The sequence below is a fragment of the Chitinophaga sp. GbtcB8 genome (genome assembly GCF_019091455.1).
Classification (GTDB): Bacteria; Bacteroidota; Bacteroidia; order Chitinophagales; family Chitinophagaceae; genus Chitinophaga.
In genome coordinates this window covers 173014-230684 of sequence record NZ_JAGXJN010000002.1, presented here as the reverse complement: position 1 = coordinate 230684, position 57671 = coordinate 173014, and the positions used below count along the sequence as shown (strand labels likewise).

Sequence of the window (57671 nt, the reverse complement as noted above, 5' to 3'; positions counted from 1 at the left end):
GCGGAGCAGAACAAGGTGGATGGAGCAAAGGTTTTTTATGGAGGCAGGAATTTTAAGTAGTAAACTTTTTTTCCACACCTCTTGTTTCAAATAAAAATATAACTATTTTTGCACCCTCTTTATAACAAAAAGAGCTGATTCCGTAGCTCAGTTGGTAGAGCAATACACTTTTAATGTATGGGTCCTGGGTTCGAGTCCCAGCGGGATCACAGAAGGCATTCTAAAGAATGCCTTTTTTCGTTTATACATGCCGCTGTAGCGGTTTTGCGAAAAATTGTATTTCAAAGAAAGTCTATCAGTAGCTATCGATTCGGTTACCTATCCGGTTACCTTGCAAAATCTGCAATTTTAGGTAACCGAATGATGGATGGCAGTTTGAAAAAATTTGGACCAACTCAAAAGTATTTCAAAGTATTTCATTCTTAACCATCTTAAAAACGATAGCTATGAGTAAGCAGGACCTTTCTATTCTATTCTGGATAAAAAGAAGTATAGCCCGGAAAGCCAAAGATGGCAAAGCCCCTATTTCCGCTCGTGTTACAATTGACGGCCTGCGTACGGAAATTTCATTAAGCCGGAAGATTCTACCCGAAGAATGGGATGAGGAAAATAAGATTGTGATCAGTACCACCCCAGAGGCAAAAATCAGGGGATGTTACTGCCGCCAGACCTCAATGATCTGACAAAACACTGCGCTGAGAGCATATTGCGTAAATGCCGCGTATATTTGTTGTATTGATGCAAATCGGTAGTTGGAGGTTTCGTAAGTACAAGAGTTGTGCCGCATACATACAAATCCCTCTTCAAGACATTTATTTATGATGTCAAATTAGATGTAGCAAATGAAGCGACTTTATTATTTAGATAATCTTATGATATTCTTATCTGTTCTGGTTGTACTCCATCATGTTAGTATTGGTTATGGGTCACTGGGCGGCTGGTGCTATGTTACATCTGAAAAACTAACTGGCACAATTCGAATTTTCCTTTCGGCCTTAACTGGACTTGAGGCATCATTTTCTATGAGCCTATTCTTTTTCATTTCCGCTTTTTTAACAATTCCTTCATTAGAGAAAAAAGGGGTATCCAAATTTATAAAAGTAAGATTAATTCGCCTAGTGGTACCGTTGTTATTTGTAATGATTATTCTTGCCCCAAGTATTTTATATTATATTGAAATCCATAATAGGACAACTCAATTGTCATGGTTTAGTTATGTATTACAACAAAACGCTAAACCGTATACTTCTCATGCGTGGTTTATTTTGGTGTTGATATCTTTTGAGTTAGTATATATTTGCTATTGGAAATTTATAAAACCTCATTTTTCTATTTCAAAATGTCTATCAAATAATATCCCTACACATGTAAATATATTGATGATTATTCTTCTATGCAGTGGTCTTACAATCATAGTGCGACAATTTTTTCCACTTGGACAGAATTTTATTGGCATAGAGTTTTCCAATATCACTCCTTACATTTTCATGTATGCAATCGGATTATTAGTATACAGAAAGCATTGGCTTGATGATCTTTCCAGAAAAGTGGCAATAACATGGTTTCCCATCTCACTTATTGCAGCCACTTACTTTTGCGTTATTATTTATCTTCTTTCAAAGTATCCGCCTATAGTTAATAAATTTGTTTCGGGCATTACCTGGGAATCAGTTTCTCTTTCATTTGCCCAAACCTTTTTGTGTATTGGTTTCTCTGGTTTTTTCCTTCATCTATTTAAGAAAAAACTCAACTTTACAAATTTTATATTATCAATACTAAGAGAAAATAGATACGGGGTTTATATTTTCCATTCCGCTGTTGTAGTTGGTGTTACTATTATGCTGGTATCTTTAACGCTTAAGCCAACTATTAAATATATTATTGCCTGCATTTTAAGTATTGTATTTTCCTACATGCTTGTTGCGCTAATTCGTAAAATTCCTTTAGTAAAGCGAGTTATTTGACTGAATGAAGCAAGGTACGACGGTTTGGCAATAGTGGGGCAGACAGTTGAAAATTCAACATTAGTAATTCTATTTGGCTTTTTTGCAACGGTTGGACTGACTCCCGATAGCTATCGGGATCAAATGCCACACCATCGCCGTAAACTGTAAGCAAGTGGTTTAGAATACCAGAGAGGAGATTAACTGTAATTAAGGAAAAAGCAAACAGTCGCCAATAAACTCTGATATAATTTAACTATCCTTAGACAAGAGCAAGGATGTCAGTTCCTGGCATATTGCTTCGTGTTAGCATTGAGCTGGGAGAGCGCTTGAAGCGCAGATGGTACACTGAATTAGTTAATATTATAAGCTAAATTTCACCCTTAATATGAACAATCACCCCACTATAGATCAAACATTTGCCCATTTAAACCTTTTAAAGGAAGTGACAAACACTAGGGAATGAGAAACGTAATATTAAACAACGGCATAGAAATACCCATTTTAGGTTTGGGAGTTTATCAAATTCCAGACCATGAGGAATGTAAAAAAACGGTATTAGATGTTATTGAAGCTGGCTGCTATATTTTTTTCCGGCGAAGAACCAACCCGCTAAGTATTATGCCAGCTAAACTTAACATTATAGCCAAAATTGCGCCGGCTTTCCCACTTCCAGACCCGAATACAGCGCCTGCTGTTGTGACGAAATGCACTATACTAAAAACAATTGCAAGCAAGCCCAGTATCAAGGCGGTTTTTGTTCCTGCTATTGAAGAACGTCTTTTAGCACGGATGGCAAAGACTATGCTCAATATACCCAAAAGCAATTCTGCCAACCCGATAGCCCGTGCAGGAGTGATGCCTCTTACATAACCACCTTCGTTAAAAAGGGCAGACTTTTTTGTTTCAGTAGTTGATACTTTATTTGCAGATTCATCTGTTTGCGAAAATGTTTTTACGGTTGCAAATAAACAACAGGATATGATTAAACTTACAGATAAAACAAATGAGATGATTTTTCCCATATCAAAAAGGATTTATACAAAATTATTCTTCCTGCCCAAGATAAAATTGTAAAAAAACGACATGATGTTATCGGAACTCCACCGTACCCCTACCCGCCGCTGCAAGCATCTCCTTCTTAAAGTATTCTTTTGGACTAATACCTGAAAATTTTTGAAAATCGTGAATGAAGTGCGATTGGTCATAATAGCCACACTCTATACCTATTTCAGTTAAAGATTGATGTTGAAAATCTTTGTTGAGAACAGAATTAAACCTCGTAATCCGCAAAAATGATTTCGGGCTGAAGCCCGACAATTCTTTGAACCGCCGTTCAAATTGTCGTAGTGATAGGAAATTGGTATCGGCTAAAGCCTGTACTGAACTCATATGATAAGAGTCTACAACCGATGCGATAGCGGAAGAAATAGCGGTGTGTTCGGTTTTCACATTTTTCAGTCGTTTTTTCAGAAAGTCAGACACAAGTTTCGCTCTCTGAGGATTATTTGAGGCCAACATCATTTTATCTTCAAGCATCTCCCCATCTTTTCCCAATACTGAGCTCATGGTTGCATAATGATTGGAAAGTTCGTTTGCCGGCAAGTGAAATAATTGAAGGAATGCGTGAGGGTATAAGTAAACACCAAATATCCCAAAGTACTCATTATTCAAGGTCACCCGGCTAAAGGTTTTTGTCTGTCCGAAGATGCCGGAAGTAAGTATAGTTTCTTTCCTATGCTCAATGCCATACTTGAAATGTCCTTTGTAACAAAAGATAAATTCGGGACAAGGATAGGCAAAAGCATGATGAACGTATGGCAGATTGCCCTCTACAAACCAGTAGAACCGGACATATCCGGTAAGATGTGGAGGCGGTTGTATGATACCATAGTTCATTTGTATATTTTAGTCAACGTATCATAAAATTACGTAAATAATAAATGAATGTTCCGGGTTTTATACCATAGGGTTCACAGAAGCTGCTTTATACTACTTTTTTTTGCATTGAATGTAACGATCGAATAATTGAAAAATAAAACTGTTTATGGATAGCATAAAAATATGCCTGCCCGTTATGAAGGGAGTATCACAATTTTCCTTATTTTTCGCGTGGAATTTCACTTTTCTTCAATTTCAGCGTATGATGGATATTGTATTACAGTAATTACCCAGGTAATTACATCTTCAGCTGATAATTCTATTCATGTCTTCTGCGCCTTCGGCAGCGGGAGTATCTTTTATTTTTTTTAATTCTATCAGTAATGCACAAATACAAATATAGTATCTGGAGGGAGGAGCCTTCTGATATCGGGGCTATTGATCAGGTAACGAAGGCTGCATTTGCCTCAGCAGCATATAGCAGTGGAACAGAATCATTCATCATAAAAGCCCTGCGCGCAAATGGTCAGCTGACCGTTTCTCTGGTGGCAGAGGAGGAAGGAGTATTGATAGGACATATTGCTATATCGCCTGTAACCATTTCTTCAGGAAGTGAAGGCTGGTTTGGACTGGGGCCTGTATCGGTGATGCCTTCCAAACAGGGATCTGGCGTGGGTTCCGGCCTGACCAGGGCCGCCATTGATGCATTGCGGAAGCTGCATGCAGCCGGATGTGTGGTGCTGGGCGAACCTTCTTATTATGGCCGGTTCGGATTCAGGAGTGATGCCCGTTTGCAGTACCTGCATGCTCCTGCTGAGTATTTCCAGGTACAGTCATTTACAGGAGAGATACCAGAGGGGACTGTGGAATACCATAATAGCTTCAACGTCACCAGTTGAAATTAATCAGTGGTAACCAGAAGAGGCTGTCTCACAATATGAAGTGAGCAGCCTCTTTTTCTTTGTGGTCGAAAAAGGTTCGGGTTTCGTTCGATAGCTCCTCAGGATTTTCTTTAAGTACGTAAGCCACGGCGGCTGTTGTCCATAAGTGCTGCCTTCCGCGAACCGGACACCGGTTGCATTAACTGGACCCCTAAGTATTTTGAAATTGGCCTACCAAACCAGCCAGGATAAGCTCTAATTTTACACCAGGTTAATAAGATTAGTTGAAAACAATATTGTACTGCAACAACACTTCCTCAAGTGGGTGTTTGCGGATGACCAAAAAAAGAGGTATAATATGAAAGCAATAGTAGTAACAGACCAGGCTGCAGGAAAGGCTGGAATGCAGCTTGTGGAACGGCCCGAGCCGCAAGCAGCGATAAATGACGTTATCGTTGAGGTTCATGCATCGGCAATAACAGGAGATGAGCTGTCGTGGCCCGCGACCTGGACAGATCGCGCCGGCAGGGACAGGACGCCATCGATTCCTGGTCATGAGCTGGCGGGCATTGTCACCGCCATTGGCTATGGAACGACGGGCCTATCCATAGGACAGCGCGTGTTCGGCCTCACAGACTGGTACCGCGATGGCGCGCTGGCGGAGTAAGTAGCCGTTGAGGCACGCAACCTTGCGCCACTGCCGGCCGATGTTAGCTTCATGGATGGCGCAGCCCTCGTGATGTCTGGTCTGACTGCATGGCAAGGGCTGTTTGAGCATGGCCGCCTCCGCGCGGGGCAGACAGTTCTCGTACACGGCGCCGCCGGCATTGTGGGTTCAATGGCAACCCAGCTTGCACGTGCTGCCGGTGCTTATGTCATCGGTACAGGCCGCGCAGACGGCCGCAAGACGGCGCTCGATTTCGGTGCACACGAGTACATTGATCTTGAAAACGAAAAGTTGCAAGACGCCGCCGGTGTCGATTTGGTGTTCGATATCTTCGGTGGGGATATTACCAACCAATCCGCAGGACTGATCAGGTCTGGAGGAATGCTGGTGACCATCGCAGGTCCGACTGAAGCACGACCTGTCAACGGATCAACAATCGACTTTGTTGTCGTTGCAGATCCAAACCAGTTGAATGAGATTGTGCAGCGGCTGCGCGAGGGACGTCTGCGGACCTACATCGGCAAAACATCTTCGCTCAACGACGCCGTTGCTACCTTCAATTCGGCCGACCGGGTCCGCGGAAAAACGATCATCCGCGTTCGCCCTTAAAAGTCAAAACGCCGAAGGGGTACGCCACGCGCCGATTATCGTTATCATTTCCTTTGAACGAGTTAAGAAACGATGGAGTATGTACACTCAGTTTGGGTTAATCATACTCCATTTTTCCTTATTGGTTGTGCAAATGGCGTCTTCTCCCACCGTCCATTCGCTGCCGTGATGCTGTACTGATGGTACTTTTCTTTCAGAGAACGGCGGATGAGTTCATTAAAATTATTTTCACTCACTACTTTCAGTTTAGTGTATCAGATCTGCTTTTACAAAGAATATTTTCCCGTTATTGAATGTAAAATCAAACGCCCCTCCTATCTTTCCCTCCGGAAATTCTCCTGTAAATACAACCTCCAGACGGGCATGCGGATCATCCTGAATGATTAACCAATTCAGTTTGCGTTTTATATCCTATGAAGTAGCTATCAAAATAATCCTTAATGCCTTCGTGTCCTGTAAATTTTCTTCCAACAGAAGGATCATCCAATATCGCCTCAGGCCACTACTCCCCCTTTTTCAATCGTCGTCATTCGTATGATGGCAAACCACTTCTCTGACAACTGTCATTCCGTTTATTGACAGCCATCATTCCATAAGCCGTCAACCATTTGTTCTTTTACATACACTTTAAAGCAAAGAAACATCACCATTATTCACTTATTAATACATGATCCATGTTGCCTAAAACAATGAAAGCCGCAGTTATTCATGCCTTTGGTGCACCGTTACAAATAGAGCAGGTACCGGTAAAAGAACCCGGCGAAAACGAGATCCTGGTACGTGTTGTAACCTGCGGCGTTTGCCATACAGACCTGCATGCCTGTCAGGGCGACTGGCCGGTAAAGCCCAAGCTCCCCCTGATACCGGGTCATGAAGCTATTGGATATGTGGAAGCACTGGGCCGTAGTGTTAAGAATGTAAAAGAGGGTGACATTGTGGGCGTGCCCTGGTTATATAGCGCCTGCGGATGCTGTGATTACTGCATTACCGGCTGGGAGACACTTTGTGAAGGTCAGCAGAACGGTGGATATAGCGTGGACGGCGGTTATGCAGAATACGTGGTAGCTGATGCACGTTATGTAGCACACTTTCCTGCCGGCATTAACTTCCTGGAGATAGCGCCGATTGTTTGCGCCGGCGTAACCGTATATAAAGGATTGAAAGAAACAGATACCAAACCAGGAGAATGGGTGGCAATATCCGGCATTGGCGGGCTTGGGCACCTCGCGGTGCAATATGCCAAAGCAATGGGGCTTCATGTAGCCGCAATAGACATATCGGACGACAAGCTTGCCTTGGCTAAAAAACTGGGCGCCGATATCACCGTTAATGCAAGAGAGGGAGAACCCGGCATTAAGCTGAAGAAAGAAACCGGCGGAATGCATGGCGTGCTGGTTACAGCCGTATCGCCGATTGCTTTTAAACAGGGCATTTCCGCGCTGCGCAGAAAAGGTACTATTTCCCTGAACGGCCTGCCACCGGGCAGCTTTGACCTTCCCATTTTTGAAACTGTATTAAACCGCTATACCGTAAGGGGTTCTATTGTTGGCACCCGTAAAGATATGCAGGAAGCCATTTCCTTTGCCGTAGAAGGCAAAGTAAAAGCAACTGTACACGCCGCAAAGCTGGAAGACATTAATACCATTTTTGATGAAATGAAAAAGGGTGAGATTGAAGGCCGCACGGTGCTTCAGATCTCAAACCCGTAAAAAATTGTGGAGATCGCATATAATCCACAATAATAGTTCCTAAATGTAATCTGACACAGCTGCCGCTTTTCAGCGGCGGCTTTTTTATGCTCAAAAGCAAACTATAACGTTTACGAATATATGATATTATTAATGGATTGATCATGTTATCAGCATCTTGAAAGAAATACCAATATTAGCTGGTTTTGCGGCAGTCTATACAGGCGTTCCAAAATCGGTTCTAAGAAAGGATTGCTTTGATCTGTGTTTTTTACATTATTTTCCCTGTAAATACCTCCCCATGCGCCTGTTCCTCCTTTTGTTGTTTGTTCATGGTCCTTTATCTGCAGCGGTGTTACATACGGGTTATGGGCAGCGTTACGCGGATATTGCGGCGGCGGCAACCGAGGCACGCCCCGGGGATACAATCCTGCTCTACAACGGCTCCTACTCCGGAAATCAAGATCTGCAGCACCTGAAAGGCAGTCCCGGTAAATGGATCTACATCATTGCAAAAAAGCGCAGTGCAGTGGTGTATGAAGGCGGAAACTTTGCATGGCATGGCAGCGATGTTGCTTACCTTCATATTGAAGGGATTGTGTTTACAAAGCAAACAGGCAATGGCCTCAATTTCGATGATGGCAGCTCCTACTCCACTCCTGCGCACCATATTGTACTGCAGCATTGCACCTTCCGCGATATGGCGGCCAACGGCAACAATGACCTGTTGAAACTGTCCGGTGTGGATGATCTCATCGTTCAGCAATGTACCTTTCTGAATGGCGCTGCAGGCGGCAGTGGTATCGATATGGTGGGTTGCCACAGAAGTATTATCCGGCAATGCCATTTTGAGAACATGGGTGCAAATGCCATACAAATGAAAGGCGGCAGCAGCGATATTCTTATTGAAGCATGCAGGTTTCAAAATGCCGGCGGCAGGGCTATTAATCTTGGTGGCAGCACGGGCACAGCGTTCTTCAGGCCTGCTGATGCAAATTACGAAGCAACAGATCTAAAAGTGCAAAGTTGTGTGTTCACAGGATCCGGAGTGCCGGTGGCATTTGCAGGCTGCACACGATCCTCCGTGGTAAATAACACCATCTGCAAACCCGCACGCTGGGTCATTCGCATATTGCAGGAAAATAAAGACACGATACGTTTTGTAAAATGCAGTGATAATATTTTTCGTAATAACCTCATTTATGTTGATGATCAGCTGCGGCTTGCATGCAGCACCGGCCCGGGCACTGTACCTGAAAGCTTTATATTTTCCAACAACCTGTGGTTCCAGACCGGGAATCCTGCGTGGAAGCCGCAGCTGCCTGTGGCGGAGCATCATAGTATAACAGGTAAAGATCCGTTGTTGCGGGGGGATTATTCTATCCCGGATGATAGTCCTGCGGCAGGTGCAGGTGCCCGCTTAACGCACCCCGAAAGGGATTATAATGGAAACAGGTTTCTCTCACAGAGAGCCATTGGGGCTTTTGAAGTGATGCATTAACGATACAAAATAAAGAAGACTATTATTATCACTCCGCAATGATAACTTTCACGCCATGTTCCTTCAGTATTTTCACGGTGTCTGCAGCTACGAGGTTATCTGTAATAATATAGTCCACCTGTTCCAGGCTGCAGATACGGCCTATACCGCGACGGTTGAATTTGGAACTGTCAGCCATGATCACCACGGTTTGTGCGAGGTTGATCATTTTCATATTAAGGCTCGCCTCTGCGAGGTTGGTAATAGAAAGCCCGAATTCCATATCGATGCCATCTACCCCTATGAATAACACCCCGCAGGAAATATCGTCCAGCAGGCGTTCTGCGAAGGAACCGGCGGCGGAAGAAGATGTCTGGTGAATGAGGCCACCGATCTGCAATACATCTACAAACGGACGGTTACAAAGTTCCAGCGCCACTTTCAGGGCTGGTGTGATCACGGTCAGGTGTTTGGACGGATGCAGGTAGCGGGTCAGCTCAAAAGCGGTGGTGCCCGAACCAATTATAATAGAATCATTCATACCAATCAGCGTTTCCGCTGCTTTGGCAATCTTTTTCTTCTCTTCGGTTTTAATAAATTCTTTTTCGTTGATCGGCCGCTCTACCGTGTAAGGGTTTTGTGTGGACCCGCCACCTTTGGTCCGGTACAGCAACTTTTTCTCTTCCAGCAGCTTAAGGTCTTTCCGGATAGTAACTCCGGACACCTGCAGGGCATCACTCAGTTCCTGGATATCCACTTTCCCATTCTCCTGTAATTTCTGCAAAATGAGCTGATGTCGGTCTGTAATATTCATGAAAGGTTGAATTTCTTCTTTATGTTTAAATTTCTTTCATCAAATATAAAATTATTAGTCAAGACCCCATCGTTTCCCATAAAACAGCCACTATAAGTAGCTATAATCTGTAATAGTATCAAAAGAGCCCAATTTCATAAAGTTAAAAAATATTTAAAAATATTAAATTGTTTACTTACATTTACTTTAATTTAATTTAATTTTGTTTAATTTTACTGTAACAACGATGCGCACCCGTATGTTCCAACATTAATTGAATTCCACAGATCCGGAAAACATCAGAAGAATAAAAGGTCAACGGATAACAACAAACAATTTCATGTTATAGAAAAAAGGGTCAACCAAAACAAAACAATCCAGTTATGAATCACTTAAGCTGCACTGTTGTGTACAAACTGTACATACTTTGTTTCCTGCTGCTTGCATGGCCGTCTGCATCATCCGGCCAAACAATCCGGAATGTACGGGGCCTGGTTACCAATGATAAAGGAGAAATACTCATTGGCGTGAATGTAAGGGTTAAAGGCAGCAACACCGGCGTTACCACCAACACAGAAGGCCGCTACCAATTAGCGGTACCCGGTAATGAATCCATCCTCGTTTTTTCCTTTGTGGGCTACACACCGCAGGAACTCCCTGTTGGCAACCGCAATACCATCGATCTTCAGCTCATTCCTTCCGCTAAACAATTGCAGGACCTGGTAGTAGTAGGTTATGGTACACAAAAGAAAGTAAACCTCACCGGCGCAGTTGACCAGGTAGGCAGCGAGGTATTTCAAAACAGGCCGCTCACCAGCGTCACCCGCGGTTTGCAGGGTGTTATTCCTAACCTCAACATCCGCATGACGGATGGTAAACCTACCCGCAGCGCTACCTATAATGTACGCGGCACCACCTCTATCGGCGCAGGCGGCAGCGCCCTGGTCCTCATTGATGGCGTACCGGGTGAACCATCCCTGCTCAATCCCAACGACATAGAAAGCGTAACGGTGCTGAAAGATGCCGCCGCTGCTGCTATCTACGGTTCCAGGGGAACGTTCGGGGTTATCCTGATCACCACCAAAAGTCCGGCTAAAGACAAAACCACGCTCAACTACTCTGCCAGCTATTCAATCAACAAACACACCATCAGACCAAAAATGGTGACGAACGGTTACGAATGGGCCAAAAACTTCGATGACGCATTCACTTCCTGGAACGACTATGCCTCCCATCCGCAAAAAGCAAACTCCGTATTCCCGTTCTCGTTAGACTACCTCGATGAGCTGAAACGCAGGAACGATGATCCTTCCCTGCCCAAAACAGACATCAATCCCACTACCGGTGAATATGTTTACTACGGCAACACCGACTGGCTGAAAGAGCTGTATGCAGATAACACTCCATCTATGGAACACAATCTCAGTCTTTCCGGCAGCAGCAAAAATGTAAGTTACTACCTCTCCGGCCGCTATATGTCGCAGGATGGCATTTTCCGTTATAATCCAGACGACTTTAAAACCTATAACCTGCGGGCACGCGGCTCCGTACAGGCGTTATCGTGGCTGAAGGTGGAAAATGACCTGAGCTTTACACAAACAAATTATTTTTACCCGATACTAAACCATCCCAGCAATACGCCTGTATGGAGAAGGATCTCCGATGAAGCCTTTCCTATTGCCATGCTCCGCAACCCGGATGGCACCCTTACCGAAAATGCTTCTATTGTATTCGGCAGCTTTATTTCGGGCAATAACCAATCAGAATTAACCCGCACGCAGATCCGCAACACGTCCCGCTTTACCGCCACCTTCTTTAAAAACAAAGTGCATGTAAACGGTGACCTGACCTTCTGGCGGCTCAACGATGTGGAAACACGTATATACACACCCGTTCCCTACAGCAAAAAACCTGATGTAAGGCTGGAACGCGGTGAAAGTAAGCTGAACGAAGATGATGATAAAACCAATTATCTCGCGGCCAACTTTTACGCCGACTACGAACATACTTACCGCAAACATTACTTCAAGGTAATGGCCGGTTACAACTACGAAAATTCCCTGCTGAAAAGCAGGTACATCCAGCGGGATGGTATCATCAACAACGAGCTGCCCGATTTTTCGCTTACCAACGGACTTAATTTCACGATGAGAGGCGGCGGTAACGAATGGCGTACCCTGGGCGGTTTCTTCCGTGTAAACTACAACTTTGATGAACGCTACCTGCTGGAAGTGAACGGCCCGTAGGACGGTACTTCCAAATTCCCGCAAACGCAACAATGGGGTTTCTTCCCTTCTGCTTCTGCCGGATGGAGGATATCAAAAGAAAAGTTCTGGACCATTCCTTACAAAGCGGTATCCGATATGAAGCTGAGAGCTTCTTACGGCACGCTGGGAAATGGTAACATCTCCCCTTACCAGTTCCTGGAAACCATGAGCGTAACACAAATGGGCCGTATCCTGAACGGTATCCGGCCAGACTATACCCAGCAACCCAACGTAATTCCGAATGGCCTTACCTGGGAAAAAGCCACTACGCTGAATATCGGGACCGATCTTGCTTTACTGAACAACCGGCTCACCCTCACCGCCGACTGGTACACGCGTAAAACAAAAAATATGTTTACCGATGGATTGCCGCTTCCCGGCGTATTCGGCGCTACCGAACCCAAAGGCAACTACGCCGACCTGGAAACAAAAGGATGGGAAGTTTCTATCGGGTGGAGGAATAAAACCAATGGCAGCAAGCCTTTTAGCTACGACGTCCGTTTAGTGCTGTCAGATAATAAAAGTGTGATCACCCGTTTCAATAATCCGCTTGGGCTCATCAACACCTACTATGAAGGCATGCAGATCGGCGATATCTGGGGATTTGTGAACGACGGATATTTCAAAGACCAGCACGAAATAGATACCCGCGGCATCGACCAGAGTTTTATCCGCGTATCAGCCGCTAACAAAATACTCCCGGGCGATATCAAGTTCAAAGATCTCAACAACGACAAAAAGATCAATGAAGGCGCCGGATCACTCTCCGATCCGGGTGATAAAACCGTGATCGGCAACAGCTCTCCGCGGTATATGTATGGCTTTAACGGCAACATGGACTGGAATAATATTTTCGTTTCCTTTTTCTTCCAGGGCATTGGTAAAAGGGACTTCTGGCCAGGGGCCGACAACTCGCTGTTCTGGGGCGCCTACAACCGGCCCTATAGCTGGCAGCCGGTTGATGTGATGAACAATATATGGTCTGAAGAAAACCCCGACGCATACTTCCCGCGTATGCGCGGTTATACTGCCCTTAACTCCCGCGCTGAGCTGCAGGTAACACAATCTAAATATTTGCAGAACGCGGCTTACCTGCGTCTCAAAAACATTACCCTGGGTTACAACCTGCCGGCATCGCTGGTGAACAAAGCAGGCATGGCTAATGCACGCATTTATGTAACCGGGCAAAACCTATGGACCTGGAGCCCGATGTATAAATATGTGAAAACGATGGACCCGGAAGTAATTGAAGGCTCAGATCCTGAGCTCAATGACGGCGCCGGGAACGGGATGAGTTATCCCATGCTGAAAACCTACACCATAGGGATCAATGTAACATTCAAATAAAATGATCATGAAATATACTCTCTTCCTGGTTGCCGGAATGTTGATCATGAGTGCATGTAACCGTGATCTGGACCTGAAACCCTTTGATAAGCTATCGCCTGAAAATGCCTTTAATACAGAAAAGGACCTGCAGCTGTACGCCAATTCCCTTTACCTGGATCTGCCCGACGGCAGCGACATTGTACGCGGTGATGCCCTGAGTGATTACCTCGTGGGCAGAACCCTCTCCAACTATATTTATGGCACCTTTGGCCCTACAGAGGCCACTGGCTGGAGCTGGAGCGCATTACGCAAGATCAACTACTTCCTGGAACATGCCGGCAACGCAAAGATTACGGACGAGGCGAAGGAACACTACACGGGTCTTGCCCGTTTTTTCCGCGCCTGGTTTTACTTCAATAAGGTAAAGCAGTTCGGGGATGTGCCCTGGTACGATAAAAGCCTGGCAGCAGATGATCCCGATCTTTATAAAGGCCGCGATCCCCGCACGCTGGTAATGGACAATGTGCTTGCCGACCTCGATTATGCGTGCAGCCATATCCGTAATACAAAGGATAATGGAGCTTCACAGATCACCCGGTGGGTAGCCCTGGCATTTAAATCAAGGGTTTGCCTCTTTGAAGGCACTATCCGTAAATACCATCCCAAGCTGAATCTTACCGGCACCTCCAACGACTGGCTCGATAAAGCCGCTGATGCCGCCAACCAGGTGATCGAAGGAAAACAGTATAAGCTCCTTACTGCCGGCGCCACCGATCAGAACTACCGCAACCTTTTCATCAATGAAACACCCAATAGCACGGAAGTGCTGCTGGCGGCTGTAAATAACAAAAGCCTGCGCGTATTCAATGATGCCAACTGGTATTGGACAAGCGCCACTTACGGCGGCCGTTACAGCTTCATCAAAACTTTCATTAACACCTACCTGAACACCGATGGTACTCCCTTTACCGCGCAGGCGGGTTTTGATAACATCCCGTTTGCACAGGAAGTGAAGAACCGGGATCTGCGCCTGAAACAGAGTATCCGCATGGGTAACTACACCCGCGATGGCGCCATGGCGCCGCCCGACTTTACGTATACCTATACGGGTTATATGCCCATCAAACTGGCGGTAGACGCGAAAGCCACCGATGGCGTAGCCGAAAACTTCAACTCCCTCCCGCTGATAAGATATGCCGAAGTATTGCTCAATTACGCAGAGGCCAAAGCGGAGCGTGGCAACTTTACGGCGGAAGACTGGAATCTCACCATTGCAGCGCTGCGGCAGCGTGCAGGCATTACCGGCACCAGCTTACCGGTAACCGCAGACCCCTATCTTCAGCAAAATTACTTCCCCGGCATAAATGATCCTGTGCTGCTGGAAATACGCAGGGAAAGAGGTATTGAGCTGGCATTGGAAGGCTTCCGGTATGACGATCTGAAACGCTGGCACCTCGGTAACCTGCTCACCATGCCCTATGATGGCATGTACGTACCTGCGCTGAATACACTGATGGACCTGAATGAAGATGGTAAAATGGACGTGTGTTTTGTAGAAAAGATCCCGGCAACAAAAGTACCCGGTGTATATTATTTCCTGATAGACAATACACAGTTCAAGCTGAGCAACGGCGCAAGCGGTAAGTTGCAGCTGTTCGGCAATCTGCCGCGTAAATACGAAGACTATAAATACTTTTATCCTATTCCATATAACGAGATCATCTTAAATGGAAATTTAGTGCAGAACCCGGGATGGACAAATTAACAAAACTGAAAAACCTTAAATAAGCAACCGTATGTCCGGTAACAATTCCACAGTAAACGAAACATTCTTTAAAAAAGCAGGACTGCCCCCGCAGCTGCTTTTCGGCTACATCGGCATTATGATCTTCATGATGGGTGATGGCATTGAACAGGGCTGGCTGAGTCCATACCTGGTGTCACATGGAATGAGTGTACAACAGTCGGCCTCCCTGTTTACCGTCTATGGCATCACCATTGCCATATCCGCCTGGTTTTCCGGCGTACTCGCGGAAGGTTATGGGGTAAAACGCACCATGTTCACGGGCCTGGTCCTCTATATTCTCGGCACTATCGGGTTTGTAGGATACGGTATGCCGGACCTGAACTATCCGCTGATGTTGCTTTTTTATGCATTGCGTGGATTTGGTTATCCGTTATTTGCCTACTCGTTCCTTGTATGGATTGCTTACAGTAGCCCGCAGCAGCAGCTGGGGCGTGCAGTGGGCTGGTTCTGGTTTGTATTTACCGGCGGACTGAATGTACTTGGCGCCTATTATTCAAGCTGGGCCATTGTTCGTTTCGGTCATCTCAATACTTTGTGGACCTCTGTTTTCTGGGCGCTGCTGGGCGCATTGTTTGCGCTGGTATTAAATAAGGGAAGCATTAAGAAAGAAACCACAGACGCCTCGCAGGTCAAAGAGCTGATCAAGGGGCTCACCATTGTGAAAGAAGAGCCCAAAGTATTATTGGGCGGCATTGTGCGGATCATTAATACAACAGCGCAATTTGCGTCCCCGGTGTTCCTGCCCATGTACATGGCGGAACATGGGTATGAAACCACACAGTGGCTGCAGATCTGGGGTACCATCTTTACCGCCAACATCATCTTCAACCTCATCTTTGGCTTTGTGGGCGACCGCATGGGATGGCGTAATACCATTATGTGGTTTGGCGGCGTAGGATGTGCGGCTACCACCCTGCTGTTCTATTATGCCCCGCAGATCTGGGAAGGCAGCTTCTGGATGGTGATGGCAGCCGGCATATTGTGGGGCGCCTGCCTGGCTGGTTACGTACCCCTGTCGGCGTTAGTGCCTTCCCTCGTGAAAAAAGACAAGGGTGCAGCCATGGCTATTCTGAACCTGGGCGCCGGGTTACCCGTTTTTGTAGGTCCTGCTATTGTAGGATTATTTATAGGCAGCATGGGCAATGCCGGTGTTATCTGGATCCTGGCGGCACTGTATCTTATCAGTGCGGTGATCACCCGCTTTATCACATTGCCGGACAATGCAAAAACCGTCCATCATTACAACAATAAAACGGAAACCATACAATTATAATACACATGAAGATCTTAATCACCGCCCCTTATCATGAGCCGGGCCTGGAAACATTACAACGGCAGTTTGGTGAAGTTATTTACCGGTCATGGAAACCTAACGGAAGGGCCTACAATGAAAACGAGCTGCTGAAAATGCTGTCGGATACACAGGCAAATGCGCTCATTACAGAACACGATCATGTGACCGAAAAGGTGATCACGGCAAATCCGCAACTGCAATTTATAGGGGTATGCCGCGGCACACCTTCCAATGTAGCGGTGAGTAAAGCTACAGAAATGGGAATTCCCGTATTTTTTACACCCGCGCGCAATGCGCAGGCCGTAGCAGAATTGTTTATTTCCAATGTTATTATGCTGCTGCGCAATACCATCCCGGGAATGAACTGGCTGAAGGGGCGCAACTGGCAGGCAGGTGCACACGACTCCTACCTGCACTTCAAAGGCAATGAGCTGGCCGGCAAAACCATTGGTATGGTGGGTTTTGGCGCAATCGGGCAGCTGATCGCAAAACTGGTCAGAGAGTACCCCTGCCCTATCCAGTTTTTTGATCCTTATGTGGCAGAATATAACAGCAGCTACCGCAAAACAACCCTGGAGGATCTGTTTGCCACCAGTGATATTGTATCCATCCACCTGCCTGTTACCGCAGAAACCAAAGGGATGATCAACAGCAGGTTGCTGAAAATGATGAAAAAGGACGCCATATTTATTAACACAGCCAGGGCCTCGGTAGTGCAGCAGAAAGACCTGCTGGAAGTACTGGAAAATAAATTGATCCGGGGTGCTATCTTAGATGTTTTTGATCATGAACCACCGGACGAGCTGGATTACAGGATCATTGATCTTCCGCAGGTAATTGCCACACCGCATATTGCAGGCGCTACCTTCGAGGTGGAAGATCACCACGTTGAAATTATGAACAGGGCCTTGCTGCAGTGGTATGCACAAGCCAACCGGCACATTGCCGAATTAGCCAACAAAGATCTACTTAAAGTTCATTTCCAATGACCATACAGGACACCTACATTATTGTGGACATAGGCACCGGGAACGTACGTGTGGCTGCGGCCTCGCCACAGGGACAGGTATTGGGCGTTGCCCGGGAAGATATAGTATATATCAACGATTCCTTATATCCCGATGCGCTGTATTTTGAGCCTGCGCAGCTGTGGTCACAGGTACAACGTTTGGCTGCACAGGTGCTGGCGGGTATCCCCCGCAGTACTGTAAAAGCGGTTACTGCCACCAGCCAGCGCGAAGGGATTGTATTGCTTTCAGCTTCCGGCGAGCCGCTGACCGGGTTACCCAATATCGACCATCGCGGCCGTGAATGGGAAAAGATCATTGCCGATAAAAGCAGGGTGTACCAGCTCACCGGGCGTTATCCCACCTCATTGTTCTCCGCCCTGAAACTGGTGGGCATCCGGGAGCGGAAGCCGGAGATATGGCAGCGTTGCAGCACATTTCTCAGTATCAGCAACTGGATCGAATTTATGTTCAGCGGAGTGGCGCGGTATGAGCATTCCCAGGCATCGGAAACGCTGCTGTACGACGTAGCGCAAAAGCAATGGTCGCCGGAGCTATGCAATGTTTTCGGACTGGATGCAGCTTTACTGCCACCACTGGTGGATTCAGCCACCATACTCGGCAGCATCCTCCCGGAAGTGGCCCTGCAGCTGGGCCTTCCGGGAACAGTGAAGATAATAGCAGGCGGCGGCGATACACAGCTTGCCATTAAAAGCACCCGCCCGGCGGTAGACGATGTAGTAATTGTTTCCGGTACCACCACTCCTATTGTAAAGTTAACCGGAACATATACGCTTGATGCGGAAGAAAGAACATGGACCAGCCGTGATATTGAACCGGGCCGCTTTGTATTTGAGGCCAATGCCGGTGTAACAGGACTGAACTACCAGCGGCTGAAGGAAATTTTTTATCCCAATGAAAATTATGAGGTGATAGAAAAAGAGCTGGAAGAAAACACCCATACTTTTTGCATGGCTTCTCTGGGCTCGCTGCTTGCAGATGAAGAAGTTTCCCTTACGCGCGGCGGTTTCATTTTTCCGGCCCCGGTATCGCATCTGCTTACCCGTGGATCCTTTGTATGGGCTACTATCCTCGACATTGCCTGCTCTATTGTTAAAAACTACCGGATCCTGGCAGCAACGGCCGGCCACCGTCCCGATTATATCTGGGCCTGCGGAGGAGGATTACAAAGCCGTGTATTGCGGCAGCTCATTGCCAATCTAACCGGCAAAAAAGTACAGATCAGGAAAGAATATGAGCAGTCATCTGCCATAGGCGGGGCGCTGATCTGCAATGAAGCATTGCAGGTACCGGTAGTGATGGACGATTATACAGAAGTGACCTATCCTGCCGACATGGAATATTATACCACCCTGTATGCAGAATGGGAAAAAACCCGGCACTACTTCAGGAGTATAAACTAATTACATTAAACATCAATTATGGAAACAGCTTGTTTCATAGGCATCGACGTAGGTACACAAGGCGCAAGAGTAGTATTGATGGATGCAACCGGCCAGCTGCTTGGCAACCGGGAAGAGCATTTCCCCCTATCCGGAAACATGCGGGAGGAGCAGTCGCCCGCCGGCTGGTGGGATGCATGCCTTGCCTGCCTGCACGGCCTTCTCCGGGAGCCCTCCCTGCAGCCATACCGGCAGCAGATCAGGGCCATCGCAGTTACCTCTACCTCCGGTACCATTATCCCCATTAACCATCAGCGTCAGCCGCTGCACAATGCCATCATGTACAGCGATGGCAGGCAGGCAGCGGCCGGAAAAATTTGCCATGCGGCGGCCATGCGGTATCACCCGCAGGGTTATACGTCATTTAATACTTCCAGTGGCTTGTCAAAAATGTTGTGGTTTGTGCAGCAATACCCCGGGCAGGTGAAAGCGCTTTATAAATTTATTCATGCAGCAGATTACATCACCGGTCAGCTAAGTGGCTGCTTTGATATCACTGATCAGACCAACGCCCTGAAATCCGGTTACGACGTGCAGGCGTACGGGTGGCCGGCGTATCTCTGGGAGCAGCTGCCCTTACAGCAGTCCTGGCTGCCGGAGGTGGTAGCCGCAGGTACTCCCCTGGGGAGAATAAGGCCCGATCTGGCAGCCCTCTTTGATCTGCCGGAGGAGGTGATCGTTGTGGCCGGCATGACAGATGGCTGCGCCTCACAAATTGCAGCGGGCGCCGTTAAACCGGGCGAGTGGAATACGACGATAGGCACTACCCTGGTAGTAAAAGGAGTGACCACCCGGTTCATCAACGATCCTTCGGGTGCTTTGTATTGTCACCGTCATCCGGAAGGCTACTGGATGCCGGGGGGCGCCAGTAATACGGGGGCCGATTGGGTGAGCAAAAAATTCCCGGGCGACCTTAGCTTGCTGAATGAGCAGGCCCTATCACTTATTCCCACCGGGCACCTCTCCTGGCCGTTGTTGCAGCAGGGAGAACGATTCCCGTTTATGGCGCCGCAGGCAAGAGGATTTGAACCGCCGGAATTATCTGATCCGGAAAGCTACACCGCAGGCATGGAAGGAGTTGCCTTTATAGAACGCTATGCATACGATATGATCCGGCAGCTGAGCGGGGAACCTGTGGAAAAGGTATATACCGCAGGCGGCGCCAGCAACAGCCATGCATGGTTAACTATCCGCAGCAATGTGCTCAACCTGCCCATCATCAAAATGAAACAAATGAGCGGTGCTGCCGGTGCAGCTATCCTGGCTGCCTCCAAAACATGGTATGCCAACATCATGGAAGCCGCAGCTGCTATGACCCAGGTGGCGGAAGAGATACTGCCAGACCCATCTCTCGTTAAAAAATACAACAACAGCTATCTGGCATTTATACAGCTGCTGAAAGAAAAAGGATATATTTCAACTTACGAGCATGCTTAATATTTATCTGTTAAGACACGGGCAAACCGCCTGGAACGCAGACAATAACCGCTACTGCGGCCGGTCAGATATTGCGCTGACCGCAAAAGGTATCAGCCAGGCGGAAACGGTACGGGAACAACTCAAAGGAATTATTTTTACCGGCGTATATTCCTCCCCGTTAGAACGGGCGTATAAAACGGCCGGTATTGCCAGCGGGATGGAAGTAACCAAAGACAACCGCCTTATTGAAGCTGATTTTGGTAACTGGGAAAAGAAAACGAAAGAAGAATTCATTGCCGAAGACCCGCAGCTATGGCATAACTGGATGAATGACCCTGGCATTCACCGCGCCGGCGGCACCGGGGAAACCGGCACTGAAATAGTGACCCGTGTAGAACACTTCTTCCAGGAGCTCCTGCAGCAGCACAGCAACGGCAACATCCTGGTGGCAGCGCACAATGGAGTTAACCGTTTGTACCTGGCCTATAAGCTGGGGATGCCACTGAAAAATTACCGGATGCTGGTGCAGGACAATGCTGGCGTCACCGTATTTAACCTGTCGGCCGGCGAACCTTTCACCTTACAACATCTTAATGCAAAATTCTGATCATGAAAATTAAGAACCTATTACTGGCAGCTGCATTGCTGGCCTGCCCTCGGCACACCTCCGCACAATCCGGCCCGCTGAATATACTGAACATCCGCAACAGTAAAGATCTGCAGGAATTTTTTAAATATACCGGGGAAGATATTCCTTTTATCAGCGGGCACCGGGGTGGTGTGAACGCCGGCTTCCCGGAAAACAGTATCGAAGCTTTTGAAAACACCCTGCGTCATACCCCTGCCACTTTTGAAATTGATCCGCGTCTTACAAAAGACAGTGCCATTGTATTGATGCATGATGCTACACTGGACCGCACCACCACCGGCAAAGGAAAGGTTGGCGACTATACGCTGGCGGAACTTAAGCAGCTGAAACTAAAAGATGTGGAAGGAAATGTAACGGAGTTTCGCATCCCTACCCTGCAGGAAGCGATCGTTTGGAGCAAGGGAAAAACTGTGTTGATCCTGGATAAAAAAGACGTTCCTTTCGAGATGACCGCGAAGATCATTAAAGACAATCACGCGGAAGGAAACGTAATGGTAACGGTACATACCGCCAAAGAAGCGCGCTGGTATCACGAGCGCAATAAAGATATTGTGTTTGAGGCATTTGTTAAAACGCAGCAGGCGCTGGAAGAATATGAAGCCGAACAAATACCCTGGTCGCATATTATGGCATACGTAGGTCCGGATAATAATGCCGCGTTAAAACCGCTTTACCGCAATTTAAATAAGCGCGGTGTGATGTGCATGATCTCCACAGCGCCTACATACGACAAGCTTGCTTCTGCAGCTGAACGTAAGGCGGCCTACCAGGCGATTATACGTGACGGCGCCAGCCTGATTGAAGCCGACCGCTCCATTGAGGCGGCGGATGCTATCCGTTCATTGGTGCCGGCTCAAAGCGCAAAAAAGAAATTCTTTGGTAAAAAATAAAATATAAGACCGTCTTACAGTATAATGCTATAAGACGATCTTACATTTACTCATTGTGCCTTTATTCGTTTTAAGGTAACCGCCTTCCTGCGCTTCCACCCGGTAATAACGGGATCTTCACCGGTCGGTTTACCTTTAGCGTCGATCTGGCCGAGGCTTTTTGCCAGCGACTGGCTTAAACGCGCCGCTTTCCTGTTAGCTTTTATCCAGCTGGTCCTGGCTTCCCGGGCATTATCTTCCAATGACCTTATTCCCCTGTTGATAGTATCCAGCTCCTTTTTATATTCTTTCTGCTTACGGTAAATGATCATCAACCGGTTGTAAGCGGCAATCGTTAAAGGATCATTGGAAAGTGCCTCATTATATAATTTGATGGCGCCTGCCAGATCGTCCTCAGACTCCAGCTGCCGGGCCTGTTCCAATAAACTCTTATGGGAAATTTTATCCACCATTAGCGGCCATTCAAATACTTAATAATATCTGCTCTTACAGGCCCTGCCTTTTCTATCGCATTTTTAATTTCCTGGTGTGTTTTAGATGGAAACTGCTGGTGAAGATATTCCACTTCTGAAGGATCCTGACTATCTACCCGGATATCATCCTGTTTTCCAACATTTTTTTTATCGTCTGCCATGAGCTCAAAATTTAAGTGAAAGAAATGATGTTTCCGCTTCAGTTATCACAAATTACATACCAGCCGGGGAGCGGTATGGTTGCACCATTACTTTCCTCTCAATACCCCTGATTCTGTTCCAATACAGCACCGGTATTTTGTGTTATTTCAGTAGCAGGTATCGGCCACAGATTATGGTAGGTTTCAATCGTCAGGCCGGACTTAGGGTTGTATTTTTTATCACGGTCGTATAACAGTCCTAACCGGGTAAGGGTTACTGCCCGGAACTCTTCCATGTACAATTCCCGCAAACGTTCATCCAGGATGTAATCGATATTCATTTCTGCAGCGGTGGCCGTAGTAGTTTGTGCCCTGTTCCGCAGCACATTGATATCATCTGCTGCTTTCTGTTTTTCTCCTTTCCCAACATAAGCTTCTGCTCTTAACAGGTAAGTTTCGGCCAAACGGACCATATACTTCTGCATAAACAAGCGGGAGGCGCCGTTTAACAAAAATCCGCCAAACGGATTGCTCACATTGGTGAGTACCGCCGGACCTGCAGCTGATACAAAATCACCTGCTGATGGAGACGTTTTCCTGATCACCGGATAAAAATTGCGGATGGTATCCCTGAAGTCTGCCGGTTGTACTTTGTCTTTGTAACCATCTTTTACGTACCATTTACCGTAATCAGGAGAATTAGCAGGTACACCGGAGATCCGGATATCCCTAACGATATTATAGGAAGAATTGCGGATATCACCAGGTGTCCAGATCTCATAAAAGAAGTGATTGGTAGGACGTATCCAGCCGATGCCGTTAGAAGAAACACTGTCCACAAACTTGGCGTTGAACAGGATTGCCATTTTAGTTTTAGTGGCAGACTCCACAATTCTAATACCCGTTAAGCTGGGAACTACCGCCCAGGCGGTCTGATCCCCCACGGATGCGGAGTTGTTCAGCGTGGTTTGTATCACCAGCAGCCCTTCATGGTTGCCGGTGCTGTAGTTCTGGTTATTGTATTCAAACAGGTCGCGGTAAACATCACCCGGTAAATTGGCTCTCCTGCCAAACCGGCTGGTCATCAGCGATAAGCCCGGAAAGCTGATCACCTCTGATGCACTCGTAATGGCGCCATCATAATCCTTTAAAGAGATGAGCACTTCCGTGAGGACATGTTTGGCAATTTGTTTATTCACCGTACCATCAGGCACCTGGTTAATATCAGACAACAGGCCGATAGCCTGTTGCAGGTCTTTTTTACATTGCTGGTATACCTCCGCCCGGCTGGATCGCACATAATCATACCGCGGGCCTGAAAGTTCATTCAATTCAACAGGCACTCCGCCGTACAGATTGGCCAGTACGTTATACGCATAAGCTCTGAAGAACAATGCCTGGCCGAGGAAACTGTTCTTATCAGCATCGCTCAGCTGAGTGGCTGTATTTAGCCGGTTGATGATCAGGTTAGCATTCGTGATGATCTTGTAATAGGCCGTCCAGATACCCGTTGGAATAAGATAGCTGGGCACCATGGTCGCCTTATAGGCATTTAACTTCGCGGCAGGATCATAATCGGTGGCGTTATATGCAAAGTCAGTAGCATAATACAAACCGAAATAAGTATCCAGGTTGATATTGCCCATGTAGATGTTTCTGACACCGTTGTACAGGTTGTTGGTAGCCTGCTGATACTGGATTGCTGTTTGCAGCGTATTGTCCGGTGTATAGATGGATAGCGGATCTTCGTCCAGGAAGCTCTTACTGCAGGAAGATAACACAGCACCGATGCCAAGCAGGTATATGATGATTCTTTTTTTCATGACTTAAAGTTTAGGGTGAAAGCATTAAAATGTCACATTTACGCCGAGTGAATAGTTTTTCATCACGGGGTAACCGTTCTGGTCCAGGCCCAGGCCACCCGGTATTCTCAAGCCCAATGAGGACCGTTGAGTGGACGGAGGATTGGATTCGGGATCCCATCCATCCCATTTGGTAATGGTCAGGAGGTTTTGTGCATTTACGTATATGCTTGCTGCCTTTATTATTTTTAAACGGCTCAGCACTCCTTCCGGCAGCGTATAGGTAAGGGTGATGTCCTGGAGACGGATAAAGCTCCGGGATTGATAAGGACCAAAATTTTCACCCAGTGTGGCTACATAGGCAGCGATGCTTCTGTAACGTGCGTTGGGATTATTAGGCGTCCAGTAATCGTATACAAAGCCGTTATTATTCCGGATATTGTCCGGATTCAACAGCATGATACCCGGTGCGCCCATGTAGCCGTTTTTACCACCCTGAATGGTATTGATGAAGAATTTTAACTGGAATGCTTTGTATTGAAAGCTGTTGGAAATACCCACACTGTAAGAGGGATCCAGCTTGCCCAGTATCTGTTTATCTGCCGGGGTGATCTGGCCGTCCTTGTTTCTGTCTTCAATTTTATATTGACCGGCTTTGAAGCCCTGTGCGGCAAGGCTGGCGGGAACCTCTTCTCCCAGCTGGTACATACCGCTGATCTTGTAGTCGTAAACTACGCCGTAAGGCTGACCGATAAAGTAGCTTAAAATGGGATCTGCGCCATTGATCAGATCATTTTTGGTACCATCTATATCCAGTACTTTGTTCCGGTTCCGGAAGAAATTAGCCGTTACTTCCCACCTGAAGTTTTTGTTGCTAACCGGTATGCCGGTGATGTTCAGCTCCTGTCCTCTGTTCTGGATCTTTCCGATGTTGATCAGGAAGCTGTTGAAGCCTGTGATGGTAGGCGTAGCTCTGGAGTTCAACAGGTTTACGGAATTGGAGAAATACAAATCCAGTGAACCAAAGAGCCGGTTGTTGAAAAATGAGAAGTCCACACCGATGTTAAAGGAGCGGGTAGTTTCCCAGCGCAGGCCGGAATTGGGCAGCTGGTTTAAGTAAGAACCCAGTTGTGCGCCACCGGAGCTGCCGTACAAATAACCGTTCGCTAATCCAACACTCATCTGGGCAAGCGTTTGGTACCGGCCCACGGTTCTGTTCCCGGTAGAACCGTAAGACAGTCTTAATTTCAGATCGTCGATAAAACCAACGGACTGAAGAAATTTTTCTTCTTTTAAACGCCATGCAAAAGCAATAGACGGGAATGTGGCCCATTTGTTTTGAGCGGAGAATCCGGAAAAGCCATCCCTTCTGACAGTACCGGTTAAGATATATTTTTTGTCGAACGAATAAGACAGTCTGGCCATCTGGTAAAGCGCCGTTTCCTTCCAGGGCAGAACAGCCAGATCGTTTGATGTTGTAAGCCGCGCGGGATCTCCCACATCCAGCCTGTTATAGGACAATCCCCCATTAGTGATCCCCCCGGCGGAGGTGCTGGTGCCATCATGTGTGTTTTTCTCTGCGCCATACAACAAGGTCAGGTCCACCCCATGTTTTCCAAAGTCCCGCTTATAGGTAAGGATGTGATCCAGTGTCAGAAAATAATCCGTCATATAGGTTTTATAGGCGGTAGCTTCAACGGTAGGGGCATTGTAATTAAACCGGTTGGTATAGATGTAATTGTTTCCAAAGTTGACACGGTAGTTCAGCCCTTTCACATACGGAATATCCACGCTGACGAAAAAATTTCCTATGATGTTCATATTCCGGTCAACGTCCCTGGATCTTTTAAGTATTTCCAATGCAGTGGGCGTAGTTGTTTGCGCATAAAACTCCAGCATCTGACCGGTTTTCGGATCAAAGGGCAGGTTGTATGGCTTCAGCTGCATGATGTCGGAAAAAGTGGGCGAAACGCCACTGTAATCATTGATGGAGAGTCCCGTTTGAGCGCCTACTGTCAGCCAATCGGCGGGTTTGGCTTCCACATTGAGCCGTATACTGTTCCTCCTGTAATTATCATTCATTATAAGATTCAGCTGGTCAAAATAACCATAGCCCAGATAAAACCGGATCTTCTTTGACCGTCCGCTAAGGCTAATGTTATGGTTCTGGATCCTGGGGCGGGAATTGGTCATTAATTTCCACCAGTTGGCTTCATAGCCGTTCTTGTAATTGTCGCCCTCAATGCCCGGCATTTTGGTTGTAGGATCCCAGTTAGGGTTCATCTTCGTCATGTCGTTGGGGTCCCGGCTTTCAGACAGGTACCAGTCGCCCAGCTTCTCTATGTATTGGGCTCCGGAGGCTGGTCTCATGCTCTTTTTGGTCATTTCCTGTATAGAATAAGACCCGCTGTAATCGACGGTGAGTTTCTCAATACCGCTTGCCCCGCTTTTGGTGGTGACCAGCACTACCCCGTTTGATGCCTGGGAGCCATATACAGCGGCAGCGCTGGCATCTTTTAAAAGGTCAATGCTGGCAATGTCGGAGGGGTTGATAGAAGTGAGTGCTCCTCTATAAATAAGTCCATCTACCACAATGAGCGGAGAGGTGGTGCCGGAGATAGAGTTCCTGCCGCGTACCATCAACGCAGGGTCACTGCCGGCCCTGGTAACCTGGCCTACGGTGAGGCCCGGAACCGTACCTCTCAATGAAGACATGACGTTTGCATTAGGAGATTGTTTTTGTATCAGCAGGTCCGCTTTGGCAACTGCCCCGGTAACATCCTGCCTTTTCCTGGTGCCATATCCGATGACTACCACGCTACTCAGCTCACTTACTGAAGATGATAATGTAAATAACAACGCGGCATTCTGGCCCGGAATAATTTTATATCCTGTAAATGATTTTGCATCATAGCCTATCATGTGCACATTAAAGGCGTAGCTCCCTGCTGGTAAATTTTTAAATGCGAATTTTCCGGTGCTGTCAGAGATGGCGATATTCACGCGTTTGCCGTTTGCCGAAGCTTCAACAGTGGCGCCGGGAAGCGATGCGCCTCCCTGATCTGTTACTATTCCGTTCACACTGCCCGTATTATTTTGCCCGTAGGACCGAGCAAATACCGCACAAAGGATTAGTATGACCGCAATGCTTGTTCTTACAATTCCTTTCATAAAACAATTTTTTTGGTGTTAGTTGCCAGAGGATAAAGTGAGGGGAAGCGGTAGCAGCAGCTACCTGCATTTTCTGCTGTTTGGCAGCATTCTGAAGTTTTTTTCATAATGTGGTTTTTTAACGTGAATTGATGTCGGTTCCTATTTATGCATACGTTTGCATTAATACTCAAAAAAAAGTTAATTAGTTCAGTTCAATTGTTTATAGATCCGTCTGTTGTAGCATAGCTCTCCTGTTCGGCAATGCCGGCATGCCTTTCAATCGCAGGCCTGGTTGTATGTGAATGCACTGTTCTGGTTGATAATGTTAAGCCAGTAATATAGGTATCGTCTGAATCCTGAACGTGTAACTTGTATCACCGACCTATGTTCTATAGGTCAGTAACAGGAAGTTATAGAATAAATAATATTGCGGGAGGCAAATTCCTCTCACAGATAAAATAATATCAGCAATTGCTTAATTTATATTCAGGTGCGGATGATATTGGCCTGATCCTGCCGGGCGGTAAGGGCTAACGCTTAAGGCAATGAATACATCGTTAACCTTTCCATCGAAAACTGGTGGGTAGGCGACCGTGAGAGCTGGGTGATGCTTACTCCCTCTGTGTATAATATTGACGCCTGGGAAGATACTGAAGTATTGACCATCACAAGAGCTGGCTTTCTGGAATTGTCATATCATGTCCCGGCCCTGAGTGAAGTGGTAAAATCAATAGATGAAAAACATGCTATTGCTACACAGAAAAGACTCACCGCATCCATTAGCCTTTCTGCAGAAAAACGCTATGCTGATCTTTCCAGCCGGTATCCTGAGCTTCTAAAACGCTTCCCGCAACACCAGATCGCTTCCTACCTTGGCATTACCAAAGAAACACTGAGCCGTGTCCGCCACCGCATTCAGTGGATGAAAGCAGGCAATGGCATCATTCATGATGAAACGATGAACCCGGATTCTCAAACCGGCAGCCCCTATATGCACGGCTTCCAGTTTTGGATCAATCTTCCTGCAAGTGTGAAAAAGGATGATCCCGCATATCTTGCTGTTGATGCCGGGAGGTTCCGCAAATGCAGCTGAGTGGGAACAGCGGCTGGCTGAAAGTGATTGCCGGATCGTATGAACAGCTTGTTTCAAAAGTGCCGGCTTATTCCAAACAGTATTTATACCACATTCACCTGAACGCTGGAAAACAATTCTTGATCCAAACAGAAAAAGGGCTGGAGTATGCTGCATTCCTTCCGGATGAGGGAGCAACCATTAATGATACGGTATTTGAAGCCGGCGATTTCATTGAATTTGACCGGGAAGATGGAATAATAGCAATCACCAATACTTCAGCCACCGCTGCCGGCATTATTTTGTTTGGCGGAGAAAGATATACCGAGCCCATTGTGGCCCAGGGGCCTTTTGTGATGAATACAAAGCAGGAAATTGTAACCGCCTACAACGATTTCCATTCCGGTAAATACGGAAAAATTACTTATACGAGTTTATAATTCTCCTGTAAGAAATTGTGCTTTGCCTAATCCGAAAGACCAATCTTCCTGCTCATTCTCAATCACAGAAATAATCAGGTCAGTTGGCGGTGTTCCGATCTTCAGTTGCTTATCAGGTAAATGCGGGAAGGCCCTCACCTGGCCTTCTCCATTTGTTTAATGGCCGTCCATCCTTCCGGGGTGATGCCCATAATCTCGGTGGCAACACCCAGCGTTTGGTAAGTGTCAAAGAAAGCCATTCGTGCAATTGGGTGATCCACTTCGCTCATGACCGCATAACCTTGTTCGCGCAGATCACCGGTAATCCGGTCAAAATCGCTAACCGGCATACGGAATGCAAGATGCTGTGTACCGCCTGCGGGATATTTTCCCAGGTAGTCATGGAACATGCTTTGGCCGGAAAGAGGTTGAACAAGCTCGATGAAGGTACCACCATTATAGGTCTGAGTGGTTAGCCATTCAGCCGCTACAACCTTGCCATAATAGGTCATATCCAGATCCTGTGCGCGGATATGCTCCGGTTTGGGAAAACCGGCGATGCCCAGGGCGCCTGAAAGGAATTTTACGGCGGCGTGAATGTCCGGGACCACCCAGCCGATCTGTGCGAGCTCCAGCCCGGCGATAGTGTTGTTTATACTGCTCATATTTGTTTGCTGTTAGATTAGTGGCTGGGTGCTCTCCACAGCACCCTTGCATTCTTTTACCCGCCTGAACGGGCAATAGCAATACTACATATAAAATACATTGAACCGGTGGCCATCAGGATCCGCAAACACGAAACCATAATAACCCTTTCCAAACTCTTCCGGTTTGGAAACGATTGTTCCCCCGGCTTCCCGTACCTCTTTTTCCCAATTATTAACCGCTTCCTTAGTGTCTGCAGAAAGGGTGAAAATAATTTCATTCCCGGCTTTTGTATCAATGATTGGGCCCTTCATGCCGGGTTCAAGTGCATCCTTCAGAAAGAAATGGATGATAAAGTTTTCCTCACCAAAGAAGAAGCTGGTCAGCTGGTCCGAATCCCCGTTATGTTTAAATCCGATCTGCTTATAGAATTTAGTGGTTCGTTCTAAATTCTGTACACTGAAATTGGCCCATATTTTTTTTGTGTTCATAAACTAAAGGTTTTATGTTTAACTGCGTTCAAAGTTAGTCCATAGGTTTCTCAAAGAGGGTGGCTATTTGCGTAAATTTCCGGGGTTATTTCCGTCATTCTCAGGGAACGGTGTTTTTAGAGCCGCTAAATAAGATCTGTTGCCACAAAAATCTACAGCGTACCAGGCAAAAAATAATTTTGCGCTGCATTATAAAAAACGATGAGGGGTAACCGTTATATACAGTATATATTTGTTGCTGAAATAACCAAACCCATATCCTATGAAGAAAAACCATCGTACCTGTAGCACTGTACTTATTGCTGTCACATTAATGGGGTCATGGCTGACCTCCTGCAAAAGAGATCTGCTCCCACAAAAAAAAGAAATGTCTGCTATGATCAGTACCGGCGCTTATACGGTGCTGACCACAGAACGGCCCACACTTCCTCCTGTATCTGACGGACCCGTGGAGCTGGGTATGCAGTTCAAAGCATCTTCATCCGGCACTATTACCAAATTCAGGTATTATAAAGTAGCCGGGGAAACAGGCACGCATACCGGGCGCTTATGGTCTGCCAATGGCAGGCTCCTGAAAACAGCTGTTTTCTCTGCAGAAACAGATACCGGCTGGCAAACAGTTACGCTGGATACCCCCTATCCTGTCAGCGCAGATACCGTGTATATTATTGCGGTAAATGCCCTGAGCCATTATGCAGCCACTACGCAGGGCCTGGCTACTGTTATCAGCAACGGCCCGCTGAGCAGCATTGCCGGTAATAACGGCCGGTATAATTACACCACCGGCGGTTTCCCGAACAGCACATACGACAACACCAATTACTTCCGGGATATTGAATTTGTACCTGGGCAGGATGACCCGGCCGCCCCTACTGCACCGGCCAATCTCAGTGCCTCTGATATTACCGCCAGCAGCGCCACGCTGAGCTGGTCTGCCGCTACAGATAACATAGGCGTTACCGCTTATGAAATATACCGTAACGGTACGCTCATTGACACTACACAGGGCACCACTATAGCCGTTCCTCATTTAAACACCGCAGGGCTTTACAGCTTTTACGTAAAAGCAAGGGACGCATTTGGCAACCACTCTGCTGCCAGTAACCTGGCAGATTTTACAACCCTGAATACCAGCGGCATCACGCATGGCTCCCAGCTTACCACAGCTATAGTAGGGCCGCAGGGCATTAACATCAGCACCTTTACCACCGTAGCTGGCGGCACCTTCAGCGGCACAGCATTAAGCGGCTGGGGCAGCGCAGCACGTACAGTTGGCGCCGGCGGAGAAACTATTGATGGCTACTGGTTCCCGGCCGGCACAGTAGTGCTGCAGGGCGCCAATATCAGTTCACGCATTACCGTTACCAGCGGATGGCTGGTGCTGCGGGGCTGTAAAGGAGATATACTTGTTAATCATCCTGCCGGTAATGGAGGTGGTGCAGCAGCCCTGTTCTGCCAGCTGGGCGAATTTGATACAGGCGGCCTTAAAGACAGGCGGCAACCGGCAGCATCTATTGTGTACCGTTGTTATTTCCCGCATAGCGGCCTGGAAAATGTGTATGCAAATAATATCACTGTAACGGAATCCTGGATCACTCCCAACCCCGATACAGTTGGCACAGAACATATTGATGGGATCCAGACCTGGGGCGGACAGCGTTACCTGAACTTCTCCCGCAACCACCTGGAGTTCAATCCGCCACACACAGCGCCCTATGGCCTTTCCGGGCTGATAGGCATGTATTCGGATGGTTCACAGGACGGTTTCGATGGTTATGATCACGTAATGGTAAATGACAATTACTTTATACTGAATGCCTATGGTATAGCCCTGCATGCACCGCTGGCCGTACCGGTCACCAATATGACCGTTACCGGTAACCGCTGGGTATGGAGCAATGCCGCTGAGGATGCGGACTATACCAATGCGGTATATCATAATCCCAGCCAGTCTATCCCGGACTACAATAAAAACAGTGGCAATGGCAACCACTGGAAGAACAACCAATGGGCAGATGGCCCTCATGCCGGGGACTTCCTTTGGCCGGACAATGCTACCTCTGCAACGGAGTTCTAACGGAAAACAGTATACGTAAAGGAATAAGATCGTAAAAGGCTAACCTGCGCTCATTGCAGGTTAGCCTTTTTCATTATCATGTAAAGAAACAGCAAAATAGTTTAGCTGCCGGATCATCAATTTTGTATATTAATGATCCCGCAGATTATAAAAGTTAAAGGATATGCAACGGAATCAGCACCTTTCGTTCGGATATGTTGTAAGCACTACCAGCCTTGCATTTGTAGTATCCCAGCTGGATGTATCTATTGTAAACATTGCCCTGCCTGCTATGGCAAAAGCTTTTGGGGCCGGTATCAGTGCGCTGCAATGGGTAGCAGATGCCTATACCGTTGCATTTGCCGCGCTTATGTTGTCGGCAGGTGGTATGAGTGACCGCCTGGGTTCCAAACGCATTTTCCAGATGGGATTACTGCTTTTCGGCATAGCATCCACCGGCTGCGGGTTTGCATGGAGCATTGGTAGCCTCATCGCTTTCCGCGCATTACAGGGCATAGCTGCTGCCACTATGATCCCTAGCTCGCTTTCTATCCTCAACCAGGCATTCGCACATAAACCTGATGAACGTGCACGCGCCGTAGCATTGTGGACCATGGCCGGCGGTATTGCTATTGCTGCAGGGCCTATACTTGGCGGGCTTTTCCTTCACATCAGTAATTGGCGCATGATCTTTTTTGTGAACATTCCCATCTGCCTGGCAGGTGTGCTGCTGGCTGCCAGCATAGAAGATGGCGAATTACATTCACACCGGGGAATGGATCTTACCGGCCAGCTCATATGGATGCTGGCCCTTACCGCTTTTATTGCCGGCATCATTGAATGGCATGCACCGGGCGTGCCGCACTTGCTGGTCATTGGGGCGCTTGTGCTCAGTGTATTATCGCTGCTGTTGTTCCTGTATATTGAAAAACGTGCTAAGTCGCCAATACTGCCTTTGGATCTCTTTCATACACCGGTATTTAATGTGCTGCTGCTGTTAGGCGTTATTGTAAACAATGCCTATTATGGTACCGTGTTCGTGCTGAGCCTTTACCTGCAAAACGTGCTGCATTACACCTCCATACATGCAGGCCTGGCTTTTCTGCCGCTTACGGCTGGTTTTATTGTTTCCAACTTTATCAGCGGCAGGTTGATGGCAGCTTACGGGATCCGCCTGCCACTACTGGGAGGTACGCTGCTGGCGGCAGCCGGTTATGCTGGTTTACTGGTGGCTGGTTCTTCCACACCTTACCTGCAATTGTTTATCCCTTTTCTGATTATTCCCATGGGCATGGGCATTGCAGTACCGGCCATGACTACAGGCATTCTTTCCAGCGTGGAAAAAAACAGGAGCGGAACAGCTTCCGCTATTCTCAATACCATACGGCAGGCAGCTGGCGCGCTTGGCGTGGCTGTTTTTGGCGCCATGGCCAGCGGCGGCCCGCGGAACATTGCCTGGGCAGCCCGCACCAGCGGACTGATTTCCTGCTGCAGCCTCCTGCTGGCGGCAGCGCTGCTCTACAAATATGTCCGGAAAAACTAAAACGGTTACCCAGCTTATTTAGCTATTGCGCTGTCATCTTAGCCGGCAAGCCCCATATAAAGTGAATAGCACGTTTGTGTTTTGTTAAACGGGAAAATGAATTCTATCTTCGGCGCAGTCAAACTATAACTGTTATCATTACTGTCAACATTTAACCTTAAAACAAATCCCTTTACCATGAAAAAAGCACTCTTGATGTGCTGTTGCGCCGTTGTGGCTGCACTTACCCTGTCTTCCTGTGCAACTATTTTTGGAGGTTCCCGGCACACCTTCGTAGTAAATTCCAGTCCTGACGATGCCCAGGTAGTGATCACTGACAAAAAAGGCAAGGAGGTTTTTAACGGTCATACACCTACGGAGGTACGGCTGAAATCCGGCGCCGGTTACTTCTCTCCGGCGGAGTATACTGTAAAGTTCTCTAAAGCCGGGCATCAGGACCTGATGGTACCTATTCATTTCAGACTGAATGGCTGGTACTTTGGAAACATCCTGATCGGTGGCGCCATTGGTATGCTGATAGTAGATCCGTTAACCGGCGGGATGTGGAGAGTTAGTCCCGGGGAAAAACAGATCTACAAAACATTAAAACCGCAGGGAGTAGCTGCACTGGATATTATCGACATTAAAAATGTTGATGCAGCAACGAAAGAACAGCTGGTGAAGATCAATTAAATCATTGCATTTTAATAGGCCCTGATGGCATCATAAAAGCCTCTCTATATGCTTAGAGAGGCTTTTGTTTTTAGGCTTTACATACCTCTTATAATTTCATTCTTCGGCCTGATCAAGCATCAGCGATTTAGCCTTTTTTTGAGAAGTTTCATCCAGTAAATTAGCTGCTCCCCACTCAAAGATCTGATCAATCAGCGCCCTGAGTGATAACCCCGTGTCTGTTAAATTATAAAAGACTTCCTGGGGATGTTTACTTACCCGTACATCACGGTTAATAAGTCCCTGTTTTTCTAAATCCCGCAGTTGTTCTGTCAATACTTTTCTACTGATCTTCGGCATTTTCTTTTGCAGCGATCCAAACCGGTTAATACCGTGCTGGATCAGGTATAGGATAATAGGCTTCCATCTGCCGCTGATCAGTTCAATGGTTTTTCCAACAGGACAGGAATAAGTATCGTATCCATTTGTTTCCATCATGAAAGATTATAAGTTGATAGTTACTGTTTGGTAACTTATTGACCTTGTTATACCGGCAATATAATTTTGCTTCCACAAACATAGAATTATTATGCCAGATCTATTAAACCAGGAGCTAAGAAAAGTAACACTGTTCAGTGTTATACTTATGGGCTTAACCTCCGTTCACCACCTGTATGGTGCAATCGCCTATCATACCTCCTGGCGTTTGCATGTACTGTTGTTCAGCATCCCGGTAATTGTTGTTACGCTATTGCTACACCGCGCTGCCGGCAGGCCCTGGGTATTCCGGCTATATTGGATCATTACTTTATTGGCAGCCATCATCCTGATCGGGATCTTTGAAGGATTATATAACCATGTTCTGAAAAATATCCTTTTCTTCAGTGGTTTTCCCCCAAGCAGCATGGAAAAGCTGTATCCGCGCGGAGCTTATGAAATGCCCGACAACCTTTTCTTTGAGATAAGCGGAATAATGCAGGGGATTATTGCAATACCATTGATCATTTACTTTATCAGGTTAACACAGGCTAAGAAATATAAGCTATGAAAACACACCTCCTACTACGGATACTGCTGGCATTCCATTTAACCGGACTGACAATTATGGCAGGTACAAGTATAATAGACTTTTTCACCTTCAAAACGTTCTGCCGGTTAATAGATCATAGCGACAACAAAGCTTTGAGCCTGCTTCCATTAATGTCCGGTTATGGGAGTTTTGTCAGGGCTGGTGCGGCAATATTAATCCTCACAGGAGCTGGCATGTTCCTGATGATGAAGGGTATTTGGTGGGACCAGTTATGGTTCAAAATAAAAATAGCCCTGGCGCTTTTATTAGTCTTAAACGGAATACTGGTGGGCAATAAACAGGGCACCAGGTTAAGAAGTATGGCCTATGAGGGTTTCCCGGACTTTGTTCAACGTACCGTACACATAAGGGCAAGCCTGGATAGGTTCTATATTACTCAGCTGCTGCTCTTTTTTCTGATCATTTTAGTAAGTGCGATCAAATTTGAAAAATGAAAGCGCTCACCTAAATAGGGAAAGATGCTTCACTCATGGCGTTCTTGATAATTCATTCATCGTAAACCGTAAGTCAGTGATCTTTCCCAGGTATGTCTGAAGCTTGCCTTTAAGCTCCTCTCCCTGGATATTACCAGCCGTTACATACCCGCTTTTAATTTTTATCAGATCACCCTTCAACTCCTGCTTTAAAATGGTTTGCTGACCAAAACTGACCTCCAGGGCGCCTTTTGCAGACAAGCTAAAAACCAGCTGCCCCTGGTTCACCGGAATCTGTTTGCTTGTTATTTCAGTGCCATCAGCCAGTACCAGGCCTATTTTATTCTGGTAAGCGTATAATTTGAAATTGGAAAAATAGTCGCACACAACACCACCTTGATTTATCCCATCTAAATAAGCCGTGATGATAAGCGTGTCCGGATTCCACCGCTTTTTATTAAAGGAAAGATCTGCAGCGCCACTACCCTGCCGGATGGTATAGCTCTGGTCTGAAAATGCAGGCAAGGGCCCTTCCAGGATCATGTCATTCGTTTCACCCTGCCGCTTCAGCTCTTTATCAAGCAGCTGTTCCAGCTCATTCAGCTTACTATGATAAGCAGGATTGGTCACCAGGTTTTTAAACTCATCACGGTCCGTATCCAGGTTAAAAAGCTCTTCCGGGGGATGATAGCTGTAGCGGTCCAGCAGGAACTTAGTTTTAGCATCCGTTTGGGCAGCTGCAGTCCAGCTGTCAAAATAAAATTCGTTCTGTTCTACCTTATCTATGTGCGTAATAAAACGCGCTCCGGGATGATAGTTTTTGATATAATGGAAGCCGTCATCCGTAATGATAGCCCGCGAAGGCGTATAATTATACCAGAAATGCGGCTCCATAGATGTTTCAGCAAAAATGTATTGATGGTGGTTTTTCTTTTTATTTAACAACACATTTTTAAAGGATGCACCATCCAGTTCATTATGCGTTGCTCCGCCTCCAAGATCGATCAGGGTAGGTGTCAGATCAACCAGTGATACCAGCGCATCTGAAACGGAGCCGGACGTAACTTTTCCCGGCCATCTCACAATCAGCGGCACTCTTAAACCCTGATCATACACAGACCATTTCGCTGAAGGGAACTGCGCGCCCTGGTCTGATATAAACATTACAGCAGTGCTGTTCTTCTGACCGGCTTTGTCAATGGCCTGCAGCACCTCTCCCAGCATTTTATCTGCCTCTCCAATGCTTTGATAATAAGCTGCCAGCGCTTTACGGGTAGCTTTGGTATCAGCAAGATAATGGGGTATCTTTAATTTTCCGGGATCAAAATCCCGGTTCGGGAACCATGGCACATGAGGTACCCAGGGTGCAACAATCAGGCAGATGGGCTGTTCAGGGCGGCTCTTAAAATGGTCCCCGATCATTTGAACGGTTTCTTTCTTACGGTCCAGCCGGTTTTCAATTGGAAGGTATCGCCCGAACTCTTCCCCGATCCTTTCAAATGGAAAATTATGTAAAGGGAATATATCTGTTTTACCAGAGATCACCACGCGATAACCCAACTGCTGCAGGAACTGTGGCAAGTTTGCTGTATTGGGCCTTACTGTAAAATGATTCATTTGTGAACCATTGCGGAACGGATAGAGCCCGGTAAACATAGTGCTCCTGGAAGGTGTACAAATGGGCGATGCCGCATATGCACGGTTAAACCGCATCCCCTCAGCAGCCAGCAGATCCATGTTGGGTGTTTTTACATCGGTATTACCATAACATCCCACATCCTGCTGATTCAGATCATCAGCAATGAAGATCACCACATTGGGCTTGTTTTGCGCAAAAGCCGGCGATAACCCGCAAGAAACCCATACGATGACTGTAAAAATAATTTTGCAATGTACTAATTGGTTATTCAATAGAGATCTAAGCATAGCTAATTACTTCAGGATACGGCGCAGAAGATATAAAAGATCAGGCAGCAATGCAAATCGCTCACTTGTTAAGTTGTTCCTGAAGTTTTTTTGTTATCATTGATCCGCTTTAACTACCCAATTATGAAACGTACCAACTGGTTTGACCGCAAATTTTCCCCTATTGAAGACAATGGCATCCTTCCCTGCATTATTGAAAGACTGGAAGGCACTCCTGCCAGGCTGGCTGAAAAAATGAAACAGATCAACCCAACAATTCTCTCTGTTTCAAAGGACCATAAATGGAGCATAAAACGGGAAATTGGCCACCTGATTGACCTTGAACCGCTTTGGCTGGATAGGGCAAAAGAAATTATTGCCGGCGAGCCGGATCTTAAAAAGGCAGACCTTACGAATAGCAAAACACAGGAAGCAGATCATGATGAAAGGGACCTTATGGCATTGATCACAGACTTCAGCAAGCACCGGCAATATTTAGTACAGCTCTTAAGAGGGTTACAGGATACAGACCTGGATAGATCAGCCAAACATCCCAGGCTGGGTACGCCCATGAGGATCATTGACCTGGCCTACTTTGTAGCGGAACATGACGATCATCACCTGGCGCAGATCACTTTTTTACAAAACGGCATTCAATGAGCTAGGGCCGTTTGCCAGGTATTTCAATGCCTGCATACCCGGCATAAAAAAATAAGCGCCGCCACGCACAAACACAAACTGGGGTATATTATTTATTTTCTTTCTTACCGGGCAGCCCTGTATGGTAAATGCGCTGTTCCTGAAAACACCCTCTCTGAAAGGAAATCCAACAATAGGATCTATATCATCATTCAAACCATCAAACTTATTATTATTACACCAGGCATTCTGAATAAACTCAAACTGCCGGTTGATCTGTGCATTAAAGCAAATAAAATACAATCCTCTTTTATCATTATTCCCTGATGCACGCATGGCTGCGGGATCAAAATCCGGTGATAAAGGCGCGCCAAATGCCCGGCCCCTTCTCAGTATTTTATGTTTCTTCACCATCTTCACAGATAATCCGGGATCATCATCTATCCCATCCCGGGGATTTGACTTCCGGATATGTGCGCCAATAGGGCAATGGTAGCCATCCTTATCCTTTTCCGCAAAAAAGAAATTCTTGAGGTCCCCTGTGGCGGCTGGTGTCAATGGCTCACCATTCAGCTGCCTGCCCATTATTTTAGCAGCTATTAATTCCGGGGTCATGCCCTGCAAATGCGGATCATTTTCAGATAAGCCATAGATGAACTCCCAGAACACCTTTACATCCTGCTCCAGCTGCCGGAACACCATATAGCTGCCGTTTTTGCCTATATCAAAAATATCTTCCTTCCCGGTCTTAATCCTGGGGCTTAAAGGAAATTTTGCATATTCGTTCGGATATCCCAATATAAATTCACCGGGCATAACTACATTCTGCTCCTCCTCTGCTTTATAGCGTGCATTACTGCCGCCAACACCGGCAATTAATGGGTTCATGATCCCATCTTCAAAGCCAAAATGTTCTTTGCTGCCAATATTCATTGTATTTAAACGGGTCACTTCGGTGATGTTATAACGCTTTAATATCTCTGCCGTATCCTGGTACTTGTTTTCCAACGCGGCGCTGTCCTTTGCAAAGATCATTAGCACAGCATCTACCTGCGGATTATGATTGCCTCCCCAATACCATTTCTCCGCTGCATTGGTATCAAAATCTCCCAGGATGCGGCTCCGGGTCTTCGTGTTTAATCCCTCTGTAAATTCCGGGGCAAAGCCGGTGATCAGCTGTTCCTGCGGTATCAGCCGGGAGATCCCTGTATTGGTGAATGCAATATGAAAAGCGAGATCCGGCCGTTTATGGCTGGCAGATGTAATACCCGGCAATATATCTGCCAGGAATGCGCGGACCTGCGCCTGCTCGGTAAACTGCAGCATTACATAACAGGCTTCCGGCAGGAAGCTATACGACCTGATAAGCAGGCCCTGTATATCGCCAAATTCTATTTTTGGGAATTGCATAACTATAAAAGGTTTAACCATTTTTTTGTTTGCATGTCATTCATTTCCTGGTTCAATCCAAGTGTAATGCGATGATTTCTCAATATATTCTTGACCGTTAGCTCTTCAAAAGCGCTGTACCATACCTGCGTGTGGATCTGGTATTTCCTGGTCCAGTTCTTAAAACGTTCTTCATCAGCCGCGCCCTTAAAAACCAGCCAGCTGGTACGGGGAAAATTGATGGTATTGCTCCATACGCCGGTAAGGCCAACCGCAGCCCGGTCAACAAAATCACTCAGGTAATTTTCCCAGCTGCCATCGAAATTGCTGAAGAACAACAAGGCCCGCTCCTTCTCCAGGACGGACCAGCCTGCGAAATGAATAGTAGAAATGCCGCCTAATGCACCTTTATTAAAGCTGTATTTTGCTAACAGGTTAATTAACCAAAGCACGGTTCTTAATACGCCCAGCCTGAACCTGCCCGGGCTTATCGCAACAAGATGCGATAATTGATTCTGCGCATAAAAATCTTCATCTTTTGTAAGAGAAGGCACCGCTGCTACCTCCTGCTCCGTGTCCGGCAATTCGGGTGCGGTTTGTTCAAGGCGCCTTAAATAAAATACTATACCGGCAATCAGCGCTACTAATATACCCAGAAGATAAAGATGTATGAAACCTGCAAGTACCAGCACCCCTGTTAACAAAAGCCCAATCAGTAAACCAGCGTACACAGGCTTTATATAAGGCAGCGGTACCGCCTTAATAGGGTTGTAGTCAGGTACCTGTTGATGGATGTACTGCACTATTTCCTGTTTTATAAATTTGGGATCATCTGCAGGGGCGAATGTTCTTTCCCTCAGAAACTGTTGTATGTGAGTATAGATCTCTGCCTCTTTACCGATAATATCAGTAGACAATCCCCGGTATCCGGAATAGTATGCATCTACCCGCTGTAGATGCCCTTTTATAAAAGTGGTGATAGCGGTAGCAGGAGGAATAGCAGGATCGTAATCCTTACAACAGGAGAAAATTTTTTGAAAGGGCGATATGGTTTCCCCGGCTGTCATTGCCTGTAAGCAGGTATCCAGCTGCCCGTCATAGGTGCCGGAATACACCAGCCTGAAAAGCTGTCCCGGAGGCTGGGCGGCCAGTGGGTCCGGGAAAATAACAAACCGGGCAAAGTAAACGCTTTTAATTTTCCTGAAGGGATGATCTGCTTTAGTAATAATGGAGGTGTGGAGCAGCTGCAATTCATTGCAAAGGATGCTGAGCTTATTTGCATCAATATCAGCAACGACAATCAGGCCGTTTTGATCGGTGAATGTTTTCATTTATTTGGGGTTATCCTAAAGATACTTATTTTTTCACATTCCTGCTTAGCTCGTAAACAAGCACCGTTACAGGCCCAAGCTGACCGGAGATCCCTACAGCGGATTCTTTATTTGCATTATATTCTCCCAGGTAACTGTTTGCCAGTACGTACAATTTATTTTCCAGGATCGCTGCAGTAGTGGGATCATGAAACAGCTCATTTCCTTTATCAATGATCTTTTCGCCTGTAATTTCATCCCCGCTGTTATTCAGCGAATATTGCACAACAGCATTGTCTTTATTGGTTTTAGCGCCGTTGTACACGCCAATGATGCTATTGTTCCAAAATACCAGGCCATCCAGGTTGTATGCTTTTGTGGAATCTGTATATCCTTTTAAGGGTGTAAGTTTTTTTGACAGCAGATCCAGCTGCATTAAGCCATGACTATAGGTAGCGATGTACACTTTGCCATTTGCATTATAAGTGATCCCATTGGGCCAGGCTATAAGGGAATCCTTTACAAACAGGCTCAATTTCTCCCTTACCGGATCCACTTCATAAAGGGAGGAATCATAGGTATCGGTTATGTATAGCTTGCCGTCCGGGTGAAGGATCAGGTCATTGAACAAATGGCGTGTTGTATCTTTAAGGATATACTTTTGTTTTACCACTCCTGTTTTTATATCAAAAGCATGCACGCAGGACAGGTACCAGGAGCCCTGTTTTTTATTGGACACCACCCATAACCATTGTGCTTTAGGATCTGTCTTCATTCCAAGCCCTTCCAGCAATCCATCCTGGCCGCTTTTGATGAGATCCTTGTGCGATCCGTCCTTATTAATTGCAATAATTTTTTGCAAAGCAATGCTGCTTACATAGATGGTTCCGTTAACCGGGTTTATCGTGATGCCTTCGGGTATCACATCTTTCTCAGTGCGGGTAGTGATGATCTCCGGGACGGATTGCGCGGCCAGGTCCAGCACTGCCAGCAGGATCATAAGACTGAACAGGAATTTTTTCATATGGTGGGGGAAATTCATGGGAATACCTGATTACGAATTTATGTATCTTGTCTTTCCAGAGCAACATTATATGAAGATTTTTAAAAATAGGGCACTTATATCCCTGATCCTTTCCTTTAGCACATTTCAGCTTGCAGCACAGCAAAAGACCTACAATATAACAGCCTATGGCGCCAAAGCCGATGGCAAAACCAACAACACCGCTGCTATACAAAGCGCAATAGATAAAGCCAGCGCAAATGGCGGCGGGCGGGTATTGGTACCTGCCGGTAAGTTTGTTACAGGAGTTATTGAAATTAAAACCGGCGTTGAGCTGCACCTTGCTGCCAATGCCGTACTGCTGGCCACTACAAAACGGATTGACTATGGCCCGGAAAAAGCCTCCGCCCTGATCGTTGCCGACGGACAGCAAAACATCGGGATTACAGGTCCGGGCACCATTGACGGACAGGCCGGACTGCTGATAAAAGATATTTACGTGATGTTGCGGAATGGCAGCCTTAAAGACCAGGAATGGCAGCAATATAATGAATGGGGGCAAATGAGGCCGGAAGAGAACAACAGGCCTCAGCTGATCCTGTTCAGGAACTGTAAAGATATCAGCATAAAAAAAGTAACCATAAAAAACGGCCTGTGCTGGATCCAGAATTACCAGAGCTGTACAAATATGGTCATTGACAGCATCAATGTACAAAGCAATACTTTTCTGAATAATGATGGCATAGACCTGGTTGACTGCAAAAACGTAAAGCTCACCAACAGTAACTTCAACGTGGCGGACGACGGCATTTGCCTGAAATCACATGATCCCAAAGGGCTTTGCGAAAACATCTACATCGCCAATTGCAGGGTGCGTTCCAGCGCAAGCGCGTTCAAAATGGGTACCGCTTCATTCGGAGGTTTTAAGAATATTACCGTACGGGATATTTACGTGTACAATACTTTCAGGTCCGCTATTGCCCTTGAAACGGTGGATGGCGGCATATTAGAGGACATAGACATCCGGGGCGTTACTGCAAAAAATACCGGCAACGCTATCTTTATCCGCTTGGGCAAACGCCGGAAGAATGTACCCCCCGGCCGGATCAAGAGCGTTTATATTGGCAATGTTAAAGTACAGGTACCTGCAGGTAAACCGGATGCCGGTTACCAGATGGAAGGTCCCCGTGAGCTGTTTGAGCATAACATTTTCCCGGCATCCATCACCGGTATCCCGGGGTACCCTGTGTCAGACATCACGCTGGAGAATATTGAAATAACGTATAATGGCAATGCTAAAGAATACGTTGCTTTTTCCAATATTGACTCCCTGGAAAATATACCGGAGAAGGCAGGGGATTATCCTGAGTTCTCTATGTTCGGAGAGCTGCCTGCATGGGGCTTTTATGTAAGACATGCCAATAATGTTAAAATGAAGAATGTAAAGCTGATCGCTACCGGCGATGAGTACCGTGCCGCCTGCGTATTTGACGATATGGATGGATTGGAGCTGGACGGTGTGAAAATTTCAAAAGCAGCCGCTCTTCCGGTGATCTTGCTAAACAAGGTAAAGCGCTCATCATTCCGCGAAATGCAGCTGCCTTCCAAAAGTAAGGAAGCGATACAAGTTAAATAGCGCTATATTTAAATCAAAATAAACTGCGTTATGGAAGATCAAACGACTGCTTTAGCGCCCATGTTGTACCTCAAAAACCTGGCAGCTGCTATTGATTTCTATAAAAATACATTTGACGCCATAGAACAATGGCGGGTGAGTAATCCCGATGGCAGTGTGCATGTTGCAGAAATGATCATTGGCGCTGCAATATTCCGCATGCATGAAGAAGTAAGCAATGACAATAATTTTAGCCCGGATACAGTGGGTGGCACTACTGTTGTTATGGGATTGCTGGTTCCAGACCCGGATACAGTAGCGGCAAAAGTTACGGCAGCCGGCGGTACCGTATTAAGCCCGGTAAAGGATTATGAATATGGTTACCGGCAGGGCACCGTAAAAGACCCCTTCGGGCATCACTGGATGGTTGAAAAGAAAACCGCAAGGCCGCCATTAGGGTCAGAATAGCATAACATGTTAACCACATTTTTTTAAACATATACAACGTTGCATAAAGTCTGATTTTTATCTATCTTCGCCCCCGATATGACTGGCAACCGTACATCTTCTTTGGTTACTCCACCATGATAAACAGCTCCCGGCTGTTATAATATCCTGTTTTATGTTTAACAGGATGGTCATTCATTTTATTTTTTCCGGCACTTTCTTTTAATAAACTTTCATACATGAAGGCGTACCTTAATTTTTTTGACTTCAGACAAAAAGTAAATTACAAAACAGAAGTATTAGCAGGGTTTACAGTGGCCATGACAATGATCCCTGAATCACTTTCCTTTGCAATACTTGCAGGCTTATCTCCGCTTACGGGCCTGTATGCAGCCTTCATAATGGGCCTGGTTACCGCCGTACTGGGCGGCCGTCCGGGTATGGTTTCAGGTGGCGCCGGGGCAACTGTTGTTGTATTAATTGCACTCATGCAATCCCACGGTGTTGAATATGTATTTGCTGCGGTGCTGCTGGCTGGCATTTTACAAATAACAGTAGGCCTGCTTAAATTGGGTAAGTTCATTCGCCTGGTTCCGCAACCGGTCATGTATGGATTTGTGAACGGGCTTGCGGTGATCATATTTATGGCCCAGATCCAGCAGTTTAAAATAACAACCGGCACAGGTACAGCCTGGCTTACAGGCACACCCTTATGGATCATGCTTTCGCTGGTGATCCTTACAATCCTGATTGTAATGTTATTCCCTAAAATAACCAAAGCAGTGCCAGCCTCCCTGGTAGCTATCATTGTGGTATTTGGCATTGTGCTGGGGTTTGGGATAGAAACCAAAACCGTAAAAGATATTGCTTCAATCAGTGGCAGGTTTCCACCTTTTCACCTCCCATCCGTTCCTTTCAATCTTGATATGCTGAAAATAATTTTCCCCTACTCACTTGTAATGGCAGGCGTTGGGTTAATTGAAACCTTATTAACCTTAAATGTTGTAGATGAAATTGCAGGTAACAGAGGCAGAGGGAATAAAGAATGTATGGCACAGGGAAGCGCCAATGTGCTGAATGGACTTTTCACCGGCATGGGTGGCTGTGCCATGATCGCACAAACGTTTGTGAATTTGTCAGCCGGCTCCAGGGCCAGGTTATCCGGTATTATTGCTTCATTAACCATTCTGATGATCATATTGTTTGGAGCGCCGGTTATTGAAAGAGTACCCATGGCTGCACTGGTTGGCGTAATGATCATGGTATCTGTTGGTACCTTTGAATGGATCAGCTTAAGGATTATAAACAAAATGCCACGCCACGATGTGGCTGTTGGGATATTGGTAGCTGTGATTACCGTCTGGTTGCATAACCTGGCATTGGCGGTATTGGTCGGTGTTATTATTTCAGCATTGGTATTTGCATGGGAAAGCGCCAAAAGAATACGGGCCAGGAAATATGTGGATGACAGTGGAATAAAACATTATGAGATCTATGGACCTTTATTCTTTGGGTCTGTAAGCGCCTTTTCCGAGAAATTTGACATTCTTAATGATCCATCAGAGGTAATAATAGATTTTAAAGAAAGCAGGGTTGCAGACATGAGCGCTATAGAGGCATTAAATAAGTTAACCGAACGTTATAAAAAAGCAGGCAAAAAACTGCACCTGCGCCACTTAAGCGAAGACTGCCGGGTCTTACTAAAAAATGCCGGATCTATCATTGATGTGAATGTAATAGAAGACCCTAACTATAAAGTTGCTATTGACTAATATAACATCCGGTACTGTGTAGTAGCTAAAAAAATGCCAGGCACCTCCGTTTATTCCGGAAATGCCTGGCATTAAAGATTATAAACTAAAGATTAAAGTGCGCCAATGAACTCCATGCAATACCCGGCAGAACCACAGGCGCCGCTGATATGAAAATACGTACCTGAAATAGAGGTTTGCGTTTTCATACCCGTAGCCAGATAATTATTGGGAGAGCTTTGGGTAAAACCATAAGTGCCCAGCGATGTGCCACTCAGCGTAGAGAACGTGATGCTGGTAGGCGTAGTTCCACTACCGTTTACCGTATAGGCAATGGTGCCTGCCGGCTGGCCGGCTCCCGGCGTACCATCAGTAGTACCGGTGATCGGGAAGGAATACACGCGTACATGCTTCATGGCCACAGGTGCGCCACGGTGTACCGGGGCAAAGCTGGATAAAGAAAACAAAAGGCCTGACATCAATAAAACAGGGAACAACTTTCTCATAGATAATGGATCTTTAGGGTGAGGGTTAAAAATATCCTGACGAATATAACTTTTTTTGTATTGCCTTCACTGCTAAACATTTGCTAATGTTAAATAAATTCCCCCTGCGTAAGCGGCGTTATTTTATATCCGTTGCAGCCCCGTATAATTTCCCAACAATACTTTGTATCCCATCAACAGGATTATTCTGAAAAGTGATCACACCCGTCTTATTTGCAGGATTGAAGAACAGGAAAGTTTGAATGCCGGGATCCAGGCCGGAATGTCCCCATAACAATACCTTACCATACGGCGTTTCAAATTCAGAGGTACGCCAGGTTAAACCCTGGGCCTTGTAATCCTTAAGCTGCGGGCTAAACATTTTTTCAATGGTGGCCTGCTTCAGGATCCGTTTACCGTTTAGCTCACCGCCGTTCAGGAGCGCTGCCAGGTAATAGGATATTTCCCGCACACTGGTTCTCACAAGCCCGTCAGGATAATTGGGAAAACTATACAAGCATACCGGAATAAAGGTACCTGCCTTAAACTCAGTCTCATTAGGGAACAGCCGGGCATAGGTCATATACTCTTTTCTGTTCTCTTCTGTGATGTAGGCATAGGGCCTGATATAATTGCCTGTATCCACCTCGCTTAACATCCACCCGGTATTTTTCATGCCCAGGGGCTGAAAAATATGCTCCCTGCAATATAAGTTAAAGGGCTGTTTAGCCACCTTTTCAACAATCAATCCAAGTAATCCAAAGGCAACATTTGAATACGTGCGTTTAGCGCCCGGCGCCCAATCGCCAAAGCTATTGCCATCATTATAGAACGTACCGCCGGGTGTCAGGGCGCCACGGATCCAGTCGTTCAGCGAAAGGCTAGGATCCCCGCAGGCATAACTTTCTGAATAGGCTTTGCCGTCAACGATAGAGGAGGTATGTGTTAAGATCTGGAAAATGGTGATCGGTTTACCCGGGTACTTCGGGTTGCTGATCTTAAAATCCAGGTAGGTGTTTACATCGGCATCCAGGTCAATAAGCCCTTTTTCCCAAAGCTGCATGGCTGCTGTGGTTGTAAATGTTTTGGATACGGAGCCAATGTTCATGATCCCGTCTATGCTCATGGCTTTGTTGTGGGCAATATCCGCCTGGCCATAACCTTTGGACCAGCTTAGTTTTCCGTCCTTTACAATGCCGGCAGCAAAACCCGGGACGTTCATATCGTCCATAAATTTTTTGACGGCTATGTCAACCGAATCATAGGCCGACTGCGCCTTAACCTGTGTAACATAACATGCCAGTAACAACAGGTGAATGAAGATCCTTCTCATGCGTGATAAATATTTTTGTGGCGTATAGGAATAGCCGTTAGCCCGGGGTCAAACCTTATGCCAGGGATGTAAGTCTCTTTATTTCAAAGCATTATTATATTTTTTCAATAGCAGGATCGTTCAATTATGAACAGGGGGTGTACGTATAAGCGCAGTTTTGTAAGCATCCGGCTCAAATATTTTATTAAACAGGCAACTTATCTTGTACCTTCGCCGTACCATATATTCATCTAATCAAAACTGTTGAAGCACCTATGAAGATCAAAAACCTATGCACACTGGCCTGTGTGCTTTTAATTTCATTTACAAGCGCTTGTAAAAAAGACGGAAACGAATCCTCAACAGAAAAACTGGCATTAAACGATCATGACACTGCCTTTGTACATCCGGGTTTGCTGCATAAGCAAACAGATTTTGACCGTATGAAGGCCAGGGTAAATGCAGGCGCTCAGCCCTGGCTCTCCGGCTGGAATAAGCTAACCGTTAATGCACATGCATCGCTTAACTGGCAGCCTACCCCCTCAGAAGTTGTTTACAGGGGTAGCGATGGGGTGCATGCTGAAAATTACGGCCAGCTGTATAATGATGTTGCAGCTGCCTATGCTACTGCTTTAAGGTGGAAGATCTCCGGCGACAAAGCTTATGCAGATAAATCCATCGCCATTATGAACGTTTGGTCTGCCAGGCTAACGGCCTTAGGAGGCAATAATGATGTGAACCTGGCAGCCGGCTTATACGGATACCAGTTTGCCAATGCAGCAGAGATCATGCGCAGCTACCAGGGATGGCAGGCAGCAGATTTCAAACGCTTCCAGCAAATGATGTTAAACATTTTTTACCCGCTCAATCACAGCTTTCTTAGCAGAAAGGAAAAATGCATGAGCCATTTTTATGCTAACTGGGACCTGTGTGTAATGAACTCCATATTAGCCATAGGTGTGCTGTGCGATAACCGGGACCTTTATAATGAGGCAGTAGCCTATTTCAAGCACGGGGCCGGCAACGGTTGTATTATGAACGCAGTATGGTATATCCATCCCGGTGGGCTGGGCCAATGGCAGGAAAGCGGCCGCGATCAGGGCCATAACACATTGGGTATCGGCCTAATGGGCGCTTTTTGTGAAATGGCCTGGAACCAGGGCAATGACCTGTACGGGTATGATGATAACCGTTTTTTGAAAGGGGCTGAATATGTGGCCAAATACAACCTGGGCGATTCCGTGCCTTATGTTGCTTACACTAATTGTTTAGGTGTTAATCAGACAATTATTAGTGAAGCATCCCGGGGTTCGGTACGTCCTATCTGGGAGCTGGTGTATAATCATTATGTAAAACGTAAAGGTTTGGCAGCTCCCTACAGTAAGCTGTTTGCCGAAAAAATAAGACCGGAAGGCGGTGGCGGAAATTATGGTGGCACCAGCGGTGGGTATGATCAGCTGGGTTATGGAACGCTGACCTGCACATTGGATCCGGTACAATAACAGCATGCGCAGAACATACAGCGAAAAGCCCCTGGCACGGGCTATTCCGCTGTATGTTTTATGCTTTTTTTACAGCAATTGCCAAATGCTGTTGTTATAATTTCTCCGCAAAAAGTGGCTACCACCTATCACATAAATGTTTCTGATCCTGGATAGCATTATATTCAAATATCTTTGTAAAGCTCCCCCATACGCACTTATAGCAAACACTTCCAATACCTTCCCATTCATTTCCTGCACCCTAATTCATTGTAAGCGAGCATTTGTATTCATTTTAAATATTGTAAATTTATTTCTTTACCATATATTTATACTACGTGTTCAGAGAATGCAGACCGGTAACTTGTAGATCCCCCATACTCAAATAACCTTTTCCATACACCTAATGTTAAAACCAAATCACCACGCAATGAAAAAAAAATCCAGTGTCACAGGCGCTCTATTCACCCTGTTTGTCATGGGCATACTTGCCTACAACTGCGCCAGCAACAGCAAACCCAAAGAGACTGAAAGCACATCCGGACAGGAAGCTATTGTGCTGGACAGCGCATTTTTGAATCACCGTGATTCTGTACCATCCAAGCAGCAGTATGCTGATCCATTATTTGAGCTCAGCCATGATTACCCGGCATCAGCCGCCCCTGTTGTTAATCCTCCCTGGCAGCAGGCATTAAAGGGGAGATCTATTTCCGAATGGAATGTATTTGCTTACATGGATTCATTAAAAAGTTATGTGGCCCCGCGTTTATTGCCCTTTTTTACCAACAACAGCTCATGGACATCCGCCAGGTACGGCTGGTTTAATGAGCCCTGGCTGGGCACACAAAGAGAGGCCATCCTGGGCGCTTACCTCGGCAACGGCAACCCGGCCAATATGTTTAAAACATTAAAGGAAGATGAAGCAGGTTATGCGCTGGTGCTCTATGATTCCACAGCAGCATATACCGTAGGGCAGATCTGGGGCAAAACAGGCCAGAGCGTAAACCTGCTGAACGATGCTGCACAATTCACTGAAGGCAGCGTTATTGTAAAGCTGGCCTTTTCAAACATCAATTATCCGCAATGGCCGGTAATGGAAAATGCGCAAACCTTCAGCGTTTATGATACCATTCCAACATCAGCGGATCCCGCAACAGGATACCAGATGCGGAAGGTTAGCTTTTTCCAGATGGATATAATTGTGAAGGATAGCAAAACAGCTCCTAAAACAGGATGGGTTTATTCCACTTTCGTATATGATAAAGACCGTAAAGGATCAACCTGGGAAAAAATGGTTCCGTTGGGAGCCATGTGGGGCAATGATCCGGGGGTAAACAGCCCGCTGGCGCCGCCCTATCCTAAATTGAGTGAAACAGTTATTAACCCCTTAGCGCCGGCGTACAGTAAAGAAACACTGGGCTGGGGTGGCCGGTTAAGCGGCCCGAATGATGGCGCTGTTGCGCAGGAAGCGTATGATGTCAGCACCGGTAAAAAGTATACCAACCTGGCCTTGTCATCCTGCATGAGCTGCCATAGCCCCGCACAGGATACCTTTAAATCATTCCTGCTGCCTGGCCCCTTCCCTCCCGGCAATCAGCTGCTGGTTTATACCCCGGGCAGCGACAAATGGAATTTATGGTTCAGGGATGATTATGGCAATGTTCCTTTTGATTCAGGCCAGGTGGCAATGGATTATGATATGGTAATGGCCTTTAAATCAGTGCTTGCATTTGAAGCAGCAAAACCTTCCGAGCAAAACAAGCTGCTCAGGAGCAATGCAGCAGCAGTACAGAAATTCAGGCGGCATAACACCCGCAGCCGGTTCTGGCATTAAACAACAGCTACACAACAATCAGCTATTAAATAGGCTGACCTTCCGGGTCAGCCTATTTGTTTAAAGTATTACCTGTTTCAATGTTGTGTTAACAATCCCGCCCGGAAACGGTTAGGCGTTTCACCGGTCATCTTCCGGAAAAAAAAATTAAAGTTGGAGGCATGCCCAAAACCAAGGGAATACCCGATCTCCGCCACATCCCAGTTAGTATGCTGCAGCAGCGCCCTGGCTTCTTTGATCACATGTGCGGCAATCAGCTCAGTGGTTGTTTTGCCGGTTACCGTCTTTACGGATTTGTTCAGGTAGTTTACATGTACGGATAGCTGTGCCGCAAATGCCGCCGCTGTTTTAATACGGATCCGGTCATGCGTAGCGGTGATGGGAAACTGGCGGGCCAGCAGCTCCAGGAACAGCTCTGTGATGCGGTCAGCGGAAGAGGTATGGCTATACGAATCTACCGGGGGAGCAATTTTAAGCGCCTCATGTATCAGCAGCTGTACGTGGTTCCTTAGCACATCATACTTGTATTTGTAATGCCCTTCCGCCTCCTGCAGCATCATTTCAAAGATGCCGGCCATCCTTTCCTTTGCCGGTTCATCTGCAAACAATACATGATCACCCTGTACCTTAAAGAGCGAAGATTCCGCAGGGCTTTCACGCTTAAGCTGGTTGCTCACAAACTCCCCGGTAAACAGGCAAAAGTAGTAACGCTGCTTTTCCGAAACACGCTGCCAGGCGTAGGGGATCATGGGATTGCTGAAAATAACCGCGCCGCTTTTAACCCGAATGCTGCGGTCAGCATAGGTTACCAGGGCTTCCCCTTCCAGCAGCAGTGCGATCTTATAATAATCCCGCCGGGTGAATGGTGACGGGTGGGCGGGGTGAGTATCATCTACCCGGTACACGTAAAAACCGCCAACATCATTGAAGGCTCTTCCATGCCTTCTTAAAAATTGCTGAATGTGCTCATGGGGATCCATATTCCTAAGTTATGAAATTCAAATGTAAGGGTATCAGGGCCAGCTGACCCCGGTGGCTGTTTCGCTGAACTGCCATAAGGCAGCTGCTTTATCCGGGTCAACGGCAAAGGAACGAACGCCGTAACCGGTGGCCTGGGAATCGCCGGGCAAAAGCTCCGCAAGGTCGCAATCCTCACAATAAATGCCGCCCATGCCATTCAGCTCATCGCTCAGCGCACACCATACAGCTGTGGCGGCGCCCTGCTGCGGGGTTTTAAAGTTATTAACCTGCTGCTCCCAGGCTTGCAGCTCTTCACTGCTCATATAACGGAAGATGTCTGTGCGGATGGCTCCCGGGTGCACGGCAAATGCCCTTACACCATGCTCCTGCCCCCTGCGGTCCAGCTCTACTGCAAAAAGTGAGTTAGCGGTTTTAGACTGCCCATAGGCTTTCATCTTGTCATAACCCTGTTTTTCAAAGTTCAGGTCATCCAGCTGCACACCCATACGCCGGTGGCCTACGGAAGATAGCGCTATTACCCGCGCCCCGCCCGCATTTCTTAAGGCCGGCCATAAGCGCCCGCTTAGCTGAAAGTGGCCAAGGTGGTTTACGCCAAACTGGATCTCATACCCCCGCTTGTCTTTCAGGAATTCTGGCGGCCGGAATATTCCTGCATTATTAAAGAGTAAATGCAGGCTGTTATATTCCGCCAGGAAGCGTGCTGCAAAGGCATCTACAGAAGCAGGATCAGCCAGGTCAAGGGGAATAAAGGCTGCCTGCTTAAGCTCAGCAGACCGGTCCGCCCACTTGCCCGCATCCCTTGCGCCCACTACTACCTGCGCCCCGGCAGCGGCCAGGGTTTTCACGGTTTCATAACCAATACCGGAATTTCCCCCGGTCACTAAAGCTACCTTTCCTGTCAGGTCATGTCCGGCAGCTATTTCCGCAGCAGTGCTTGCTGCGTTCCATCCGGAATGGATGGGCTGTTGTACTGTTCTCATATCAAATAATAAAATTAGCAGTACAAAATTAGGGCAGCGCTTTTTTTAAAAGTTATGCGGATCAAATCAATGATTATGCTGAAGCTAACCGGCAGCTGGTCAGCCCGGTTCTGAGAACTTTCGTTGTATAATGAAACCACCTCCCAAATTATTCCGTATGTGTTTAATAAACAGGAGTGCATGGCCGGTTTTAGATGATCCCATAACATATCCTGATCCGGACAACCAGATATATCATTATCACCGAATACATTTATAACACTAATTAAATCACACCGAACGGAGAACAACTGTACAACCTATGTACATCCTTCCTTGTATTAAAATTTAAACTATGAAAAGTACAGCAATTTTCTACACACTTACATTAGGGCTCATGAGCCTCGGGATCAGCACTAAAGCCCAGGAAACGGCAAGCGCCACTGCAACGGCAACCATTGTAACGCCCATTGCCATTACCAAGGACGTTGACATGAACTTCGGGATTTTATCAGTACAATCCACTACCGGCGGAACGGTTGTATTAACCCCGGCAGGCGTGCGCACACCTAGCGGCGGTGTAACACTGCCCGTTGATAACGGAACGGTAACCGCTGCATCTTTCACCGTAACAGGACTAGAGGACTACACTTACAATGTTACCTTACCCTCTTCAGCCCTCACCATTACAAGCGGTTCAAATACAATGACCGTTACCAGTTTCACGAGCAGCCCTTCAGGCTCAAACGGCACCTTAACCGGCGGCACAGAAACGCTGAATGTAGGCGCCACCCTGAATGTAAGCGCAGCACAACCTGCAGGCACCTACGTGTCCGGTACGCCTTTTAATGTAACGGTTAACTATAACTGATCCTTTATTAAGCTCCATATCCTATTCTGGCAATGGTCCGCCGTACATACGGCCGGATCCATTCCCGTATTATGAACCCATAAGCGCATGTTACGTACACTGAAACGTTATTTTCCCTCTTCCTCCCTTATGCTGGCCATTACGTTGGCAGGCGGGCCGCTTTTTATAAACACCCAAACATTTGCACAGGGCAACCTGCTGGTAACCCCTATGCGGGTAGTCTTTGACGGTAAAAAAGGATTGCAGGAGCTGAATATTGCCAATACCGGGAAAGATACAGCCCGGTACCTTGTATCCTTCATTGAGATCAGGATGAACGAAGACGGCTCTTTTGAAAAGATCAGCGAACCGGATTCCGGGCAGCATTTCGCCAGCAGCTTTGTCCGCTTTTTCCCACGCAGCGTGGTATTACCTCCGAATGAGGCCCAGGTAGTGAAGCTGCAGCTGATAAATACCAGCCAGCTGGATTCCGGTGAATACCGCTCCCATATTTACCTGCGGGCAGAGCCAAATGAAAAGGCCCTGGGGGAAGATGCGCCGGCATCCGCTAAGGAAGGTGAAGGTATATCTGTACGGCTAACGCCAGTGTTTGGGATATCCATTCCCGTTATTATCCGCTATGGCCCGAAAACAGGCGCCGTCAGCCTTTCAGACCTCAACCTGGTTACGGAGAACAACGGGGTAAAGCTGCAGATGGTATTTAACCGCAGCGGTAATACCTCTGTGTATGGCGATATTACAGTAGATCATATTTCTTCCAGGGGGAAAACCACGCGGGTGGCCAGTGTTAAAGGGATGGCTGTTTATACGCCTACCCGCTTGCGGCATATGCAGGTGCCACTGGCGGCAAAACCCGGCATTAACTATCACAGCGGCAAGCTGGTAGTGGTATATGGAACAACCACCGATGATGGCACGGGAGCCACATTGGCGCAGGCAGCGCTGGTATTGAAATAATGGATTAATGAGAGCAGTTAGCGGCAAAAATATATTTCACAGGCCAGGCTTTAAAAAAGGCCTGTACCTGATACTGTGCCTGTTTTGCCTGCAACTGCCGGCGCTGGCGCAGGAGCCGCCGCCACGTCCTATAGCGATCTATGTAAACCCGGCGCAGGGGCTCATTTTCGGCGCATTTTTCCAGGGCGCTTCCGGCGGCACGGTGATTATATATCCGGATGGCTCCCGCTCTGTAACAGGCAGCATTGTACAGGCCAATCTTGGCTATCCCTTCTCTTCTGCAGTTTTTGAAGTGGAAGCCAATCCCGGCACGCTCGTCTCAATAATGAATGGCCCCAATGTAACCCTTAGCGGCAGCAACGGCGGCACCCTCACCCTCCAGATAGGCACTTCCAGCACCGGCAGCCCGTTCATTACCACCGCCACCCCACCGGCACGTACGCAGGTGCGTATTGGCGGAACACTGATTGTTGGCAGCCCGCTGGCCAACCCGGTAGGGAATTACAGCGGTACGTTCAACGTGACTTTCATACAGGAATAAAATATGATAAGCAGCATCCAACACATCCTACGCAGCAGGTATAGCAGCATAAAAATGCTTTACCTGTTGTTACCGTTATGCTGTTGCCGGATGTTGTTGTATGCGGCGGATAATAAGGAGCCTGAACCCATTCTCTTTGAAACCTCTGTATTCCTGGTAGTACAGGGCGTTGGCGGGCTGGAAGTGCCGGCATTGATCAATGGAGATACAGCCTACCTTTCTGTTACGGATGTATTTGATTTTATAAAGGTCAGGAGCAACCGCTCAGCTACCGGTGATTCCATATCAGGATATTTCCTGGGTGAGAAAGATCTTTACCTGATAGACCGGGCAAAAAATGAAATACGCTACCGTGATCATGTTTACAGGCTGCATAAAGAGGACCTTGCCATATCGGGAACCTCCATTTTTCTAAGGCTGGAATATTTCGGAAAAGTATTCGGGCTGCCATGCAAATTCAACTTCCGCAACCTTTCCGTGAACATGAACACTAAGCTGGAACTGCCCGCCGTGCGGGAAATGCGGCTGGCGCTGATGCGGCAGAATATAAACCGCCTCAGTGGAAAGATGAAAGCAGACACGGTGATCAAACGCGATTACCCGTTTTTCCGGTTTGGAATGGCTGATTGGTCGGTAGTAGCTAACCAGCGCACGCAGGCCAGCGATGTATGGGTGAACCTGGGATTAGGCGCTACCATTGCAGGTGGCGAGGCCACTGCTTCTCTTAACTACAATAATTACGTACAGCAGCAGGTAACACCTGATAAAGGAGTAAAAGAGATCCGCCCCTTTGATCAGCGGCAGCAATATTACCGCTGGCGGTATGTAGATAATAACCAGCGCGGCCTGCGGCAGATCATTGCCGGGAAGATCTTCACACAATCCACCGCTTCCATCTTTGATCCTGTAGTGGGTGTACAGCTCACCAATGCGCCTACTACCTACCGCCGCTCCTTTGGCACTTATACATTAAGCAACATTACAGAACCCGGGTGGACGGTAGAGCTGTATGTGAACAATGCTTTGGTGGATTACACCGTAGCCGATGCAGCAGGCTTTTACACTTTTGATGTGCCGCTGGTGTATGGTAATTCACAGATAAGGCTGCGTTTTTATGGCCCCTTTGGGGAAGAGCGGATACAGGAACAGAACATCAGCATCCCGTTTAACTTTTTACCTAAGAATGAATTTGAATACACTGCCAGCGCCGGTTTTGTAGAAGATAGTTTAAGCAGCCGGTTCTCCCGCGCACAAATGAATTACGGAGCCACCAAACATATAACAATAGGCGCAGGAGCGGAATACCTTTCCTCCATTTCCACAAACCCAGCCATGCCCTTTGTAACCACCTCTATCCGCATGGCCACTAACCTGCTGTTTAACGGGGAATACACACATAATGTAAGAACACAGGGCATCCTTACCTACCGCACACGCTCCAACCTGCAGGTAGACCTGCAATACACCCGTTATAAAAAAGGACAGCAGGCTATTATTTATAATTTCCGGGAAGAGCGAAAAATAATGCTGGCCAAACCCTTCTTTGGACAGCACTTTTCCATGTTCACACGTTTAACCCTGAACCAGCTTGTTTCCCAGGATCTGAAATACACCACTTCGGAATTGCTGTTATCCGGCGCCATATTAAGGGTAGGCACCAACCTTACCACATATGCAGTAATGGTGGGCAAGGATCAACCTTTCATTTACAGCAACCTGGGCCTCTCTTTCCGTATCCCCGGGAAATTCCTGGTGATGCCACAGGTACAATATGCCTACACCGACAACCGGCTGATATCTGCCCGCTGTGAAATAGGGAAATACCTTTTCCGCAACGGGTACCTGAATGCATCTTATGAAAGAAACTACAGGAGCCGGATCAGTAATTTCCAGCTGGGCTTACGGTATGATTTTTCTTTCGGGCAAATGGGAGCATCCATCCTGCGGAGCAACCACACCACTACCGTAGTGGAATCTGCCAGGGGAAGCCTGGTATATGATGGTAAAACCGGTTATACCGGTGTAAGCAACCGCAGCATGGTAGGCACAGGAGGCGTTATTCTGCAGGCATTCCTGGACCTGAACGGGAACGGGTTGCATGATAAGGGCGAACCAAAAGCGCAGGGGCTCAGGCTTTCCGCTAATGGCGGGCGCGTATTCCAGCGCCAGCCGGATA

50 protein-coding genes, 1 tRNA gene and 1 pseudogene (2 of these 52 only partly in view) are annotated in these 57671 nt (G+C 46.9%); 34 read left to right on the top strand and 18 right to left on the bottom strand.

Translation table 11 applies throughout. The features are described 5' to 3' along the window. From KVT36_RS03995 to KVT36_RS03980, 4 genes are all read left to right on the top strand, one after another. Positions 1–60 carry the final stretch of an error-prone DNA polymerase gene (locus KVT36_RS03995; RefSeq protein WP_217602210.1) on the top strand. Its footprint begins 3141 nt before the window's first position, so 60 of the gene's 3201 nt are visible here — the last part of the coding sequence; the start codon falls outside the window, past its left edge; the stop codon is at positions 58–60. Between the two features lie 76 nt (positions 61–136). After that, positions 137–209, top strand: a tRNA-Lys gene (locus tag KVT36_RS03990). Positions 210–446: 237 nt separating this feature from the next. Then, the gene (locus KVT36_RS03985) at positions 447–683 is read left to right on the top strand and encodes an Arm DNA-binding domain-containing protein (RefSeq protein WP_217602209.1); all 237 of its coding nucleotides are present in this window, start codon (positions 447–449) and stop codon (positions 681–683) included. Between the two features lie 159 nt (positions 684–842). Beyond that, positions 843–1964, top strand: coding sequence for an acyltransferase family protein (locus tag KVT36_RS03980; RefSeq protein WP_217602208.1), 1122 nt, complete (start codon positions 843–845; stop codon positions 1962–1964). Between the two features lie 560 nt (positions 1965–2524). On the opposite strand, the gene KVT36_RS03975 is transcribed toward KVT36_RS03980, so the two are convergent. Next, a complete protein-coding gene (locus KVT36_RS03975; RefSeq protein ID WP_217602207.1) occupies positions 2525–2968 on the bottom strand; it encodes a DUF6223 family protein in 444 nt (147 codons plus the stop codon). A gap of 67 nt (positions 2969–3035) precedes the next feature. Beyond that, positions 3036–3842 (bottom strand): helix-turn-helix domain-containing protein, encoded by an 807-nt coding sequence (locus KVT36_RS03970; protein WP_217602206.1) that lies wholly within the window; start codon positions 3840–3842, stop codon positions 3036–3038. Positions 3843–4207: 365 nt separating this feature from the next. Between KVT36_RS03970 and KVT36_RS03965 the strand changes: the two genes are divergently transcribed. The 5 genes from KVT36_RS03965 to KVT36_RS03945 all read left to right on the top strand — a co-directional run bounded on the left by KVT36_RS03965 (position 4208) and on the right by KVT36_RS03945 (position 9170). Beyond that, a complete protein-coding gene (locus KVT36_RS03965; protein ID WP_217602205.1) occupies positions 4208–4723 on the top strand; it encodes a GNAT family N-acetyltransferase in 516 nt (171 codons plus the stop codon). 340 nt (positions 4724–5063) lie between these two features. Then, positions 5064–5372 carry an alcohol dehydrogenase catalytic domain-containing protein gene (locus KVT36_RS03960; protein ID WP_217602204.1) on the top strand — a complete coding sequence of 103 codons (309 nt, stop codon included), beginning with the start codon at positions 5064–5066 and terminating at the stop codon, positions 5370–5372. 51 nt (positions 5373–5423) lie between these two features. Continuing rightward, positions 5424–5981, top strand: a complete 558-nt coding sequence (locus tag KVT36_RS03955) for a zinc-binding dehydrogenase (RefSeq protein WP_217602203.1) — start codon at positions 5424–5426, stop codon at positions 5979–5981. 674 nt (positions 5982–6655) lie between these two features. After that, positions 6656–7690 carry an alcohol dehydrogenase AdhP gene (adhP, locus tag KVT36_RS03950; protein ID WP_217602202.1) on the top strand — a complete coding sequence of 345 codons (1035 nt, stop codon included), beginning with the start codon at positions 6656–6658 and terminating at the stop codon, positions 7688–7690. A gap of 280 nt (positions 7691–7970) precedes the next feature. Beyond that, entirely contained in the window at positions 7971–9170 is a 1200-nt protein-coding gene (locus KVT36_RS03945) for a right-handed parallel beta-helix repeat-containing protein (protein ID WP_217602201.1), read from the top strand. Between the two features lie 28 nt (positions 9171–9198). Here the strand turns inward: KVT36_RS03945 and KVT36_RS03940 are convergent, their stop codons facing one another. Further along, positions 9199–9963 (bottom strand): DeoR/GlpR family DNA-binding transcription regulator, encoded by a 765-nt coding sequence (locus tag KVT36_RS03940; protein WP_217602200.1) that lies wholly within the window; start codon positions 9961–9963, stop codon positions 9199–9201. A 362-nt stretch (positions 9964–10325) separates the two neighbouring features. Here KVT36_RS03940 and KVT36_RS32620 point away from each other — a divergent pair. From KVT36_RS32620 to KVT36_RS03895, 8 genes and pseudogenes are all read left to right on the top strand, one after another. Beyond that, positions 10326–13556: pseudogene (locus KVT36_RS32620) on the top strand (SusC/RagA family TonB-linked outer membrane protein). Between the two features lie 7 nt (positions 13557–13563). Beyond that, positions 13564–15303, top strand: coding sequence for a RagB/SusD family nutrient uptake outer membrane protein (locus KVT36_RS03925; protein ID WP_254639829.1), 1740 nt, complete (start codon positions 13564–13566; stop codon positions 15301–15303). Between the two features lie 31 nt (positions 15304–15334). Continuing rightward, positions 15335–16618 (top strand): MFS transporter, encoded by a 1284-nt coding sequence (locus KVT36_RS03920; RefSeq protein WP_217602197.1) that lies wholly within the window; start codon positions 15335–15337, stop codon positions 16616–16618. A 5-nt stretch (positions 16619–16623) separates the two neighbouring features. Next, complete coding sequence (locus KVT36_RS03915; protein WP_217602196.1) at positions 16624–17628, top strand: 2-hydroxyacid dehydrogenase; 1005 nt, start codon at positions 16624–16626, stop codon at positions 17626–17628. Then, positions 17625–19070 carry an FGGY-family carbohydrate kinase gene (locus KVT36_RS03910; protein WP_217602195.1) on the top strand — a complete coding sequence of 482 codons (1446 nt, stop codon included), beginning with the start codon at positions 17625–17627 and terminating at the stop codon, positions 19068–19070. Before KVT36_RS03915 ends, KVT36_RS03910 begins: the two co-directional genes overlap by 4 nt. Positions 19071–19088: 18 nt before the next feature. Beyond that, the gene (locus KVT36_RS03905; protein ID WP_217602194.1) at positions 19089–20546 is read left to right on the top strand and encodes an FGGY-family carbohydrate kinase; all 1458 of its coding nucleotides are present in this window, start codon (positions 19089–19091) and stop codon (positions 20544–20546) included. Next, the gene (locus KVT36_RS03900; protein WP_217602193.1) at positions 20539–21135 is read left to right on the top strand and encodes a histidine phosphatase family protein; all 597 of its coding nucleotides are present in this window, start codon (positions 20539–20541) and stop codon (positions 21133–21135) included. Before KVT36_RS03905 ends, KVT36_RS03900 begins: the two co-directional genes overlap by 8 nt. A gap of 2 nt (positions 21136–21137) precedes the next feature. Continuing rightward, a complete protein-coding gene (locus KVT36_RS03895; RefSeq protein WP_217602192.1) occupies positions 21138–22067 on the top strand; it encodes a glycerophosphodiester phosphodiesterase family protein in 930 nt (309 codons plus the stop codon). A gap of 50 nt (positions 22068–22117) precedes the next feature. On the opposite strand, the gene KVT36_RS03890 is transcribed toward KVT36_RS03895, so the two are convergent. From KVT36_RS03890 to KVT36_RS03875, 4 genes are all read right to left on the bottom strand, one after another. Then, positions 22118–22519, bottom strand: coding sequence for a hypothetical protein (locus KVT36_RS03890; protein ID WP_217602191.1), 402 nt, complete (start codon positions 22517–22519; stop codon positions 22118–22120). Next, positions 22519–22701, bottom strand: a complete 183-nt coding sequence (locus KVT36_RS03885) for a DUF3606 domain-containing protein (RefSeq protein WP_217602190.1) — start codon at positions 22699–22701, stop codon at positions 22519–22521. The genes KVT36_RS03890 and KVT36_RS03885 overlap by 1 nt, the downstream gene beginning before the upstream one ends. A 98-nt stretch (positions 22702–22799) precedes the next feature. Continuing rightward, the gene (locus tag KVT36_RS03880; protein WP_217602189.1) at positions 22800–24503 is read right to left on the bottom strand and encodes a RagB/SusD family nutrient uptake outer membrane protein; all 1704 of its coding nucleotides are present in this window, start codon (positions 24501–24503) and stop codon (positions 22800–22802) included. 24 nt (positions 24504–24527) lie between these two features. Next, positions 24528–27563, bottom strand: a complete 3036-nt coding sequence (locus KVT36_RS03875) for a SusC/RagA family TonB-linked outer membrane protein (protein WP_368669995.1) — start codon at positions 27561–27563, stop codon at positions 24528–24530. A gap of 679 nt (positions 27564–28242) precedes the next feature. Between KVT36_RS03875 and KVT36_RS03870 the strand changes: the two genes are divergently transcribed. Further along, the gene (locus tag KVT36_RS03870) at positions 28243–28728 is read left to right on the top strand and encodes a pirin family protein (RefSeq protein WP_217602187.1); all 486 of its coding nucleotides are present in this window, start codon (positions 28243–28245) and stop codon (positions 28726–28728) included. Next, on the top strand, positions 28719–29147 hold the full coding sequence (locus tag KVT36_RS03865; protein ID WP_217602186.1) for a pirin-like C-terminal cupin domain-containing protein: 429 nt from the start codon (positions 28719–28721) through the stop codon (positions 29145–29147). The genes KVT36_RS03870 and KVT36_RS03865 overlap by 10 nt, the downstream gene beginning before the upstream one ends. A gap of 134 nt (positions 29148–29281) precedes the next feature. Here the strand turns inward: KVT36_RS03865 and KVT36_RS03860 are convergent, their stop codons facing one another. Next, complete coding sequence (locus tag KVT36_RS03860; protein ID WP_217602185.1) at positions 29282–29791, bottom strand: VOC family protein; 510 nt, start codon at positions 29789–29791, stop codon at positions 29282–29284. 84 nt (positions 29792–29875) lie between these two features. Continuing rightward, positions 29876–30262, bottom strand: coding sequence for a VOC family protein (locus tag KVT36_RS03855; RefSeq protein WP_217602184.1), 387 nt, complete (start codon positions 30260–30262; stop codon positions 29876–29878). Between the two features lie 262 nt (positions 30263–30524). On the opposite strand from KVT36_RS03855, the gene KVT36_RS03850 reads away from it, so the two are divergent. The 3 genes from KVT36_RS03850 to KVT36_RS03840 all read left to right on the top strand — a co-directional run bounded on the left by KVT36_RS03850 (position 30525) and on the right by KVT36_RS03840 (position 34533). Next, a complete protein-coding gene (locus KVT36_RS03850) occupies positions 30525–32339 on the top strand; it encodes a DUF4082 domain-containing protein (protein WP_217602183.1) in 1815 nt (604 codons plus the stop codon). 163 nt (positions 32340–32502) lie between these two features. Continuing rightward, a complete protein-coding gene (locus tag KVT36_RS03845; protein ID WP_217602182.1) occupies positions 32503–33861 on the top strand; it encodes an MFS transporter in 1359 nt (452 codons plus the stop codon). 177 nt (positions 33862–34038) lie between these two features. Then, on the top strand, positions 34039–34533 hold the full coding sequence (locus tag KVT36_RS03840) for a hypothetical protein (RefSeq protein WP_217602181.1): 495 nt from the start codon (positions 34039–34041) through the stop codon (positions 34531–34533). A 96-nt stretch (positions 34534–34629) separates the two neighbouring features. Here the strand turns inward: KVT36_RS03840 and KVT36_RS03835 are convergent, their stop codons facing one another. Then, positions 34630–35010, bottom strand: coding sequence for a helix-turn-helix domain-containing protein (locus tag KVT36_RS03835; protein WP_217602180.1), 381 nt, complete (start codon positions 35008–35010; stop codon positions 34630–34632). A 91-nt stretch (positions 35011–35101) separates the two neighbouring features. On the opposite strand from KVT36_RS03835, the gene KVT36_RS03830 reads away from it, so the two are divergent. Beyond that, on the top strand, positions 35102–35560 hold the full coding sequence (locus KVT36_RS03830; RefSeq protein ID WP_217602179.1) for a hypothetical protein: 459 nt from the start codon (positions 35102–35104) through the stop codon (positions 35558–35560). Continuing rightward, the gene (locus KVT36_RS03825; protein ID WP_217602178.1) at positions 35557–36036 is read left to right on the top strand and encodes a hypothetical protein; all 480 of its coding nucleotides are present in this window, start codon (positions 35557–35559) and stop codon (positions 36034–36036) included. Before KVT36_RS03830 ends, KVT36_RS03825 begins: the two co-directional genes overlap by 4 nt. A 33-nt stretch (positions 36037–36069) precedes the next feature. Here the strand turns inward: KVT36_RS03825 and KVT36_RS03820 are convergent, their stop codons facing one another. Beyond that, entirely contained in the window at positions 36070–37830 is a 1761-nt protein-coding gene (locus KVT36_RS03820) for a sulfatase (protein ID WP_368669994.1), read from the bottom strand. Positions 37831–38064: 234 nt separating this feature from the next. On the opposite strand from KVT36_RS03820, the gene KVT36_RS03815 reads away from it, so the two are divergent. Further along, positions 38065–38580 (top strand): DinB family protein, encoded by a 516-nt coding sequence (locus KVT36_RS03815; RefSeq protein WP_217602176.1) that lies wholly within the window; start codon positions 38065–38067, stop codon positions 38578–38580. On the opposite strand, the gene KVT36_RS03810 is transcribed toward KVT36_RS03815, so the two are convergent. The 3 genes from KVT36_RS03810 to KVT36_RS03800 are packed head-to-tail and all read right to left on the bottom strand — an operon-like array spanning position 38560 to position 42282. Next, positions 38560–39969: a Dyp-type peroxidase gene (locus tag KVT36_RS03810; RefSeq protein ID WP_217602175.1), complete on the bottom strand. Its 1410-nt coding sequence runs from the start codon at positions 39967–39969 to the stop codon at positions 38560–38562. The genes KVT36_RS03815 and KVT36_RS03810 overlap by 21 nt on opposite strands. Before the next feature lie 2 nt (positions 39970–39971). After that, positions 39972–41279, bottom strand: a complete 1308-nt coding sequence (locus tag KVT36_RS03805; protein WP_217602174.1) for a hypothetical protein — start codon at positions 41277–41279, stop codon at positions 39972–39974. Positions 41280–41304: 25 nt separating this feature from the next. Beyond that, entirely contained in the window at positions 41305–42282 is a 978-nt protein-coding gene (locus tag KVT36_RS03800; RefSeq protein ID WP_217602173.1) for an SMP-30/gluconolactonase/LRE family protein, read from the bottom strand. A 70-nt stretch (positions 42283–42352) separates the two neighbouring features. Between KVT36_RS03800 and KVT36_RS03795 the strand changes: the two genes are divergently transcribed. From KVT36_RS03795 to KVT36_RS03785, 3 genes are all read left to right on the top strand, one after another. Continuing rightward, complete coding sequence (locus tag KVT36_RS03795; RefSeq protein WP_217602172.1) at positions 42353–43897, top strand: glycoside hydrolase family 28 protein; 1545 nt, start codon at positions 42353–42355, stop codon at positions 43895–43897. Positions 43898–43927: 30 nt separating this feature from the next. Beyond that, positions 43928–44344, top strand: coding sequence for a VOC family protein (locus KVT36_RS03790; protein ID WP_217602171.1), 417 nt, complete (start codon positions 43928–43930; stop codon positions 44342–44344). A gap of 218 nt (positions 44345–44562) precedes the next feature. Beyond that, the gene (locus KVT36_RS03785; RefSeq protein ID WP_217602170.1) at positions 44563–46095 is read left to right on the top strand and encodes a SulP family inorganic anion transporter; all 1533 of its coding nucleotides are present in this window, start codon (positions 44563–44565) and stop codon (positions 46093–46095) included. Between the two features lie 92 nt (positions 46096–46187). Here KVT36_RS03785 and KVT36_RS03780 read toward each other — a convergent pair whose 3' ends face one another. Together KVT36_RS03780 and KVT36_RS03775 are read right to left on the bottom strand one after the other, a co-directional pair. After that, positions 46188–46580 carry a hypothetical protein gene (locus tag KVT36_RS03780; RefSeq protein WP_217602169.1) on the bottom strand — a complete coding sequence of 131 codons (393 nt, stop codon included), beginning with the start codon at positions 46578–46580 and terminating at the stop codon, positions 46188–46190. Between the two features lie 118 nt (positions 46581–46698). After that, positions 46699–47892, bottom strand: a complete 1194-nt coding sequence (locus tag KVT36_RS03775) for a serine hydrolase (protein WP_217602168.1) — start codon at positions 47890–47892, stop codon at positions 46699–46701. A gap of 254 nt (positions 47893–48146) precedes the next feature. On the opposite strand from KVT36_RS03775, the gene KVT36_RS03770 reads away from it, so the two are divergent. After that, positions 48147–49373 carry an alginate lyase family protein gene (locus KVT36_RS03770; protein WP_217602167.1) on the top strand — a complete coding sequence of 409 codons (1227 nt, stop codon included), beginning with the start codon at positions 48147–48149 and terminating at the stop codon, positions 49371–49373. Positions 49374–49782: 409 nt separating this feature from the next. Continuing rightward, on the top strand, positions 49783–51186 hold the full coding sequence (locus KVT36_RS03765) for a cytochrome P460 family protein (RefSeq protein WP_217602166.1): 1404 nt from the start codon (positions 49783–49785) through the stop codon (positions 51184–51186). A 77-nt stretch (positions 51187–51263) separates the two neighbouring features. Here KVT36_RS03765 and KVT36_RS03760 read toward each other — a convergent pair whose 3' ends face one another. Together KVT36_RS03760 and KVT36_RS03755 are read right to left on the bottom strand one after the other, a co-directional pair. After that, positions 51264–52166, bottom strand: a complete 903-nt coding sequence (locus KVT36_RS03760) for an AraC family transcriptional regulator (RefSeq protein WP_217602165.1) — start codon at positions 52164–52166, stop codon at positions 51264–51266. Positions 52167–52199: 33 nt separating this feature from the next. Next, complete coding sequence (locus tag KVT36_RS03755) at positions 52200–53147, bottom strand: SDR family NAD(P)-dependent oxidoreductase (protein ID WP_217602164.1); 948 nt, start codon at positions 53145–53147, stop codon at positions 52200–52202. A 334-nt stretch (positions 53148–53481) separates the two neighbouring features. Here KVT36_RS03755 and KVT36_RS03750 point away from each other — a divergent pair, with 334 nt between their 5' ends. The 4 genes from KVT36_RS03750 to KVT36_RS03735 all read left to right on the top strand — a co-directional run. Then, positions 53482–53997 carry a DUF4402 domain-containing protein gene (locus KVT36_RS03750; protein ID WP_217602163.1) on the top strand — a complete coding sequence of 172 codons (516 nt, stop codon included), beginning with the start codon at positions 53482–53484 and terminating at the stop codon, positions 53995–53997. Between the two features lie 87 nt (positions 53998–54084). Further along, positions 54085–54954, top strand: a complete 870-nt coding sequence (locus KVT36_RS03745; protein WP_217602162.1) for a hypothetical protein — start codon at positions 54085–54087, stop codon at positions 54952–54954. A 7-nt stretch (positions 54955–54961) separates the two neighbouring features. Then, positions 54962–55495: a DUF4402 domain-containing protein gene (locus tag KVT36_RS03740; RefSeq protein ID WP_217602161.1), complete on the top strand. Its 534-nt coding sequence runs from the start codon at positions 54962–54964 to the stop codon at positions 55493–55495. A gap of 3 nt (positions 55496–55498) precedes the next feature. Continuing rightward, on the top strand, positions 55499–57671 hold the 5' portion of the coding sequence (locus KVT36_RS03735) for a hypothetical protein (protein ID WP_217602160.1). 482 nt of this gene lie beyond the right edge of the window; only the first 2173 of its 2655 coding nucleotides appear in the window; it begins with the start codon at positions 55499–55501; the stop codon falls past the right edge of the window.

Coding starts and splice junctions, on each gene's coding strand:
- KVT36_RS03985 (WP_217602209.1), top strand. CDS start 447: ATGAGTAAGCAGGACCTTTCTATTCTATTCTGGATAAAAAGAAGTATA.
- KVT36_RS03980 (WP_217602208.1), top strand. CDS start 843: ATGAAGCGACTTTATTATTTAGATAATCTTATGATATTCTTATCTGTT.
- KVT36_RS03975 (WP_217602207.1), bottom strand. CDS start 2,968: ATGGGAAAAATCATCTCATTTGTTTTATCTGTAAGTTTAATCATATCC.
- KVT36_RS03970 (WP_217602206.1), bottom strand. CDS start 3,842: ATGAACTATGGTATCATACAACCGCCTCCACATCTTACCGGATATGTC.
- KVT36_RS03965 (WP_217602205.1), top strand. CDS start 4,208: ATGCACAAATACAAATATAGTATCTGGAGGGAGGAGCCTTCTGATATC.
- KVT36_RS03960 (WP_217602204.1), top strand. CDS start 5,064: ATGAAAGCAATAGTAGTAACAGACCAGGCTGCAGGAAAGGCTGGAATG.
- KVT36_RS03955 (WP_217602203.1), top strand. CDS start 5,424: ATGGATGGCGCAGCCCTCGTGATGTCTGGTCTGACTGCATGGCAAGGG.
- adhP (WP_217602202.1), top strand. CDS start 6,656: ATGTTGCCTAAAACAATGAAAGCCGCAGTTATTCATGCCTTTGGTGCA.
- KVT36_RS03945 (WP_217602201.1), top strand. CDS start 7,971: ATGCGCCTGTTCCTCCTTTTGTTGTTTGTTCATGGTCCTTTATCTGCA.
- KVT36_RS03940 (WP_217602200.1), bottom strand. CDS start 9,963: ATGAATATTACAGACCGACATCAGCTCATTTTGCAGAAATTACAGGAG.
- KVT36_RS03925 (WP_254639829.1), top strand. CDS start 13,564: ATGAAATATACTCTCTTCCTGGTTGCCGGAATGTTGATCATGAGTGCA.
- KVT36_RS03920 (WP_217602197.1), top strand. CDS start 15,335: ATGTCCGGTAACAATTCCACAGTAAACGAAACATTCTTTAAAAAAGCA.
- KVT36_RS03915 (WP_217602196.1), top strand. CDS start 16,624: ATGAAGATCTTAATCACCGCCCCTTATCATGAGCCGGGCCTGGAAACA.
- KVT36_RS03910 (WP_217602195.1), top strand. CDS start 17,625: ATGACCATACAGGACACCTACATTATTGTGGACATAGGCACCGGGAAC.
- KVT36_RS03905 (WP_217602194.1), top strand. CDS start 19,089: ATGGAAACAGCTTGTTTCATAGGCATCGACGTAGGTACACAAGGCGCA.
- KVT36_RS03900 (WP_217602193.1), top strand. CDS start 20,539: ATGCTTAATATTTATCTGTTAAGACACGGGCAAACCGCCTGGAACGCA.
- KVT36_RS03895 (WP_217602192.1), top strand. CDS start 21,138: ATGAAAATTAAGAACCTATTACTGGCAGCTGCATTGCTGGCCTGCCCT.
- KVT36_RS03890 (WP_217602191.1), bottom strand. CDS start 22,519: ATGGTGGATAAAATTTCCCATAAGAGTTTATTGGAACAGGCCCGGCAG.
- KVT36_RS03885 (WP_217602190.1), bottom strand. CDS start 22,701: ATGGCAGACGATAAAAAAAATGTTGGAAAACAGGATGATATCCGGGTA.
- KVT36_RS03880 (WP_217602189.1), bottom strand. CDS start 24,503: ATGAAAAAAAGAATCATCATATACCTGCTTGGCATCGGTGCTGTGTTA.
- KVT36_RS03870 (WP_217602187.1), top strand. CDS start 28,243: ATGCTTACTCCCTCTGTGTATAATATTGACGCCTGGGAAGATACTGAA.
- KVT36_RS03865 (WP_217602186.1), top strand. CDS start 28,719: ATGCAGCTGAGTGGGAACAGCGGCTGGCTGAAAGTGATTGCCGGATCG.
- KVT36_RS03860 (WP_217602185.1), bottom strand. CDS start 29,791: ATGAGCAGTATAAACAACACTATCGCCGGGCTGGAGCTCGCACAGATC.
- KVT36_RS03855 (WP_217602184.1), bottom strand. CDS start 30,262: ATGAACACAAAAAAAATATGGGCCAATTTCAGTGTACAGAATTTAGAA.
- KVT36_RS03850 (WP_217602183.1), top strand. CDS start 30,525: ATGAAGAAAAACCATCGTACCTGTAGCACTGTACTTATTGCTGTCACA.
- KVT36_RS03845 (WP_217602182.1), top strand. CDS start 32,503: ATGCAACGGAATCAGCACCTTTCGTTCGGATATGTTGTAAGCACTACC.
- KVT36_RS03840 (WP_217602181.1), top strand. CDS start 34,039: ATGAAAAAAGCACTCTTGATGTGCTGTTGCGCCGTTGTGGCTGCACTT.
- KVT36_RS03835 (WP_217602180.1), bottom strand. CDS start 35,010: ATGATGGAAACAAATGGATACGATACTTATTCCTGTCCTGTTGGAAAA.
- KVT36_RS03830 (WP_217602179.1), top strand. CDS start 35,102: ATGCCAGATCTATTAAACCAGGAGCTAAGAAAAGTAACACTGTTCAGT.
- KVT36_RS03825 (WP_217602178.1), top strand. CDS start 35,557: ATGAAAACACACCTCCTACTACGGATACTGCTGGCATTCCATTTAACC.
- KVT36_RS03815 (WP_217602176.1), top strand. CDS start 38,065: ATGAAACGTACCAACTGGTTTGACCGCAAATTTTCCCCTATTGAAGAC.
- KVT36_RS03810 (WP_217602175.1), bottom strand. CDS start 39,969: ATGCAATTCCCAAAAATAGAATTTGGCGATATACAGGGCCTGCTTATC.
- KVT36_RS03805 (WP_217602174.1), bottom strand. CDS start 41,279: ATGAAAACATTCACCGATCAAAACGGCCTGATTGTCGTTGCTGATATT.
- KVT36_RS03800 (WP_217602173.1), bottom strand. CDS start 42,282: ATGAAAAAATTCCTGTTCAGTCTTATGATCCTGCTGGCAGTGCTGGAC.
- KVT36_RS03795 (WP_217602172.1), top strand. CDS start 42,353: ATGAAGATTTTTAAAAATAGGGCACTTATATCCCTGATCCTTTCCTTT.
- KVT36_RS03790 (WP_217602171.1), top strand. CDS start 43,928: ATGGAAGATCAAACGACTGCTTTAGCGCCCATGTTGTACCTCAAAAAC.
- KVT36_RS03785 (WP_217602170.1), top strand. CDS start 44,563: ATGAAGGCGTACCTTAATTTTTTTGACTTCAGACAAAAAGTAAATTAC.
- KVT36_RS03780 (WP_217602169.1), bottom strand. CDS start 46,580: ATGAGAAAGTTGTTCCCTGTTTTATTGATGTCAGGCCTTTTGTTTTCT.
- KVT36_RS03775 (WP_217602168.1), bottom strand. CDS start 47,892: ATGAGAAGGATCTTCATTCACCTGTTGTTACTGGCATGTTATGTTACA.
- KVT36_RS03770 (WP_217602167.1), top strand. CDS start 48,147: ATGAAGATCAAAAACCTATGCACACTGGCCTGTGTGCTTTTAATTTCA.
- KVT36_RS03765 (WP_217602166.1), top strand. CDS start 49,783: ATGAAAAAAAAATCCAGTGTCACAGGCGCTCTATTCACCCTGTTTGTC.
- KVT36_RS03760 (WP_217602165.1), bottom strand. CDS start 52,166: ATGGATCCCCATGAGCACATTCAGCAATTTTTAAGAAGGCATGGAAGA.
- KVT36_RS03755 (WP_217602164.1), bottom strand. CDS start 53,147: ATGAGAACAGTACAACAGCCCATCCATTCCGGATGGAACGCAGCAAGC.
- KVT36_RS03750 (WP_217602163.1), top strand. CDS start 53,482: ATGAAAAGTACAGCAATTTTCTACACACTTACATTAGGGCTCATGAGC.
- KVT36_RS03745 (WP_217602162.1), top strand. CDS start 54,085: ATGTTACGTACACTGAAACGTTATTTTCCCTCTTCCTCCCTTATGCTG.
- KVT36_RS03740 (WP_217602161.1), top strand. CDS start 54,962: ATGAGAGCAGTTAGCGGCAAAAATATATTTCACAGGCCAGGCTTTAAA.